This is a genomic window from Enterococcus sp. AMC2644, from assembly GCF_058216475.1.
Map to the genome: position 1 here is coordinate 907,844 of NZ_CM177095.1, position 57,671 is coordinate 965,514.

General features: G+C 35.2%; 57 protein-coding genes and 2 pseudogenes (2 of these 59 running past the window's edge). 3 read left to right on the forward strand and 56 right to left on the reverse strand.

Translation table 11 applies throughout. The annotated features are described in order from the left end of the window. The 3 genes from AC4BC5_RS04385 to AC4BC5_RS04395 form a co-directional block, all read right to left on the reverse strand. Window positions 1-544: the 5' portion of an SPFH domain-containing protein gene (locus AC4BC5_RS04385; RefSeq protein WP_490496959.1), read on the reverse strand. The gene continues 335 nt to the left of window position 1, outside the view; 544 of the gene's 879 nt are visible here — the first part of the coding sequence; the start codon lies at window positions 542-544; the stop codon falls past the left edge of the window. Window positions 545-660: 116 nt separating this feature from the next. Next, window positions 661-2,079: a glycoside hydrolase family 1 protein gene (locus AC4BC5_RS04390; RefSeq protein ID WP_490496960.1), complete on the reverse strand. Its 1,419-nt coding sequence runs from the start codon at window positions 2,077-2,079 to the stop codon at window positions 661-663. 12 nt (window positions 2,080-2,091) lie between these two features. Beyond that, the gene (locus tag AC4BC5_RS04395; RefSeq protein ID WP_490496961.1) at window positions 2,092-3,384 is read right to left on the reverse strand and encodes a PTS sugar transporter subunit IIC; all 1,293 of its coding nucleotides are present in this window, start codon (window positions 3,382-3,384) and stop codon (window positions 2,092-2,094) included. Window positions 3,385-3,546: 162 nt separating this feature from the next. Here AC4BC5_RS04395 and AC4BC5_RS04400 point away from each other — a divergent pair, with 162 nt between their 5' ends. Further along, window positions 3,547-4,248 carry a GntR family transcriptional regulator gene (locus AC4BC5_RS04400; RefSeq protein WP_490496962.1) on the forward strand — a complete coding sequence of 234 codons (702 nt, stop codon included), beginning with the start codon at window positions 3,547-3,549 and terminating at the stop codon, window positions 4,246-4,248. A 357-nt stretch (window positions 4,249-4,605) separates the two neighbouring features. Here AC4BC5_RS04400 and trhO read toward each other — a convergent pair whose 3' ends face one another. From trhO to flgB, 49 genes and pseudogenes are all read right to left on the reverse strand, one after another. After that, window positions 4,606-5,559 (reverse strand): oxygen-dependent tRNA uridine(34) hydroxylase TrhO, encoded by a 954-nt coding sequence (trhO, locus tag AC4BC5_RS04405; RefSeq protein WP_490497498.1) that lies wholly within the window; start codon window positions 5,557-5,559, stop codon window positions 4,606-4,608. Between the two features lie 174 nt (window positions 5,560-5,733). Beyond that, window positions 5,734-7,431, reverse strand: coding sequence for a methyl-accepting chemotaxis protein (locus AC4BC5_RS04410; RefSeq protein WP_490496963.1), 1,698 nt, complete (start codon window positions 7,429-7,431; stop codon window positions 5,734-5,736). A 359-nt stretch (window positions 7,432-7,790) separates the two neighbouring features. Then, window positions 7,791-8,546: an alpha/beta fold hydrolase gene (locus tag AC4BC5_RS04415; protein WP_490496964.1), complete on the reverse strand. Its 756-nt coding sequence runs from the start codon at window positions 8,544-8,546 to the stop codon at window positions 7,791-7,793. 331 nt (window positions 8,547-8,877) lie between these two features. Beyond that, window positions 8,878-9,735 carry a C39 family peptidase gene (locus tag AC4BC5_RS04420; RefSeq protein ID WP_490496965.1) on the reverse strand — a complete coding sequence of 286 codons (858 nt, stop codon included), beginning with the start codon at window positions 9,733-9,735 and terminating at the stop codon, window positions 8,878-8,880. 57 nt (window positions 9,736-9,792) lie between these two features. Continuing rightward, a complete protein-coding gene (locus tag AC4BC5_RS04425; RefSeq protein WP_490496966.1) occupies window positions 9,793-10,584 on the reverse strand; it encodes a flagellar motor protein MotB in 792 nt (263 codons plus the stop codon). Window positions 10,585-10,599: 15 nt separating this feature from the next. Next, window positions 10,600-11,367 (reverse strand): flagellar motor stator protein MotA, encoded by a 768-nt coding sequence (gene motA, locus AC4BC5_RS04430; protein WP_490496967.1) that lies wholly within the window; start codon window positions 11,365-11,367, stop codon window positions 10,600-10,602. A gap of 138 nt (window positions 11,368-11,505) precedes the next feature. Further along, window positions 11,506-11,883, reverse strand: a complete 378-nt coding sequence (fliS, locus tag AC4BC5_RS04435) for a flagellar export chaperone FliS (protein ID WP_490496968.1) — start codon at window positions 11,881-11,883, stop codon at window positions 11,506-11,508. Between the two features lie 14 nt (window positions 11,884-11,897). Next, complete coding sequence (locus AC4BC5_RS04440; RefSeq protein WP_490496969.1) at window positions 11,898-12,224, reverse strand: hypothetical protein; 327 nt, start codon at window positions 12,222-12,224, stop codon at window positions 11,898-11,900. Continuing rightward, a complete protein-coding gene (fliD, locus tag AC4BC5_RS04445; RefSeq protein WP_490496970.1) occupies window positions 12,221-13,624 on the reverse strand; it encodes a flagellar filament capping protein FliD in 1,404 nt (467 codons plus the stop codon). Before fliD ends, AC4BC5_RS04440 begins: the two co-directional genes overlap by 4 nt. Window positions 13,625-13,749: 125 nt before the next feature. Next, window positions 13,750-14,016: pseudogene (locus AC4BC5_RS04450) on the reverse strand (flagellin); the annotation flags it as partial. A 665-nt stretch (window positions 14,017-14,681) separates the two neighbouring features. Beyond that, window positions 14,682-15,168: pseudogene (locus tag AC4BC5_RS04455) on the reverse strand (flagellin N-terminal helical domain-containing protein); the annotation flags it as partial. 262 nt (window positions 15,169-15,430) lie between these two features. Continuing rightward, window positions 15,431-16,405: a flagellar hook-associated protein FlgL gene (gene flgL / locus AC4BC5_RS04460; protein WP_490496971.1), complete on the reverse strand. Its 975-nt coding sequence runs from the start codon at window positions 16,403-16,405 to the stop codon at window positions 15,431-15,433. A 4-nt stretch (window positions 16,406-16,409) separates the two neighbouring features. After that, window positions 16,410-17,870, reverse strand: a complete 1,461-nt coding sequence (gene flgK, locus AC4BC5_RS04465) for a flagellar hook-associated protein FlgK (RefSeq protein WP_490496972.1) — start codon at window positions 17,868-17,870, stop codon at window positions 16,410-16,412. A gap of 12 nt (window positions 17,871-17,882) precedes the next feature. Then, window positions 17,883-18,251 (reverse strand): flagellar protein FlgN, encoded by a 369-nt coding sequence (locus tag AC4BC5_RS04470; protein ID WP_490496973.1) that lies wholly within the window; start codon window positions 18,249-18,251, stop codon window positions 17,883-17,885. Window positions 18,252-18,254: 3 nt separating this feature from the next. Continuing rightward, window positions 18,255-18,551, reverse strand: a complete 297-nt coding sequence (flgM, locus tag AC4BC5_RS04475) for a flagellar biosynthesis anti-sigma factor FlgM (RefSeq protein WP_490496974.1) — start codon at window positions 18,549-18,551, stop codon at window positions 18,255-18,257. A 95-nt stretch (window positions 18,552-18,646) separates the two neighbouring features. Then, window positions 18,647-19,741: a flagellar motor switch phosphatase FliY gene (gene fliY, locus AC4BC5_RS04480; protein ID WP_490496975.1), complete on the reverse strand. Its 1,095-nt coding sequence runs from the start codon at window positions 19,739-19,741 to the stop codon at window positions 18,647-18,649. Next, window positions 19,738-20,754 (reverse strand): flagellar motor switch protein FliM, encoded by a 1,017-nt coding sequence (gene fliM, locus AC4BC5_RS04485; protein ID WP_490496976.1) that lies wholly within the window; start codon window positions 20,752-20,754, stop codon window positions 19,738-19,740. Before fliM ends, fliY begins: the two co-directional genes overlap by 4 nt. Before the next feature lie 13 nt (window positions 20,755-20,767). Then, window positions 20,768-21,163 (reverse strand): chemotaxis protein CheW, encoded by a 396-nt coding sequence (locus tag AC4BC5_RS04490; RefSeq protein ID WP_490496977.1) that lies wholly within the window; start codon window positions 21,161-21,163, stop codon window positions 20,768-20,770. A gap of 17 nt (window positions 21,164-21,180) precedes the next feature. Continuing rightward, window positions 21,181-21,543: a response regulator gene (locus AC4BC5_RS04495; protein WP_490496978.1), complete on the reverse strand. Its 363-nt coding sequence runs from the start codon at window positions 21,541-21,543 to the stop codon at window positions 21,181-21,183. 14 nt (window positions 21,544-21,557) lie between these two features. Continuing rightward, on the reverse strand, window positions 21,558-22,145 hold the full coding sequence (locus AC4BC5_RS04500; protein ID WP_490496979.1) for a chemotaxis protein CheC: 588 nt from the start codon (window positions 22,143-22,145) through the stop codon (window positions 21,558-21,560). Between the two features lie 3 nt (window positions 22,146-22,148). After that, window positions 22,149-24,236, reverse strand: a complete 2,088-nt coding sequence (locus tag AC4BC5_RS04505; protein ID WP_490496980.1) for a chemotaxis protein CheW — start codon at window positions 24,234-24,236, stop codon at window positions 22,149-22,151. Between the two features lie 20 nt (window positions 24,237-24,256). Continuing rightward, window positions 24,257-25,027 (reverse strand): CheR family methyltransferase, encoded by a 771-nt coding sequence (locus tag AC4BC5_RS04510; RefSeq protein WP_490496982.1) that lies wholly within the window; start codon window positions 25,025-25,027, stop codon window positions 24,257-24,259. Window positions 25,028-25,032: 5 nt separating this feature from the next. Then, on the reverse strand, window positions 25,033-26,052 hold the full coding sequence (locus AC4BC5_RS04515) for a protein-glutamate methylesterase/protein-glutamine glutaminase (RefSeq protein WP_490496983.1): 1,020 nt from the start codon (window positions 26,050-26,052) through the stop codon (window positions 25,033-25,035). Window positions 26,053-26,065: 13 nt separating this feature from the next. Further along, on the reverse strand, window positions 26,066-26,557 hold the full coding sequence (locus tag AC4BC5_RS04520) for a chemotaxis protein CheD (protein WP_490496984.1): 492 nt from the start codon (window positions 26,555-26,557) through the stop codon (window positions 26,066-26,068). Continuing rightward, window positions 26,544-27,029 (reverse strand): chemotaxis protein CheW, encoded by a 486-nt coding sequence (locus AC4BC5_RS04525; protein ID WP_490496985.1) that lies wholly within the window; start codon window positions 27,027-27,029, stop codon window positions 26,544-26,546. The genes AC4BC5_RS04520 and AC4BC5_RS04525 overlap by 14 nt, the downstream gene beginning before the upstream one ends. Before the next feature lie 31 nt (window positions 27,030-27,060). After that, window positions 27,061-28,353, reverse strand: coding sequence for a methyl-accepting chemotaxis protein (locus AC4BC5_RS04530; protein ID WP_490496986.1), 1,293 nt, complete (start codon window positions 28,351-28,353; stop codon window positions 27,061-27,063). A 141-nt stretch (window positions 28,354-28,494) separates the two neighbouring features. Continuing rightward, the gene (locus AC4BC5_RS04535; protein ID WP_490496987.1) at window positions 28,495-29,214 is read right to left on the reverse strand and encodes a cell division ATP-binding protein FtsE; all 720 of its coding nucleotides are present in this window, start codon (window positions 29,212-29,214) and stop codon (window positions 28,495-28,497) included. 12 nt (window positions 29,215-29,226) lie between these two features. Further along, a complete protein-coding gene (locus tag AC4BC5_RS04540; RefSeq protein WP_490496988.1) occupies window positions 29,227-30,009 on the reverse strand; it encodes a flagellar hook-basal body protein in 783 nt (260 codons plus the stop codon). Between the two features lie 14 nt (window positions 30,010-30,023). After that, window positions 30,024-30,725 carry a flagellar hook-basal body protein gene (locus AC4BC5_RS04545; RefSeq protein WP_490496989.1) on the reverse strand — a complete coding sequence of 234 codons (702 nt, stop codon included), beginning with the start codon at window positions 30,723-30,725 and terminating at the stop codon, window positions 30,024-30,026. Continuing rightward, a complete protein-coding gene (locus AC4BC5_RS04550; RefSeq protein WP_490496990.1) occupies window positions 30,722-31,432 on the reverse strand; it encodes a sigma-70 family RNA polymerase sigma factor in 711 nt (236 codons plus the stop codon). The genes AC4BC5_RS04545 and AC4BC5_RS04550 overlap by 4 nt, the downstream gene beginning before the upstream one ends. A gap of 19 nt (window positions 31,433-31,451) precedes the next feature. After that, on the reverse strand, window positions 31,452-33,530 hold the full coding sequence (gene flhA / locus AC4BC5_RS04555; protein ID WP_490496991.1) for a flagellar biosynthesis protein FlhA: 2,079 nt from the start codon (window positions 33,528-33,530) through the stop codon (window positions 31,452-31,454). A 23-nt stretch (window positions 33,531-33,553) separates the two neighbouring features. Next, window positions 33,554-34,618: a flagellar biosynthesis protein FlhB gene (gene flhB / locus AC4BC5_RS04560; protein WP_490496992.1), complete on the reverse strand. Its 1,065-nt coding sequence runs from the start codon at window positions 34,616-34,618 to the stop codon at window positions 33,554-33,556. Window positions 34,619-34,631: 13 nt separating this feature from the next. Further along, entirely contained in the window at window positions 34,632-35,384 is a 753-nt protein-coding gene (gene fliR / locus AC4BC5_RS04565) for a flagellar biosynthetic protein FliR (RefSeq protein WP_490496993.1), read from the reverse strand. 9 nt (window positions 35,385-35,393) lie between these two features. Further along, window positions 35,394-35,657, reverse strand: coding sequence for a flagellar biosynthesis protein FliQ (fliQ, locus tag AC4BC5_RS04570; RefSeq protein WP_490496994.1), 264 nt, complete (start codon window positions 35,655-35,657; stop codon window positions 35,394-35,396). Window positions 35,658-35,674: 17 nt separating this feature from the next. Continuing rightward, window positions 35,675-36,388 carry a flagellar type III secretion system pore protein FliP gene (fliP, locus tag AC4BC5_RS04575; protein ID WP_490497499.1) on the reverse strand — a complete coding sequence of 238 codons (714 nt, stop codon included), beginning with the start codon at window positions 36,386-36,388 and terminating at the stop codon, window positions 35,675-35,677. Between the two features lie 34 nt (window positions 36,389-36,422). Next, window positions 36,423-36,800 (reverse strand): flagellar biosynthetic protein FliO, encoded by a 378-nt coding sequence (locus tag AC4BC5_RS04580; RefSeq protein ID WP_490496995.1) that lies wholly within the window; start codon window positions 36,798-36,800, stop codon window positions 36,423-36,425. A gap of 8 nt (window positions 36,801-36,808) precedes the next feature. Then, on the reverse strand, window positions 36,809-37,330 hold the full coding sequence (locus AC4BC5_RS04585; RefSeq protein ID WP_490496996.1) for a flagellar basal body-associated FliL family protein: 522 nt from the start codon (window positions 37,328-37,330) through the stop codon (window positions 36,809-36,811). A gap of 13 nt (window positions 37,331-37,343) precedes the next feature. Further along, window positions 37,344-37,547 carry a flagellar FlbD family protein gene (locus AC4BC5_RS04590; RefSeq protein ID WP_490496997.1) on the reverse strand — a complete coding sequence of 68 codons (204 nt, stop codon included), beginning with the start codon at window positions 37,545-37,547 and terminating at the stop codon, window positions 37,344-37,346. Between the two features lie 33 nt (window positions 37,548-37,580). After that, on the reverse strand, window positions 37,581-38,435 hold the full coding sequence (locus tag AC4BC5_RS04595; RefSeq protein WP_490496998.1) for a flagellar hook-basal body complex protein: 855 nt from the start codon (window positions 38,433-38,435) through the stop codon (window positions 37,581-37,583). 34 nt (window positions 38,436-38,469) lie between these two features. Next, complete coding sequence (locus AC4BC5_RS04600; RefSeq protein ID WP_490496999.1) at window positions 38,470-38,898, reverse strand: flagellar basal body rod modification protein; 429 nt, start codon at window positions 38,896-38,898, stop codon at window positions 38,470-38,472. Between the two features lie 17 nt (window positions 38,899-38,915). Beyond that, entirely contained in the window at window positions 38,916-41,057 is a 2,142-nt protein-coding gene (locus tag AC4BC5_RS04605; protein WP_490497000.1) for a flagellar hook-length control protein FliK, read from the reverse strand. A gap of 26 nt (window positions 41,058-41,083) precedes the next feature. Then, window positions 41,084-41,503 carry a flagellar export protein FliJ gene (fliJ, locus tag AC4BC5_RS04610; protein ID WP_490497001.1) on the reverse strand — a complete coding sequence of 140 codons (420 nt, stop codon included), beginning with the start codon at window positions 41,501-41,503 and terminating at the stop codon, window positions 41,084-41,086. An 18-nt stretch (window positions 41,504-41,521) separates the two neighbouring features. After that, on the reverse strand, window positions 41,522-42,859 hold the full coding sequence (fliI, locus tag AC4BC5_RS04615) for a flagellar protein export ATPase FliI (protein WP_490497002.1): 1,338 nt from the start codon (window positions 42,857-42,859) through the stop codon (window positions 41,522-41,524). Between the two features lie 7 nt (window positions 42,860-42,866). Next, window positions 42,867-43,679: a FliH/SctL family protein gene (locus tag AC4BC5_RS04620; RefSeq protein WP_490497003.1), complete on the reverse strand. Its 813-nt coding sequence runs from the start codon at window positions 43,677-43,679 to the stop codon at window positions 42,867-42,869. Continuing rightward, complete coding sequence (gene fliG, locus AC4BC5_RS04625; RefSeq protein ID WP_490497004.1) at window positions 43,663-44,667, reverse strand: flagellar motor switch protein FliG; 1,005 nt, start codon at window positions 44,665-44,667, stop codon at window positions 43,663-43,665. Before fliG ends, AC4BC5_RS04620 begins: the two co-directional genes overlap by 17 nt. A 16-nt stretch (window positions 44,668-44,683) precedes the next feature. After that, the gene (fliF, locus tag AC4BC5_RS04630) at window positions 44,684-46,309 is read right to left on the reverse strand and encodes a flagellar basal-body MS-ring/collar protein FliF (RefSeq protein WP_490497005.1); all 1,626 of its coding nucleotides are present in this window, start codon (window positions 46,307-46,309) and stop codon (window positions 44,684-44,686) included. A gap of 34 nt (window positions 46,310-46,343) precedes the next feature. Then, window positions 46,344-46,664, reverse strand: coding sequence for a flagellar hook-basal body complex protein FliE (gene fliE / locus AC4BC5_RS04635; protein ID WP_490497500.1), 321 nt, complete (start codon window positions 46,662-46,664; stop codon window positions 46,344-46,346). A gap of 15 nt (window positions 46,665-46,679) precedes the next feature. Beyond that, the gene (gene flgC / locus AC4BC5_RS04640) at window positions 46,680-47,123 is read right to left on the reverse strand and encodes a flagellar basal body rod protein FlgC (protein ID WP_490497006.1); all 444 of its coding nucleotides are present in this window, start codon (window positions 47,121-47,123) and stop codon (window positions 46,680-46,682) included. Window positions 47,124-47,141: 18 nt separating this feature from the next. After that, complete coding sequence (flgB, locus tag AC4BC5_RS04645) at window positions 47,142-47,516, reverse strand: flagellar basal body rod protein FlgB (protein WP_490497007.1); 375 nt, start codon at window positions 47,514-47,516, stop codon at window positions 47,142-47,144. 598 nt (window positions 47,517-48,114) lie between these two features. On the opposite strand from flgB, the gene AC4BC5_RS04650 reads away from it, so the two are divergent. After that, window positions 48,115-50,163, forward strand: a complete 2,049-nt coding sequence (locus tag AC4BC5_RS04650; RefSeq protein WP_490497008.1) for a methyl-accepting chemotaxis protein — start codon at window positions 48,115-48,117, stop codon at window positions 50,161-50,163. Between the two features lie 116 nt (window positions 50,164-50,279). Here the strand turns inward: AC4BC5_RS04650 and AC4BC5_RS04655 are convergent, their stop codons facing one another. The 3 genes from AC4BC5_RS04655 to AC4BC5_RS04665 form a co-directional block, all read right to left on the reverse strand. Next, entirely contained in the window at window positions 50,280-50,558 is a 279-nt protein-coding gene (locus AC4BC5_RS04655) for a rhodanese-like domain-containing protein (protein WP_490497009.1), read from the reverse strand. A gap of 60 nt (window positions 50,559-50,618) precedes the next feature. After that, window positions 50,619-52,571: a heavy metal translocating P-type ATPase gene (locus AC4BC5_RS04660; protein WP_490497010.1), complete on the reverse strand. Its 1,953-nt coding sequence runs from the start codon at window positions 52,569-52,571 to the stop codon at window positions 50,619-50,621. 310 nt (window positions 52,572-52,881) lie between these two features. Then, complete coding sequence (locus tag AC4BC5_RS04665; RefSeq protein ID WP_490497011.1) at window positions 52,882-54,288, reverse strand: helix-turn-helix domain-containing protein; 1,407 nt, start codon at window positions 54,286-54,288, stop codon at window positions 52,882-52,884. A gap of 697 nt (window positions 54,289-54,985) precedes the next feature. Here AC4BC5_RS04665 and AC4BC5_RS04670 point away from each other — a divergent pair. Beyond that, window positions 54,986-56,473 carry a helix-turn-helix domain-containing protein gene (locus tag AC4BC5_RS04670; RefSeq protein ID WP_490497012.1) on the forward strand — a complete coding sequence of 496 codons (1,488 nt, stop codon included), beginning with the start codon at window positions 54,986-54,988 and terminating at the stop codon, window positions 56,471-56,473. Between the two features lie 112 nt (window positions 56,474-56,585). On the opposite strand, the gene AC4BC5_RS04675 is transcribed toward AC4BC5_RS04670, so the two are convergent. Next, on the reverse strand, window positions 56,586-57,671 hold the 3' portion of the coding sequence (locus tag AC4BC5_RS04675; protein ID WP_490497013.1) for an alpha-galactosidase. The gene runs 1,098 nt beyond the window's last position; the window shows 1,086 of its 2,184 coding nt (coding positions 1,099-2,184); its start codon lies beyond the right edge, outside the window; its stop codon occupies window positions 56,586-56,588.

The following is a 57,671-nucleotide window of genomic DNA, read 5'->3' on the forward strand; positions in this document are numbered from 1 at the left end:
CGTCTGAAACTAAGCCTGTATTTCCTCGTAAAGTTACATCATCATCGCTAAATGAATCATATGGATATTGGGTCGCAACATGGCGAATCGCTGTTTCACTTTGAATTTCCACAAAATCTTGGTAATAATCGACATCAAATAATGCTTTAGCAGTATCGACAACTTTAAATACCACAACTGCTGAAATTTCGATTGGATTCCCATCATTATCGTTTACTTTCAATAATGAACTATTAAAATTGCGAACCTTTAACGATACATTAATTTTTTGTGTTAACGGTGTTGTAATAAATAAACCATTCGATTTGATTGTTCCTAAATATTTTCCAAAAAATAAAATAGCTTTTGCTTGATTGGGACCGACAATCGTCAATGAACTAATAAATAAGATAGAAATAATCCACAAAACGATGCTAACCACAATTTGAAAAACACTCTCTGTTACTACACCCAAATAAAACAAATAAATCCCTGCCAACATTAAGCCAATTAAAACAAACAAACCCAAGTAGCCATTTACATGAAATGTATTTTTTTCTTTCATTACATACCCTCCCTTTCTTCTATAGTATCCCATATAGTTAAAAAAATAAAATCAGGCGTTAGAAGTATTTAAAAAGATGATAGTAGCCTTTTTAAGAGCTACTACCATCTTTTAAATTATCGATACAGCTGTTCTTCTACTTTTAGGACCCTTTGATCAATCAATGACTGGTACCAAAGAGCAGATTTTTTCAGTGAGCGAGCTCGATTATTTTGCAAATCAATTCGAACCAAACCATAGCGATTTTTAAACGCATTCATTGGAGATACACAATCAGTAAACGCCCACAGCATATAACCTTCACAGTTTGCTCCATCTTCAACAGCTTTTAATAAATACCGTAAGTGCTCACTAATGAAATGAATACGATAGTCATCTTGAACAACTCCATCTTCATCTATATAACGCTCCTCATGCTCAGAGCCCATCCCATTTTCAGTAATTAACCACGGAATATCTCCATAGTTATCCTTGAGATACATCGCTAAATCGTACATAATTTGGGGATAAATTTCCCAACCTCTAGAATTATTCATTTTTCTTCCTGGTAAGTCAAAGGAATCAAAATAAGCTTCTGGATGAAAGGGTGTATCTGAATTCCATTGGTAACGAGGTGCTTGCACGCGTTTAGGATAATATTGATTAATCCCTAAAAAATCAACCGGATTTTCTTTAATAATTTGTTGCTCTTCTTCAGTTGGATCAAAATAAATTCCATGTTTTTTACATAAATCAATTAATTTTTGAGGATATTGACCTTTAATCATCGGATCAAAAAACACACGATTATAAAACAAGTCATACATTTCTTTTGCATGGCAATCTTCAGGTGAAGTTGAGCGAGCATAAACCATCTCTGGATTTAAGACACAACCGATTCGTCCTTCATATTGATTTTCATGAAAAATCTTAATAGCCTTGGCACTGGCTAATACTTTATGATAGTTCCACAGCATCCATTTTTTAGTATTTTGCTCATGTGGCCAACGAATGGCATCCAAATAACAACGTGTTTGAATGACAATTGGTTCATTGAACGTAAACCATTGTTTCACACGATCTCCATATCGTTCAAAAGCAATTCGTGCATACTCTGCATATAAATCTACTACTTTTTTTGATGACCAACCATCATATTTTTCTAATAAATACGCAGGCAACTCATAATGCTCCAAGCAAAGCATCGGTTCAACATTCGCCTCAAGCAAGGCATCAATAACTTGATTAATATGTTGAGCATACTCTTCATCAACAATCAAATTTTCGTAATCTGTAAAAAAACGAGCCCAGTTAATAGATGTCCGATAATGCGTCAAATGAATTTTTTTCATCAAATCAATATCATCCTGATATCTCTCCATAAAATTAGTCGCAACAGCTGGACCATAACCTTCGTGCCAGACAAAAAATTCTTCTTTATACCAGCTATCTAAAAAGGAATCTTGTCCTTCTTTTTTGCCTTGCCAACCTTCTGTCTGCCAAGCTGATGATGCTGCACCTAATATAAAATTTTCGGGAACTTGAATTTCTAACATGTTCATCCTCCTTTATATAGTTCCATTTTTTGTACGATTCGTAGTTAATACGAAAGGTAGATAGATTAAAATTGATAGAGCAATACAAAAGGCTTGCGTAATTACTGCTCCAATATCTCCAGCAGTTGCTAGATATGCATTGATTAGTGGTGGTGTTGGCCAAGGAACCATTACCACAGCCTTTGCGGCAAAACCAATTGATGTGGCAATATAACCAATCGTCCCCGTAATCAGAGGCGTCAAGATAAACGGGATTGCCAAGATTGGATTTAACATAATGGGCATCCCAAAAATGACGGGCTCATTGATATTGAAAATACCTGGTGCTAACGATAATTTAGTAATCTGTTTCATATCTTCACGTTTGCCAGCAATTAAGATAGCAATCAATAGACCAATCGTTACGCCAGACCCTCCCATGCTCATATACATATCCCAAAATGGCATTGTAATGATATTTGGGATCTCTTTTCCAGCTTCGAAAGCTTCTGTATTCACCGCAATCGCAGCTAATAAAAGCGGTTCTCTGACGGGTTTAACCATTTGATTTCCATGAATCCCAATGACCCAAAAAATTTGAGCAATAAACATTAATAATAAAATCCCTGGTAACCCTTGCACGATTCCTTCTAACAGCCGTTGAACAATATTATAAATAATATCGTATACATACATTCCTGTAATAGCTTTAACAATAAAACCAGCCATTGCAATTGTTACTACCGTTAAGACGGTTGGAAATAATGCTGAAAAGCTTGATGCAACATTTGTTGGTACAGTATCAGGCATCTTTAACTGTAACTTCTCCTGCCTACCTAACCAACAATACAATTCGATTGAAACAATAGCAACAAACATCCCCAGAAAAAGACCTTTAGTATCTGTATACTGTTTAGCTAAAACATTTTCAGCTACCACAGAAATATCTTCGCTAACTACAGTATAAACGGTTGGATTGACCGATAAATAAGACATGACTGCAACAATTCCTGGAAATACGCCATCCACTTTATTTAATTTTGCTAACTCAATTCCAATTAAAAAAACAGCATAAATGGTTAAAAAACTTAGTGTCACATAACTAACTGCTGATGAAACAGGTTTTAATTCTGCTAAAAAGCTCAACGCATTAATTTTAGCTAATCCATTTTCTGAGTCAAAAATCATTGCAGAAAATAGTGTGCCAAAAGCTCCAGTGATAATAACTGGAATTAATGCCGCAAAAGCATTTTTGATAACAATAATGTAACGTAAACTATTAATTTTTGTTGCTACATTTCCTAAAACACTTGCAAATTTTTCCATCAAATTCCCTCCTGATTCGTTTAACCTTTTCGAAAGTAACCGATTACAAAGTAAATTTAACTTATCTTTTCAAATATGTAAACGACACGAAGCCACTATGTAAATAAATAAATTTACATAGTGGCTAAAATAGTTTATTCTAGCTTGAGAAGAGGTGTTACTATGGCAAAATATCATGAAATCGCAACCGATATTCGCTCCAAAATAACTAACGGACTTTATAAAAAACAAGAAAAACTACCGAAACAAACCGAATTGGCATACTATTATAAAACTAGCCGCGTTACCATTCAAAAAGCATTGGATTTGTTGCATCTCGAAGGTCTCATCTACGGACGTAAAGGCATTGGCACTTTTGTTACTGGTCCTTTGTCTATTTTCGATTACAATGCGCAAACACATCGTGGTTTAACAAAACGTTTAGGTGAATTAGGTGAGTTAACTAGTAAAATTATCTCTTTTGATGTGTTATTTCCTGATGAAGAGGAGCAAAAAAAATTAAAAATCAATAAAAATGATCCAATTTATGATATTGTTCGTTTACGCTTATTGGATAATGAACCACTTTCTCTAGAATATACGATAATGCCTGTACATCTTATTCCAGGCATTGATGAAGAGATTTTAAAATCTTCTATTTATCACTACATTAATGATCATTTAAACTTAGAAATTGGTACATCCATCCGACGTATTAAAGCTGACAAAGCTGATGTCTATGACCAAAGTTATCTCAATTGCGAAGTTCACGACCCTGTGTTAGAAGTAGAACAAACAGTTTATTTAAAAAATGGTATTCCTTTTGAAGTCTCTCACGCAAGACACCGCTATGACAAAGGTGACTTTACAGTTATTTCAGATTAAAAAACAACTGTATTTTCCTTTTAAAGAAATTACAGTTGTTTTGCTGTTACTTACATCCTTTTTGTATCCCATAGATCAATAGGAATGAACCTGTATGGATGGTACTAATAAAGGAGGTGTAAAAATGGTTTCACTAATTTGTGGAAAGCCGACTAGACAGACTAATAATGCTAAACCAATTTTATTTGATTCGATGTTTTTTCCATAATTCGCTCCTAAAAGTTTAATTATCTAAGAAAAAAACATCCTTTACAGGGCAGCGGTGGAAACCTGATTTCTATGCGATAATAAAAATTCATAGCCTCATCCCTTTCTAAAATAAAAAAGCACAATTCCTAAGAATCATGCTTTCAATAATTATGCAGTTGCTTCTGGAGCGATTGCTGATAAACGAGCTTCACGTTCTTCTGGTGAAATATTATGAGCAACTACATAGCGATTGTTTTCACTGGCTGCACATTCATAACAACAACCACCTAAATGTTTTGCTTCATTTTCTTCAGAACTCAAAATTTGACGGTTACATTCTGGATTCGCACAGTTAATATAACGTTCGCAAGGCGTTCCATCAAACCAATCTTTACCGATAACTTGTTTATCAACATGATTAATTTCAACACTGATACGATCATCAAACACATACATTTTGCCATCCCATAGTTCGCCTTGAACTTCAGGATCTTTTCCATACATCGCAATTCCACCATGTAATTGTGCCACGTCTTCAACACCTTCACGTAATAACCAGCCAGAGAATTTCTCACAGCGAATGCCACCTGTACAGTAAGTCACTACTTTTTTATCCATGAATTTTTCTTTGTTATCACGAATCCATTGTGGCAATTCGCGGAAACTGCGAATATCCGGACGAACAGCACCACGGAAGTGACCTAAATCAAACTCGTAATCATTACGTGCATCTAATACAATTGTATCTTCATCTAGTAAAGCTTCTTTAAATTCTTTTGGATCCAAATATTTGCCTGTTAATTCATGTGGATCAATATCATCTTCTAGATTTAAAGCTACTAATTCTTTACGAGGACGAACGAACATTTTTCTAAACGCATGGCCTTCTGCTTCATCGATTTTAAACCAAGTATCTTTAAAACGTTCGTCAGCATGCATGTGTTCCATGTAAGCATTTGTTGCTTCGATTGTTCCTGAAACAGTTCCATTAATGCCTTCTTCCGCAACTAAAATGCGACCTTTTAACCCGATTGATTTACAAAACGCTAAGTGCTCTTTGGCAAACATTTCTGGGTCTTCAATTGTTGTGTAATTATAATATAGTAATACGCGGTAATCCATTTTTCTCATTACTCCTCCTTCAAGTCATACATGATTCATTATATGAAATATTCTCACAAAAAACGATTTTTTTGCTTGTTATAAAAATCACATTTTTTATATAAAAGAAGGTTTTCGATATTTTACCAAGAAGTCTCGCCATTAACCGACTATTCCTATTTTTTTGCGTACCCTTTACAGTTGAAACTGCTCCACACTTACTTTTAACTCATCTGCAATTTCAGAGAGTGCTTTTGCTACATCCACGAATTCTTGCATAACAATCGCTTGTTGTTCACTAGTATCCATAATCGTATCTGTACTTGTTGAAACTTGATGTGATAATTCGGCAACTGAATCGATTTCTTCGACCAACTGCTGCATACTTTCTTTACTATTGATAATTTCTGTTGATAAAGCTAGCGCTTCTTCTGACACATTGGAAGAAATTTTTGTTAATCCATCAAAGGAATGATGCGTTTTTTGAATGTACGTCATCCCTTCTTCAACCGCTTGTTGACCTTGCTCTGCTTTAGCAACAGAAGCCTCAGACTCTTTTTGAATCTCCAAAATTAATAAACCAATTTCTTGAGTAGCTCCCTTAGTTTCTTCAGCTAGTTTTCTGACTTCATCAGAGACAACTAAAAAACCAGCACCATGATCACCCGCTCGCGCTGCTTCAATGGCCGCATTCAAAGCTAAAAGATTTGTTTGACTAGAAATCTTAGTAATCAATGCAATAATTTGATCAATTTCTTTTAATCGCTGATTTAAATGCTGGGTAATCTGATTGGCATCACTCGTTGTTTTTTGAATTTGTTTCATTTTGCTCATCGTTTTATTAACAATTTGTTGGCCCTCTAGAGACAAATCAGTTGCTTGTTGTGAAGAATTAGAAACTATTGTAAGTAGATGGCTTATTTTTTGAATACTTTGGGCAATTATTTTTAAATCAACATTGGCTTTATCTGTCAAATTTGTCTGCTGAGCAATGTGCTCAACGACTGATTGGATTGACTGAGTCGCTATTTGGGTATCTTCTTGTACACTTTCTGCACTTGCATAGACTTCCTGTGAACTTGCTCCAATTTGGTTGGAAGTGTGCCCCACCTGAATAATCAACGCCCGCAATCCGGCAACCATTGAATTAAATTGTTTAGAAAGGATTCCTAGTTCATCCTCCGAATAAATCGTTAATGGTTGAATAGATAAATTTCCTTTCGTAAGCTCATCAACGTTTTTGTTAATTCCCTTAATCGGTCGTAACATTCTACGAGTGAATGCCATCGTCAGTAACGCAGCAAAAATGGGTAGAAGCAAACTAATCAAAATAGTCGTTTTATTTGCCTCCCACGTTCGTTGACTAACAATAGCACCATCAAAATCAATAGCATTAACACCAATGACTTCATTATGATGATCATGATTTTTAAAAATCGGTGCATATCCTGTAACTTTTTTTCTTCCGTCTTGAGTGTAAACAGCTGTCGAAGCAACTTCCCCTTGTTTTAATTTTTCGATTATTTCCTTTTCTAAAGGGAATTTGTCTCCTACTTCATAACCTTGTTTTTTCAGATGCGTATCAGAAGCCACTAACACCCCATCTAACGTTAAAATATAACTTGCTGAGAATATATGCTTGTGATCAATTGTCCATTCTAACTGGTTCTCAATTTTCGACAATAAACGCTCATCGCCTTGTATCAACTGAAATAATTCCTCAGCAGCCAGTATTCCAGTTGTTATATTGGCACAACCTGTCAGCTCTATTCCAGCTGATTTTAGTGTTTCTCTGTAACTAAAATAATAATTCACTGATCCTATAATTGCGCCACTAATAAAAACAATTAATGTCGAAATTAAAGTGATTTTCTTAATAAGACTATTTTTCATATTTCCTCCTAGATGTAACAGCATGTGCAACATTAAACAATACCTGCTACTTCTATCGGTTGTTGATTGAAAACTTTAAAGCAAAAACAAACTTTGAAAAAAATTTTTTAATTGATTTAACTGTTTTATTTCAACATTCACCTCACACATTATTCAGTCATTTATCCTTTATCCACAGTATTTTAAGATGATTTTTTCATACATTTAATGACAGTTAGATTAGTTGGTATCTTCTATTGGTTTAATGCTGATTAAAACACTTTTATAGTTAAAAATAACTTGTTATATTTTTAACATGATTATGAGAGATATCCAAATTCTTCAAAATGTTTCTAGTAAATAAAAAAATCTCGCTCCCCTTATTCATTGGAGAGCGAGTTCTTATACGCTGTAACAAAAAAGTCAGTAACTTCCGTCATAGTTGCGCCTTTAACCAGATGACCTTCTTCAGTAGCATGGAAAGTAATCACCTCGTTCGCATATTTTTCTACAAAATTAGCAACATGTTCAAACGGAATTTTTTCATCGTTTTTTCCATGCCAGAAAAATAAAGGACGCTGAGGAATCTCTGGATACCAGCTGTCTAAATCATAGGCTTCAATCCAGCTTGTCAATAAATGATAATCTTTTGGAAGATTTCTTCCAAATTTTTTGATATTGGTCTCTAATGCCGTTCGATAGCTCAAGTATGCTGGTGATCCCATCACACAAGCAGCTGCCGAAATCTCTGGGTGCTGTGTCAATAAACCACACGTTGTCATCCCGCCCATCGAGATACCGCCTACACCAATAAAATCATCTACCAATTCTAGCTGCTTAAAAAAATCAATGATAGATGAAAATTCAAACAAGTTCGTTTGAATACTTTGCCAAAAAGTCAATGACGGTATAGTCGATACTGGACTTTTACGTTCTCCATGATTTTCTGCATCAGGTAAAATCACACGAAATCCTGCTTGTGCTAGCTTTCGCCCTTGTGTTAGAACCAATTCTTTTTGCGTTTGCCATCCATGATAGTAAACAATCAATGGACGCTTTTCATATAGTGCCGTTTGTTCAACAACTTCCAATAACGGAATAGTGCCAACTAAGCGACGTCTTACTTCAATTTTCATGCCTTCACCTCTTACTAATTATAAGTTAAAAAAAAGTTTTTTACGAAAAACATGCTTCCTTACTACACAATTGACTATCGAACCTCTCACTGAAAAGGAGCAATCAATGGACATTTTTAAAAGAGAACCATCTTTATAAGTGACTGGTACACACTGAACTATCACTGTATACTTTTTTTGAACACTTTTTGAAGCCATCCTTGTATTTCAACTGAATAATAGTCCCTAGCTTCTAAGCTATACATCAGGCCAATTAAGACGTTTATCACTAGGAAAATTTAGCTAGTTCCATATAAAAACAGAGAACATTTCTGTCCTCTGTTTTAAATTATTAATTTTTTTTCAAATATATTGATTGACTACCCATTTTTTCGTAAATTGCTTTCATCTCGCCAATCTTAATTTCCTTTTCTTCTTCCCCTAATGGATCGTTGATATACACACGATATTGATCCATTCCGACAATCACCACCGCATGAATATATTTCGGCATATTCATCATACCGGCTGCTGTCGGCCACTGTTGATAATCACCCTTACGAGGAACTTTCAAATCTTTACTTGTAGTAATCCATACAGGACGATTTTTTTGAACTTGTTCTAATAATTCTTCAAAGGGCATTTGATCACTCATCACCACTTGATAGTTCTCACCCACAATTTCTTGGGCCACTTTAGCAATTGGTTCAGCTAAAACACCTAATGCTTTTCCTTTTTCTAAATTACCAACAAAACCTTTTGTGGGATCCCCATGTAAGCCATCTTTTTCATAAGCTTCAATGGGTAATTTTTCAGCTAACTCATTTTTACTGGTACCTACTCGATAATAATTTAGCAACATCGACAAAGCTGTAATGCCACCACCATTTTCCAGGGCAGGTTTATCTAATTGATTTTCAAAAGGCACGTCAAAGCGGATTGTTTTAACAAATTTACGTGAGCCTTCTTTTTCCAATGGTTCATCACGTGGTGTAATTGTTATTTGATTGTCTTGATTATACGTTGCTTCCTCGTTGTAGTCTTTAGTCGGTTCTTCAATTGTTTCTTCAGTTGTACTCGCTTGTGTTTCTGAACTAGCCGCTTCTTCTGTCGGTGTTGTTTTGTCGTCTTTCAAAAAGAAATAATACGCCCCAAAACAACCAGCAGCGAAAATGAGCAATGCAATCAGCATTCGTAGCCCTTTTCTCATTTTTTCTCCTCCTTGATAAGAAAATAAGACGGAGCGACTACACGCAGTAGCTCAGTCTTATTCATAATCTTTATAAACAATAATTTCCACTCGTCGATTTTTTGTGCGACCTTCTGCTGTCTGATTGGTTGCCATCGGTTGTGTATCTGCAAAGGCTTGAATCGAAGCTTTATCTGACTTCACGCCAGCCGTTCCCACCAAATAATCTCTCACAGCAATTGCCCGTTTAGCACTCAATTCCCAGTTTGTCGAATTTGGATCTGGAACATTGTCGGTATGACCTGCAATTGTCACTTCTTTATTTAGCTCTTTGATATGACCAGAAATCAAATCTAAATATTGACGAACCGAATTTGATAGATTCGTACTTCCAGAGTGAAATAAGATACTGTCTTCAAGAGAAATATGAATCCCGTCAGACCGTAATGACACTTCTACATCGCCATCCAAATCGGCATCAGCTAACGCTTGTTTAATGTCTTCACGAGCTGCTGCCATTTTTTGGTCTTCCAATTTTTGGGCTAATATGGCTTCTTTTGCTGCTTCTCCTGAAATAGAGCGCACTTCATTGCCAGTACCGGTTTTCTCGCCACTACCGTTACCCGCTTGTTCAATTGGTACCACGCGACTAACACCTAAATCAACAACATTCCCAATAATCGAATCGCTACCACTCCGTGAAGAAAAAATTGTTCCAAATTCACTACGAAACTCTTCAAATTTTTCTTCATCGACCCTTGCCATCGCAAACATTACGATGAACAATGCCAGTAACAGCGTCATCATATCCGAGTATGGAAGCAACCAAGCTTCATCATGGTGTTCTTCATGTTTTTTCTTTCTTTTCATTGCTTCTCACACCCTCTACTCATCATTTGATGAACGTTTACTCGGCTCAATTAAGCTGTTTAATTTTTGTTCAATGTTTTTCGGTGTTTGTCCTGCTTGAATCGCCATCACCCCTTCAATGATAATCATCATTGTTTGCACTTCGATTGCTGATTTAGAGGTTAAACGAGAACCAAATGGCACCAAGATCACATATCCTAAGAAAATCCCATAAATTGTCGCTACGAACGCAGCCGAGATCATATGTCCTAACGCGTCTACATCATTTAAATTTCCTAATGCACCAATCAGACCAATAACCGCGCCTAATACGCCTAATGTTGGTGCAGCTGCTCCAGCAGTTTTCAACATCTGTGCCGCAGTACGGTGTCGTTCTTCAATACCGACAATTTCATTTTCCATAATTTCTCGGATTTGTTCTGGATCAACACCATCCACTACCATTTCTAGCCCCTTTTTCATAAAAGGATTTTCTAAACTTTCTACACTACTTTCTAAGGCTAACACGCCATCACGACGTGCAAGATTGGCTAATTCAACAATTTTTTCGATAACTTCTGTAACATTCTCTTTGTCATTTCGCATTAATGCGCCAAAAATTTTCGGTAGGCGTTTAATTTCACTTCCAGGAAATGAATTGACTAACGCAGCAATTGTTCCTATAAAGATAATCATCGCAGCAGCCGGATTGATTAAAACCATGACATTTGCACCTTTTAAAATCATCCCGACAACAACGGAGACAAAACCTAATATAATCCCAACTATTAAAAATATATCCATTTGACCGATCCTCCTGCTACTGATTTACACATTATCATTTTATACTATCGGCTTTTTTGATTTATTTTTTAAGAGACAAATCAAAAAAACCAGTAAATTCTGCCAAGTTTTCTTGCAACAGAACCGACTGATTTTCAATTATTTTGTTTCTGAAATTTGTTTCCACGCATCTAATAACTCTGTTAATAATTTTTGGACTTCATCCATTGCTTCAGTATCACGATCAATATTAGCAATTACCAAACGCTGGTGCATATATTCGTAAAGTTGAATCAAATCTTGTGGAATGGAACTTTCAACCTTTTCGTTAATTGAATAACGTAACTCTAAAACAATATCTTGCGCTTTAATCAAATTTTCGCCCATTTGTGCAAGCTTGCCAGTTTCCAAGGCTAGTTTTGCAACGCGAATTTTTTTGATTGCTCCTTCTAATAACATTTCGATTAGTTTATTGGGTGATGCACTCATCACTTGGGTTTTAAAATAATTATTTTGCATAGATTGGGCTTGATACATCTTTTTTCTCACTTTCAATAATAGAATTCATAATCAGGTGACACAGGTTGTGCATACGCATTACGTTTAGTTGCTCGTTGATTTAATAATGACATTTCTTTGGCAACTTCTTCTTTTTTTGTCTTCATTTGTAGTAATAATTCTTGGTATTTTACAATTACTTGCCTTGCTAAAACTTCATTGGCTTGAAAACCACCTGTCGATTGTGCCACAATAGTTAGTTTGAGTTCACAGTGCTCTAGCAATGTCTCTATTTGATCAATCTCGCCATTCCATTTATTCATTTGCTCCAATAAATATTCCAATACTTCTTTGACAAGCCGTTCTTCATTCGTCATCATTTCCCACCATTAAATGAATCAACTTGACTAATCAACCAAGACATTTGCTCTTCAGCTTTCATCATTGCTTGATCCAATCGCGTAAACATATCCACATAACGCGCTTTTTTCTGCTCTAAGACTTCATCTAAACGGGTAATTTGTTTATTTAAATCTTTAATACTCGCTTCATATGATTCGAATTTTGTTGCCAAAATCCCTTTATTATCACTTTTTTCCGACAAATATTTGTCAGCAATATCTTTTAGCGCTACCGAGTAGCCACTAGTTTTAGTACTTTCGCCAGTTTTTTCTGATTTAAAGAAGAAATCTTTTAAGGCATCGGGGTCTTTGGCTAGCGCTTCATCGAATTTTTTTTCGTCTAAGGCTAAGGTTCCTTGACGATCGGTAATCGAAATCCCTACATCCCCCGCTTTTAAGCCACCACCTGAAGCATAGGGTGGTGCAACCATATTACGTAATTCTGTTTGCAAACGAATTAAGGTACTATCGCCCGCTAACGCACCGGCATCGGTATTTTTTTCTGCACTAGGATCGCCAACTTTTAATTTGTCATTAATTAACGTCATCAAACTATTATATTGCGCAACAAAATCTTTCACCGCAGTTTTGACTTTGGACGTATCATTGGTTAACGAAAGGGAAACATCTTTGCCTTCTTCGGTTTTTTGTAATAATTCAAAAGTTACGCCTTCAATGACATCATCTACCGTGTTTGATTGACGCGTAATTTCAATATCGTTTAAGACAAATTTGGCATCTTGTCCACGCACTAACGCAGCATCAGCTAATCCCAATTCTTCCTTCACCGCACCTTCCACTGTAAAGGTACGCTCACCGGTTTTTTTATCTTCTAAAACCAAGCGATTATCAACAACTGTTGCCGTAATATTGGAATTTTTAGTTTCTTTGTTAATTTTCGCCGCCACATCTTTTAAGCTATCGGTTCCACTAATATCAAAGGTAAATTCATTGTTGGTGTCATCGGCAGTTTTAATCGTTAATGTCCCTGACGCTAACAAGGCTTTATCATTCGACTCTAGGCGCGTCCCCGTCAAACGAGAAGACGTCGCTAACTCTTTGACTTGGATGTTGTACTTACCTTCACCGGCTGTAGCCGTTCCTGAAATCTTCACCGTCTTGTCATCAGAAGTTGTGGCTTTTTTTGATTGGAATGTATCTAATTTTTGTAAATCTTCGGTTCGCTTCAAAAAATTAGTTAATCGTGTCTTGATATCACTCCAAGCAGTTTTTTCATTTTGGATATCCGTAATACGATTTTGGGCACGCATTTTCGGAATGGCATCTCCCTGCAACAGCTGATCAATTTGTTCCGCGCCAATACCAGAATATTGACCTAAGATACTACTAATCCCGGATGCACCTGTAATACTTGCCATATTCGATCCCTTCTTTCTCTATGTAATCTTACTATACTTAGTAATACTATCGGTAGCTAACTAGCTAAATTTAAGTAGAAAATAAAAAAGAATCGACTTGCGCCGATTCTTTTTAAAACAGAGTATTAACCTTGTAATAAGCCTAATACGCTGTTTGGCATAGCATTTGCTTGAGATAACATTGAAGTTGCTGCTTGAGAAAGGATGTTGCTCTTAGTAAAGCTCATCATTTCTTCTGCCATATCAACATCACGGATACGTGAGTTCGCTTCTGATAAGTTTTCTTTCGTTGTTGTTAAGTTTTTAACAGTATGAGATAAACGGTTTTGTGCCGCACCTAAGTCAGAACGTTGACCAGAAACAGATTTAATTGCTGCATCAATATCTGCAATTGCATCAGATGCTGCCGCGCGTCCTAATGAATCTAATGCTTGTGTTTTAGCTGATTCTAAATTAGCTGCTGCTGCTTCTTTTTCTTCAAGTTTTACTTGAGCATCAGTATACCCAGCTAAATCACCCTTAGCATTACTTAAGCCAGCTGTTTCAGTAGTATTATCTGCTGGAATTACCAAGCCCTCAAGAGCTGTTTTTAATGACCCCAAAGTGCTAGTTCCAAAAGAAATCCCTACTTCTGCTGTATGAAGATTAGCTACAAACGTTTCAGCCTCAGCAGCGCTCATAACACCAGCAGCAGATCCTTTTCCTTTACCTGTAAAATATGATACTAATTGTGCATCATTCTCAATAGTTGTTGAAGCATCTGAAGCATCAATTAAGTCATCTGCATTTGCTGAAAGGTCTTCTGCTGCTCCATCAATAGCAATTAATGCATTCGTTTTGTCCAAAGCTGTTTGTGCTGTATTAACAGCCCCTACAAATGATTCTCTGCTTACCATTTTTCCATCAGTATCTAAATATTTAGCATCAATAGTAGCTGCTTCTGTTATTGCTGTTTGATTTCGAGATTCAGCATCTGTATAAACTTTATCTGCTCTAATTGCATCTTCTGATTCATTACCAGAAAGTTTAGCATTTTTTAAGCCTAATGTTGTTGAATCCATTTTGCCAATTGTTACTGACATTGTTTGTCCACCATTAGCACCAATTTGGAAAGTGAAGTTTTGTCCTTCAGTATTCAACAATTTTTTGGTATTGAATTCAGTTGTATCTGAAATACGAGTAATTTCTGTTTTCAATGCATCAAATTCTTTATTGATTTCAGCACGGTCATCTTGGCTTAATGTTCCGTTGGCACCTTGGACAGCTAAGTCACGCATACGACCTAAGATTGCATGTGTTTCGTTTAATGCACCTTCAGCTGTTTGGATTAATGATACGCCATCTTGTGCATTACGTACAGCTTGATTTAAACCGCCAACTTGGCCTTTCATTTTTTCAGAGATAGCTAAACCAGCAGCATCGTCGCCGGCTTTGTTAATGCGTAGTCCTGATGATAATTTTGACAATGATTCACTTTTAGAAGCATTGGCATTAGTCAAACGACCATAAGTATTCATTGCAGAGATATTTGTATTAATTCTCATGTTTGTTTCCTCCTAATTTTCATTCATCTTTCGTTAAGGTTTCCCCTCTGTTATATAATATCGGTGGTTTCTTTTTAGAGTTAATAGTGAATTGCTATTTTTTCTAAAAAATCCCAACTTTTTATCTAACCAAACACAGGTTTATCCTCTGCTATTATGTATCGGAAAGTAATTAGCTTTTTTAAGAGAAGAATGGGGATTTTTTTAATTTATAAATTTTTTCTTTTGAAATAAAAAAGAGCTCGCACACGGCTCACTCTTTTTAACGAACATAATCCAAAATACTGGTCTGCATAATCTTAGTTCCCATCGCCATTGTCGTTTGATAGGCTAACATCTGGTTTTGATATTCCATATACTTTTCAGCAATATCAACATCTTGTCGTTCAGATAAAGCACTTGTTAAATTAATTTTATCTGCTTCATTGCGATCTTGCGCAGACTTCAAGCGATTATCCACAGCGCCAATCTTTGTTCGGAAATTGACGATATTATCACTAAATGTATCGATTTGTTTCATGAAATCTTCGGCAAAAATTTGTAAATCAGCATCATTACCAGAAGGTCTTGTTATAGGGTCATTATCGGATGATTCCCCTAAATAGATGTTCATTTGATTAATAACATCACTAAAAAAGTCATTCAAACTTTCTCCGTCTACACTCATCATCGCGTTGCCATTAGTAGGTACATCAATCGTCACGTTGTCTGCAATTTCACGAGAAACATCTACTGTTGAGCCTTTGTAGGAAATCCCAATCACTTCACTTTTGGGGTCTGCTGGATCTCTTCTAACGACTGAAAATGGGGGTTCAGTCGTATTTTGTCCACCAAAAACATAACGACCATCAAAATTGGTATTTAAGGCTTCAACAATTCCTTGAATTTCTTGCTGAATTTCATTTTTATTTGCTCGAACAGCATCTGCATCTTTGGTTCCAGAACCTGTCGATTGAATCAAATCTCGAATACGACGCATTGAATCACCAACATTCGATAGGGCACCGTCTTGGGTTTGCACCCAAGAACGTGTGTCCTTAATCTCTTGATTAAATGTCGCATTACGAGATAAGGATACATTTAAATTCATAATCTTAGAAACCAACAATGGATTATCTGATGATTGACTCACTTCTTTTAGGCTTGATAATTGATTTAATGTTTTTTGAACTTTTGAGGCATTGGCGCCTAGGTTTTTAATAAAATCATTATATGTTACATTTGTTGAAACTCGCATGGGCCTACGCTCCTGTTCTGTTGATTAGTGTATCAAGCATATCTGAAATGGTTTGAATAACACGAGCATTTGCTTGAAAAGCTTGTGAGAAACGGATAACATCTGAAACTTCTTCATTCAAATTCACACCAGATATTGATTCATTTTTATACTCTAATTGATTTAATACGGTTAGTTGAGACGCTGCAATATTATCTGCTTGTTGTTTGGAAATTCCATTTTTTGTTACGATGTTATTGTAACGTTCAGCAAAGGTCATTTGATCGCCCGCATCTTTTGTATTAAACAATTTTTCGATGTCTTTTGCCAATGAGCCATCTCCTGGAGCAGGGGTTGTCCCTTTTCCCGTTTTTAAAGTAGCTGGATTATCTTGTAGCGATTGATTAACTTTAATATTTTCTAATACTTTTGTCGGATCTGTTCCTAAATCAAAGAAATCAATCCCGGCTTCATTGCGATAAGTTGTATTGATTGTTTCAGCAAACTTCGTAACAAAGGTATTTAACTCTGTGAATCGTTCATCAATCTCCTTGCTAGCTGCTTGAAAACCACCAATTTCTCCTTCATTTACGTCAATTGCTTTGAAAGCTGGCTCAGTTGGTGTGTAGTCTTCGTCTTCAATAACAATTGTTCCAATAGGTAGATTGTCAGTAATTGTTACCTTATTGTTCGCATCGCCACCAACAGATACTTGTCCTTCTCCTGATACGACACTGATTTTTTTATGACCCTGAATGTCTAGAACTGTTTCACCATTTTTACCACCAATTTTTAGTTCCGATACCCGTCCGTAACTATCGAAAGTAGTAGAAATATCCGCTAGTCCAGCAATATCTTTTAATAAAGAGTCACGAGTATCTAATAAGTCGTTGGGTACATTTCCATTAGAAGAAATCGAAAAAATTTGGTCATTTAGAATGGATAGCTGTTCTAATTTCTCATTGAAATCCATCGCACCTTTTTCAAGGTTACTAGTAATTTCTCCTTTTAATTGAGAAATTTGGCCAGCCATTTCTCGTACCATATCTGCAAAAGAAGCTGAATTCTCAATAACTAAAGATTTTGAAGTAACTAATTCTGGATTACTTCCTAATTTAGACCACGCATCATACATCACAGATAATTGATTGATAATTCCTGTTTCAGAAGGTTCGTTCATGAAATGTTCCAGTTGTCCTAATGCATCTGACTTTTGTTCATACATCCGAAATTTCGAATACGCATCGCGTGTTTGATTACGAATAAAAGGATCCACAATCCGATCGACGCTTGCTGCCGAAACACCCATTCCGATTGCCCCTACCCCTGACATGTAGTAAGGGCGTTCTGTAGTCATATGTACGCGTTGGCGTGAATACCCATCTGTATTTGTATTCGCTATATTATGTCCGCTTGTTTGTAAGGCGGTTTGGTTGGCATTCATGCCGCGTGTTGCAGTGCCTAACATCCCAAATAAACCTGTCATTGCGTGTTCCTCCTAAAATTCTGTATCTACCAGACTAGTTGGCGCTAGTTGCTGATAAGGTGCGTTAGGCGTCTTTGAATACGTCTGTTTGGTTGCTGATTGCATTGTATCCTTAACCGCTTGCATCAGTACCTCTTGGTAACTGATTGCCTGTTGTGTTAAAAGCAAATTTTCTTCTTGCTGAAATTGAATTTGCTGAATCAACTTACGTATTTTATCCGTCACTTCACCTGTATAAGAATTAAATAGTGGAACAAAAGCTTCTTTTTTTGCCACTATTTCTTCTAGCTTCTCAGATTGCCCTTTGATAAGATAATTTTTTTCTTTTTTTAATAAACTAGAAAATGCCACTAATTTACGTTCAAATTCAGTCGTTGTCATAGATTAGATGTCCTTTGCTGTTGTCATTGCTTGAACCATACTTGTCGCAATTTCTTCGGCAGACACTTGATAGGTTCCTTCTTGAATCGCTTTTTTCAATGCAGCTACTTTATCAGCTCGGGCAGTTTCAGTTTGGTCATTCACTTGTGTTTGTCGAATTTTTTGTGTTGTCTCAGATAAATCAATATTGTCTTTCGTTGGATTGATTTGTTTTGATTGACTGTATGCTACTTCAGCTTGCTTTTTTTTCGACTGTAGCATATGTTCTGTGTATTCGCCATAACCTCTTTCGATTTTCATACAGAGCCCTCCTTTGTCATTCTTTTATTCTCTGATATATATTATCGGTTAAAAATAAAAAAAGTTAAACGGATTCGCTTAACTTTTTTTTATTTTTAATTTAGATGATGCAATCGTTGTTTCGGAGATAAGATATTAGTTATGCGTACACCAAAGTTCTCATTAATAACGACTACTTCTCCTGTAGCGATAAGCTTGCCATTAACTAAAATCTCCAATGGCTCATCTGTTAACTTATCTAATTCAACCACCGATCCTGTATTTAGGGATAAAATATCTTTAATAGATTTTTTACTCTTACCTAAAGTAACACTCAAGTCCAATGGCACGTCTAAAATCAAATCTAAATTATCCCCATCAACACTTGATCTAGCAGTTAATGGTTGAAACTCTGCTTGATTTATTTCTACTTTACGCTGTGGTTGTTGAACTGTTTGCGTTGCTTGTGATTGTACCGGCTGTGGCTCTGGTTGAACAATTTTTTGTTCAGTTATCGGTGCAGGTTGACGCAAATCTTCTGCCTGATCTGCCAGCATTGCTTCCATAATTTCATTGACTACATCATTTGTAAAAACTTGCATAATTTCACTTTCAATAACACCTTCAACACTCAATGAAAATGAAATGCGATAAATATCTTCATCTAAAACAATACCATCATAATCAATTTCTGCTTCATTTTCCCACAAATTCACAACTGGGGGTAAGATATCAACTTTACGATTAATCATCGTTGCCATGGATGTCGATGCTGAACCAATCATTTGATTCATTGCTTCGGCTACAGCACTTAATTCTAATTCAGTGAATTTTGTGTTTTTAGGCTCACCCTCGCCACCCATCATTAAATCAGCGATAATAATCGCATCACTAACTTCTAATAACATCAAGTTGGTTCCATATAATCCTTCTTTGAACTCAACAGTGGTTGACACTTTGGGCGCTACTAACCCTTTTAAAATTTCCCCAAATTTTACTTTTGAAACACGTGGTGTAGTAATCATTACGCGTCGATTTAGGATAGAAGACAATGTTGTTGCCGCTTGAGACATCGAAATATTGCCCACTTCACCAATAATATCAAACTTATCTTGCTCTGTTAATGAGTTATCCGGCTCACTTGTTGGAGTAGAGATAGAACCTCCATTTAACATTGCATCAATTTCTTCTTGTGACAGACTTTCACTCATTCGTTCTGATCTCCTTCCAATTTATCTATTAATTCAATTGCGTATTGGTCACCTTTCTTACCCGGAATTACTCGATAGAAAGGTTTTCCTTCAATAAATGTATCTAACGGGTCAGTGGTTTTACGATCTAATTTGATTACGTCCCCTGGTACTAGGTGAAGGAAATCAGAAAGACTCATTTGAGCCTCCCCTAAAAGAACTTCTAGCTCTAAGTCAACACCATTCAAACTCTTTTGTAATTCATCAGAATCTTCTTGGCTTGATGATTTATTCGAATCAAACCAGTTACGGAAACTCAATTTATCAACAATACCTTCAAAGAAAACATATGGAATACAAATATTAATAAATGTTTGTACTTTGAAAATTTTTACAGTAAAGGTAACTAGTACAACAGGTTCATTGGGAGACATATTTTGCAACAATTGGGGGTTTGTATCCATTCCTCCTAATACAGTTGATAGATTAACAATATCCTTCCAAGCATGCTCAAAAGCAGAGGTTAGTTGAGACATAATTTCTTCTAAAATTGCTAGTTCGATATCTGTAAAAGATTTTTTATCTAACGAATCTACTTCTGAACGCTCTCCTTGTTCTTGATGAATTTCTGTTCCACCACATAACAATTCAACCAACAACATACACAGTTGTGGATTCATTTCAATGATTTGAATACCATTCATTGGTTCTGATTGCAGTAATCCTAATAATGTGAATTTAGGAATTGAATGGATAAACTCCTCATAACTGATTTGTTCGATTGCTGCTAATTGAAAAGCAGCATTCGTTCTTAACTGTGTTGATAAAGCATTGCTTCCCATTTTCGAAAAATCTTCAAAAATCATATACAACGTATTGATATACTCTTTTGAAAGCTTGGTTGGTCTTCGAAAATCGTAATTCTTAACTCTGGATTGTTCGTTTTCTATTTCAACTGTTTCTTGAGTAATCTTACCACTACTCATGGCATTTAACAGATTATCAATCTCTTGTTGCGACAATACCTGATCCAATTCAATCCCCCATTTACTCAAAAATCATGTGATTTACTTGAATCACATTTGCTACCTTATCTGGAAAAGATACAATACCTGAATAGTATTCGTACCCATCCTCATCTACTAACTGAATATCTTCTACTTCAATATCGACAACTTCAACTACTTCTTCAATCAACAACCCTTTTTTCTCTTCGTTTTGTTTCATGATTAAAATATTTCGGTTGGTATTTGCAGAAGGAACACCTATTAATTGCGATAAGTTCACAACGGTTAATACGGTGCCTCGTAAATTAATCAATCCTTCTACCCAATGTGGTGCCAGAGGAACTTTCGTAATCCGAATGGTATCGATTACTTCTTCCACGGCATCTGCTGAGATGAGAAAGTTTTGATGATTCATTTTAAATAGAATCATTTGCATCTTGGTCCATCTCCTTTTTAAGAAAGAGCTTTATCTACAGCTTTGATTACACGATCTGTATCGAATGGTTTAACGATAAAATCAACTGCTCCAGCACGGATAGCATCCATTACCATTCCTTGTTGCCCCATCGCACTGCACATGACAACTTTAGCTGACCCATCCGCTTCACGAATCATTTTCAATGCTTCTAGTCCATCAACTTCTGGCATTGTAATGTCCATTGTTACTAAGTCTGGTTTCACTGCTTGATATTTTTCAAAAGCTTCCTGCCCATTTTGAGCTTCACCAACGACTTCATAGCCGTTTTTTTCTAAAATATCTTTTAATTTCATGCGCATAAATACTGCGTCATCTACAATCAATACTGTTTTTGCCATTTATTTTTCTCTCCTCAAATTCCTAAAGTTGTTAAAAATTTTTCAATAACGCCTTCCTCTGGTATAAAAAATAAGGAGGCATCTAATTTGTCTGCGTCATACGTAAATTCATTGCGAATAACCATAATTTGATCATCAAATTGATTTAATTCCATGTAAATACTACTAATAATTGCACCAAAATAATCATATTGTATCATAGGTAAAGATGCAATCAGTTGATTGTTTAAAAAACTTCCAATTGCCCCTAAAAAAGAATTGGAAACAATATTAGTCAGTTCATTTACTGCCGAGTATTTTACTTCATCTGTAAATTCTGATGTTCCTACCATGAACTCTGTCATTTTGTCAGCAGCTGAATTTGTTAAAACAAATAAAAATACACCGCGAACGTCGCCTAAAATTTGGCTCACAACTGCATAAACTTCTTCATTTTCAGATAAAATTTGTTCATAAAGTTTGTCATAACTTAAAATTTCAACTTCAGGTACACGCATATCAATCGTACGATTAACCATCATCGAAATACTGGTTGCTGCATGACCGCCACCAATATTAATAATTTCTCTCAGTCCATCTAATTGTAAGTCTGTATAAGTCATCTATTAATTCCTCTGATCATGACAAATCGCATTGATATCTAAAATAAGAGCAATTGACCCATCGCCTAATATCGTTGCGCCTTGATACTTTCTAATTTGTTGTAAGATACTATCAATTTTTTTAATTACGATTTCTTGCTGACCGATTAATTCATCCGATAAAATACCGTAATAACGTTGATCGATATTAACGATAATAGCATAGTGCTTCCCAGTATGATTCGTTTCGACTCCTAGTAATTCATTGGTACGAATAATTGGAATCATTTCACCTTGAAATTCATAGACTTCTTCATTTAACGTTTCCTCAATTTCGGCTTCACGAATCATTACGACACGTTCTACGATATCTAGTGGGATGGCAAAATTTTCATTCCCGATCCGCACCATCAATGCTTCAATAATAGACAAGGTTAACGGTAATTTTATAATAAAAATAGTTCCCACATTTACTTGGCTACGAAGTTCAATCGTTCCACCTAATGAAGTAATTTTTGATTTCACCACGTCCATCCCGACACCACGGCCAGAAATATTCGTTACTTCTTTAGCTGTCGAAAATCCTGGATGGAAAATCAATTGTTGAATCTCCTCATCGCTGAGACCATCTACAGATATGCCTTTTCTTTCAGCACTTGCTCTGATGACAGCTGGATCTAGTCCTTTTCCATCATCTTCAATTGTAATCATGACTTGGTTTCCTTCTTGAAACGCAGATAAACGAATCGTTCCTTTACGTTCTTTTCCTAAACGTTCTCGTTCTTCTGGTAGCTCAATGCCATGATCAACTGAATTTCTTAATAAATGGACAAGTGGCTCACTTAGTTCAGAAACAACAGTTTTATCTAGTTCTGTTTCTTCACCTGTAATAATCAAATCCATTTCTTTGTTTAATTCATTTGACAAATCACGTACCATTCTTGGAAAACGACTGAAGACAACTTTGACTTGTTGCATACGAATCTTTAAGACTAAATCTTGCAATTCTGAAGTTAAACGCGACACTTGTTCAAGCGATTCTTTAATATCAGCTATATTAGCACGAGTACTCACTTCTTCTAATTGATTACGATAAACTACCAATTCTGAGACAAGATTCAAAAATAAATCTAAACGAGATAAATCAACACGAATCGATTGATTATTATGATGATGTTGTTGTGCAGATTTATTGGTTGCTTCTACTTTAACAAGCTCGTTTTCTATGGTCGGTTCTACTGTTTTTTCTGCTAGTACTTCATCCATTGGTTCTACTGCTTGCACACTGCCAACTTCTTCGTCTGGAAGCAGTATACTTACTTGTTCGTCTAAGATATGGCGTGTTTCATCAAAATGTTCAACTTTGACTTCTTCCACTTCACTATTTCCTAGTAAATTTTCTAAAACGCGTTCTTTATCATTTTTTGTTAGATAAATAACATGGAAGTCTGAATCGAAATCGCCTTCTTCTAACGCTTCAGTAGTTGGTTCTGTGTGAAGAATATCGCCTTCTTGTTCTAACTTTTCCATAATCAAAAAGGCTCGAGGTCCTTTTAACAAAGAATCTTCTTCTAAACGAACAGAGATACTATATGATTGGTAATCATCGTTAATTGCACTTTTAATAACATGTAAATCACTATCTTCCAATTGTCTAAAACCTACAACTAAATCTCCCGATTGAAAAACGTCACTAACTGCATCCACAGGCTCTGATTCTTGAATCGTGCCTTGTTCAACTACATTTAACTCTGCTAACAACTCTTCAATTGATTCATGCGTTAATTCTTTTTCTTCACGTAAATCTTCGACTAAGCTAGATAACTTATCCAAACAACGAAAAACTAATGAGATTGAACTACTTGTGACATCAACCGAACCTTCTTTGAATTTTTCAAAGATATTTTCCATTTTGTGGGTTAATTCGGTCATTACATCATAGCCCATCGTTGCTGCCATTCCTTTTAAGGTATGAGCTGAACGAAAGATTTCATTTAATAGACTGGCATCATTGGGATTACTTTCTAATTCCAATACATTGTCATTTAACTGTTGTAGATGGTCATCTGTTTCCTCGAAGAACAGTGTACGATAAATACTGTTATCATCCACGGCTTCTCCCACTCCTAATTCTACATTTTTTGATAAATAAACGAATCAATTTTCTTTAATCCAAATTTCTCTGAAAAATTGATTGTTTCTGTTGCACCTGTAAATAAGATGCCTCCTGGTACTAACGATTCGCTAAATTTACGATAAACTTCATCACGCGCATCATTTTTAAAATAAATTGTTACATTTCGACAAACAATAATCTGACACTTATCTTCATAACGATCTTTTAACAAGTCATGTTTTTTAAACATCACTTGACGTTTAATTGTTTCCTTTAATTGATATTGATCACTAGTAAGCTTATTGAAATACAACTCTCGATCAGTTACTGGGATGTTCTTAATTTCATTTGGTTTATAGGTGGCTTCTTTGGCTTTTTGAAGAATTGTTCGGTCAATATCTGTTGCGATAATTTTTGCCGTTTGAATTTTATTTTTTTGTAAAATCATTGCTAGCGTATAAGGTTCTGCACCAATAGAGCAGGCAGCACTCCAAATTTTCAAACGTGAAAACTGCTGATTTAATGTGACTAGATTTTTTTCAAAGGTGTCAAACAATTCCCGATTACGATAAAATTCTGTCACATTAATGGTAATGTGTTCTAAAAACTCCTGCTTCGCTACAGGATCACGTTCTAAAATTTTTGCATAAGCTTCTAACGTTTTTACTCCACGAGATTCCATAATATTAGCAATACGTCGTTGCATTTGTTTTTCTTTATACGCATCTAGTTGAATACCTAGTTTATCTTTCACCCATTTATTAAAAAACTCAAAATTCAATTGCATCTAGCTCACCTCACCATTTGTCTTAGTTTCGGACCAATTTCCTCTAAACTTAAAACCTCATTTACTACCCCAGACATAATCGCCTGACGTGGCATCCCAAAAACAACACTTGATTCTTTATCTTGAGCTATGGTATAACCGCCCAATCGTTGAATTTCACGCATTCCTTCTGCTCCGTCTTTCCCCATTCCTGTCAAAATAACACCAATCAATTCCCGACGGTACATTTGGGCAGCTGATTTAAATAAATAGTCCACTGCTGGTCGAGTTCCATGAACTTTCGCTTCTTGGTTTAAGCTAATTTTCCCTTGATTTACTGTCATATGATAGTCTCCTGGACAAAGATATACGCACTTTTCAATCGGCATTCCATCTTGCGCTTCTTTAACAGTTACTTTACTTTCATCGTCCATTCTTTTAGCAAAAGACGTTGTAAATCCTTTTGGCATATGTTGGACAATAAAAATGGGTACACTTAAGGTTGCTGGCAAAGACTGGCTAATTTTTAATAACGCTTTAGGACCACCTGTCGACGCACCAATTACAACCGCTTGAACACGACTTGGTAATGAACGTTCTTTAATAACAGGTATACTAGTTTCAACTTTTTCAATACGCTCAATGCGTCGTGACATACGACGATTTTGCGCATGAATGCTTTTAATTTTCCCGTAAAATTCACGAATCCATTCATCTTGGATTTCTCTAATGTTTGTCGGTTTTTCAACGAAATCGGCTGCACCTAAAGCTAGTGCTTCAATGGTAATGTCTTTATTGGAGAGTGCGCTTAGCATAATTACAGGAATATCATACAGACGTTTTATTTCTTTCAATGTATCTAATCCATTCAAAATGGGCATTTCAACATCCAATAGTACTAAATCCGGCTGTTTATCTTCTAATAATTTCAACGCATGTTTTCCATTTCTCGCCGCATTAGAGACGTGAATATTTGGCATTTTTTCTAATAAGTCTGTAACAATTTTTCTCATGAATGCAGAATCATCTACTACCAAAATATCCATCTAGTCTCCTCCTTTAAATGTAGACAATTTCTTGATTTACAATTCGCACAGTCGTTTTAAAATCATCTAAATCAACAATCATTGTTCGCCCTGCGTTGCCCCCAACATGCTTAGCTACAATTGGAATTCGTAATTCTTTTAAGACTTTTTCAACTGCTTCAATATTTCTTTGACCAATCCCCATTGAAGCTGTACTAGAATGAAAGCCAAACATACTAGCACCACCCACGATTTTAGCCTTCAAACGTGGGAAAGGTACTTGTTGTTTTAACTCACCTACCATTTCTGGCAAAGCTAAATCAGCAAATTTAGCAACTTTTACTTCTTGTTTAGCAACGAACATCGTGCTATCAGGTAGCATGATATGACTTAGTCCACCTACTTTGGTTTTTTCATCATAAATGATTGTGCCAATACACGAACCTAAACCTACTGTAATTAATTTATTAGGAGCTTTTCCTAATTTATAATCAGAAATACCTACTCTAATTTCAGTCTGCATCATCAATGGTATCCTCGACATCAGTGAACTGTTCAAGCTCTTGAAAAGCCGCTTGCGTTTGTTCATTGTTAAATAGATAGTCCAGTTCCAATAGCATGACGACTTCATCTTCTAATTTCAAGAATTTTTCGATGTATCCTTTTTTTAGCAATGATTTGACTAAGTCTTGTTCGTAATTGGTTTCTTCCATATAAGAAATACCAATAATATCTTCTACATATAAACCTTGCGAATGACCTTCAAAACGGCATAAAATAACTTTGCTTTCTTCTGTTTGTTCTGAAAACTGATTAAATAATTTTTTGCGCACATCAACAATTGGCACCATATTGTCATGATATTCATAAACACCTAAAATAAATTCCGCAACTTCAGGCAATTCAATGAATCGATTCGCTTCAATGACACGGTCAACATTTGTCACTCTAATAGCAAATAGTTGATTGTGGCTTTTAAAAACAACATACTGCTCCATATCTATTTTCTTCCTTTTTCATTTTTTCCTTTTACAACTTAAAGTGATCTACTTGAAATTTAAGAATACTAGCCATTGTTGCAATTTCTTGGATTTCTGACTCAAATTTTTCAATAATAATTGAAACATTTTCTAAATTAGAACTTACTTCTTGGGTACTAGCAGAAGTATCAGAAATTGCATTTGAAATATTGTTAACTGAGCGTTGGACTAGATCCTTTTTCGCTACAATATTTTTAATATGAGCTTCCACTGATTGAATACTTGCAATAAACGAATCGACAACATCGGTAATTTCGTTTGATGACTCAATCGCTTTATTTAAGGTTTGCGTTTGTTTCTCGCCATTCTCAAAAGAAGTCGTCACTGTCTTCACCATGTGCTCAGATTTATTCCGAATATTTTCCATAATGTTACGAATATTTTTAGTTGATTGACTACTTTGTTCAGCTAATGTACGAACTTCATCAGCAACGATTGCAAAGCCATGACCCGCTTCCCCAGCACGAGCTGCTTCAATTGATGCATTTAAAGCTAATAAATTAGTTTGTTCTGAAATATCATTAATCAGTTGAACAATTTGTCCAATGCTCTGAATGTCTTGATTCATCTCTTTCATCTCTTCAACAAGTTGAGATTGTCCCAAACGTTCAGTTTCCCAACGTTCAAATACTTTAAACATTAATTCAGCGTTACGAATATTACTATTTTTCGCTTGATCAATATAGCTATCAATCTGTTTTACATCACGATGAATAGCTTCAATTCCATTAGCCAGTTCATCGGTTTCTTGTACTGTTTTTTCAGCATCTGCAGCTTCTGTACTGGCAGAATCTGCAATACGATCCATATTGCCTTGAATATTTTCAACAGCTGATCGAATATCATGAGCAGTCTCATCTAATTGGGCTGCCATATCAGTCATGCGGGAACTCTCATCTTTCATCCCTAAAATTAAGGCTTTAAAGGTATTCGCAATGCCACTAAATCGTTCAATTACGTTTTGAATAATTGGATGTTTCGTAGTAATTTCAGATGCCTCTAAATGCTGAAAATCGCCTTTGTTAACATACTGTAATTGCTCTAATAATTGATTTAATACTGCATCTGTTTTTCTCTTAGAAATTGTAGTTACTATAATTGAAAGGACAATTTCTAATACTAAAACAAACACAGAAAAACGAATAAACTGTTGTGTAAGTAATGGATTATCATTAGATTTCAATACAAACATATAACAAGCAAACAAAGCAATAACCGTACTAATAAATGAAACTATTATACTTAGTGGAATACGTGAAAAAAAACGTCTTTTTTCTTTCATTGAGCTACCCTTTCTTTCAACAACATATATTAATAAATTAATTAGACACTATCTAAGACGTAGCTAAAGTTCCCTCCTTTTGGCCAAAAATGATAGTTCTGATTTAACTATCGGATATTTTTGACAAATTTAAAGCGAGACTTACCAAACATATACATCTTTTGGGTCTGAATTTTGAGTATAGCCACCAAATTTTTCATCACGAATTAAATAACCATTATCCAATTCTAATACACGTTTACGAATCGAGTTCACCATCGTACTATCGTGAGTTGCAATAATTACAGATGTCCCGGTATCATGAATGCGCAAAAAAATTTTCATCATTTCAACAGCTGACTTTATATCTAAGTTAGCCGTTGGTTCATCAGCAAGTACAACTAATGGATTATTCACCAGTGCACGAGCAATCGCAATTCGCTTCCGTTGTCCAATTGAAAGATCCGTAACTAATTTCTCTTGATGATCCAACATACCTACTTGTTCTAATGCTGCTATCGTTCTTTTATTGACCTTTTCAGGATCAGAATTTTTTTCAACCACTTCAATCGCAAAAGCCACATTTTCAAAAGCTGTATGTTGCGGTAAAAAAATATCCTCTTGAGTAACAATCCCCAATTTGCGTCGCAATAAATATAATTTAGGATCACTAATTTTATCCACTAAAATGTTACCTACTTGAATTGAACCACTAGTTAATTTTTCTTGTCTCGAAAGTAATTTCAAGAGAGTTGACTTTCCCGAACCACTAGGACCAACTAAGTAGATAAACTCCCCTGATTGTATTTGGAACGATATTTCTTTTAACGCCCAATGAGAATCATTGTTATAATTTTTACTGGCATTTTTAACTTTAATCATTTATGACTCACCTTAATCCGTAAAACGATTAACAATACTTAACATTTCATCCGTACTTTGTAACACGCGAGTATTTAATGAATAGGCACGTTGTGTTGTTATCATTTCAGTCATTGAGCGAGCTAACTCAACATTAGAATTCTCAAGCATTGATTGCTGAATTTTTCCTAAGCCTTCAATATTTTCATTAGATGTTCTTACAACAGCTCCTGGTTCAACTTGATATAAATTATCACCATTCGGTACGACTGCCTCTGAGTTTTCTGGTAAATACATCATAATTCGCCCAACAGGCGTTGCTGTACCATTAGCAGTAATTGAAATATTTCCAGCTTGGTCAATCACTGGTTTCCCTTGGGGCCATTGTTGATAAGGAACTGTTAAGGTTGTCTCAACACGTAACCCTTGATTGTTCACCAAAGTCCCATTCGTATCAAATCCAAAATTACCATCACGTGTTAAAAACAATTGATTATTCGCATCACGTACACCAAAAAAACCATTACCTTCAATCGCTAAATCCAAAGGTGAATCAGTTGCACGTAAAGCTCCTTGTCTAAAAACAACGCTCTGCTGTGTTGTTTCTAATCCACGATTAAATGCCACCGCTGCATTTTCTGGAAGATTGACTTCTTGTGCGGTAGTTTGGTTATTTAAGAGCTCACGAAAGCTTGTTTGTTTTTCTTTAAATCCAGTCGTATTTACATTAGCAATATTATTGGCAGTTCTATCTAGACTTTGTTGTAATCCATTAATTCCTGATTTGCTCACGTGTAATAAGCTATTTAAATTCATTTTTTCTCCCCCTACTAGAATCTACCTAAATCATTGACTGCTTTACGCAATGTTTCATTGGTTGTGCTCAAGACTTTTTGATTGGCTTCAAATTCTCTGGTTGCTTGAATCATCGCCACCATTTCATCAGCTACTTGAACATTCGCTTGTTCAAGGTATCCTTGATAAATACGAGGATTATTGACTATCTGAGGCTGTTCATTACTTGTATAATATGTATCGCCTTCGCTTGTTAAATTTTGTGAATTTGTAAAAGTAACTACTCGAAAATTCGGTGCTGCTAAAGTCGCTGGTTGATTGTTTTGATTGAAAACTGTGTAACCCTCTTGGGTAACATATTGATTTTGATTGTTTAAAACAAAATTACCATTGCGTGTATAGGAAACTTCACCATTAGGCATTTGCACCGCAAAATAGCCATCTGCTCCTAAAGCAAAATCTGTTGGTCGAGAAGTTTCTTGCAGTGCGCCTTTTTGAGTATTCAAAGCAGAACCTGCCAATTCGTTACTAAAAACCAAAGAACCAATGTCATTTCGGCGATTTAAACGACTACCGTTTTGATAATTGAACACATCAACTTCTTCCAAGGTTTGTTGAAATAATTGCTTTGATTGAAAACCTGGTGTTTGAACATTTGCCATATTACTACTGATGTTCTCTTGACGTTTTTGTAGAATATTAAATTGGTTCGTTAATGTATCAAATGCGCGTATCATGACATTTCCTCCTGAATAATCTGTTTTAGTTTACTGATAATTTTTCCATGAATCTGCGAAACTCTTGCTATCGAAACTTCTAATACTTCAGCAATTTCTCTTAGTGTCAACTCTTCTTTATAATATAAACTTAACAAAAGTTGTTCTCTTTCTGTTAACTTTTGAATACTTACTTGTAAGGCTTGTTTATGTTCCACGTCTAGCAATTGCTCTTCTGCACTAATGATTGAAGTGTCTTTGATTGTATCTTTCAACTCAATCCCTTCATCTTCTTGGTTAAATAAAGTATCTTCCAAAGACATACTAGCCAAATAATGAATACTATCAAAAATCTCCCCCAATTGTTTAGAGTCAATTGCCATTTCTTGACAAATTTCATTGTCTGTCACTTCACGTTTTAACTCTTGTTCAAGCTTTTGCTTTACTTGGTAATATGCATTTACATGGGCCATTTTATATCGAGAAAGTTTGGCATTTTTTCGAACTTCATCAATGATTGCTCCTCTAATACGGATAGCCGCATAACTTTCAAAAGGAACCTTTTTTGTTGCATCAAACTTGTGTAACGCGTCCATCAAGCCAATCACACCAATATTAAATAAGTCGCCTTTTTCATATTCTTGACTTTTAATCCCCACTCGATTGACAACTCGTTCAACTAAAGGTAAATATTTGATGATTTCATCTTCCATATTCACTGCATACATCCCAAGCACTCCTTCCTTATTATTGCAACTCTAGACTTCCCACCGTCTCAATCATCATTTCATTTGGGATTTCATTTAATGACAACACCGCAATATCGGGAAAATTAAATGAAATTAACTTACGAAAAGCTAAACGAATTTTTGGTGATGCTAAAATGACATGTGGGATACTTTCCATCATCAAATGTTGGTGTGTATTTCCTAAACTTTCTAAAATTTGACTTACAGTTTCTGGTTTTAATACTGGATAAGATCCTGTCGCTGTTTTTTGTATACTTTGCATAATAATATCTTCAATTTTCGGATGAATTACAACTACGTTAATTGAATGATGACCATCTGCATATTTTGTTGAAATGGTTCGCTTCAACGATTGTCGGACATATTCTGTCAGCGTTTCAACATCTTTTGTTACTAGACCATAATCTGCAAGTGTTTCTAAAATAGACGCTAAATCATTTATTGGAATCTGTTCATCTAATAAGTTTTGTAAAACTTTCTGAACTTCACCTAAACGCATGATATCAGGAATCAGCTCGTCAATAACCACATTGTATTGGTCTTTGATACCCTCAAGTAATTTTTTCACTTCTTGACGTCCTAATAGTTCAGATGCGTGATTGTAAATAATTTCCTTTAGATGAGTAGCAATCACTGTTAAAGGTTCAATAATCGTAAAGCCTTGCAAATCAGCAGCATCACGATCTCTTTCATCAATCCACATAGCATCTAGATTAAAAGCCGGCTCTTTTGTTAACTGTCCTTCAAATGGAAATGGTTCGCCTTGACTAATAATCATAAATTTGTTGGGATAGATTTCACCACTTCCCACTTCATTCCCTCGAATTTTAATAGAATAGTTGTTAGGCTCAAGGTATAAATTATCACGAATACGTACAGGATTAACTAGAATACCTAACTCATGAGCACTTTGTTTACGAATAGCAACAATTCGGTTCATTAAACTATTGTCTACCGAGCTATCGACCATTGGAATCAAGGCATAGCCTATTTCAATCGAGATTGGTTCAACTTGGAAAGCCGAAACGGATTCTTCTTCCTCTTGTTGTTCTTTTTTTCTCTGTAATGCCAGTTTCTGCTCTTCTTTTTTCTGCTCAATAATAGCTTTTTCTTCTTGTTGCTTGATAAAAAAGCTGAAACCCATTAAGCAAGCGCCAATAAAAACAAACGGGAGAAATGGAAACCCTGGAACAATAGCTAAAATAAACAGAATGACTGCAATAATCCGAAATAGGATGGGATTTCTGGTGAAATCGCCTGCTAAATCTGCACCAAATGAACGAGAATTATCGGAACGAGTCACAATAACCCCAGAAGCAACTGAAATTAACAATGCTGGTATAGAACTAACTAAGCCATCCCCAATAGATAATTTACCAAACTGAGCAAAAGCCTCTCCTATTGTTAAATCGCCATTCAACGAAAAGATAACTGCTCCACCAATTAAATTAATTAATGTAATCATAATTCCCGCCATTGCATCGCCTTTGACGAATTTACTGGCACCATCCATCGAACCAAAAAAATCTGCTTCACGTTGTAAATCTTTACGACGTTGACGTGCTTGATTTTCAGTAATCAAACCTGAGTTTAAATCTGAGTCAATTGCCATTTGTTTTCCAGGCATCGCATCCAAAGTAAAACGTGCAGACACTTCTGATACACGACCTGCCCCGTTTGTTACTACGACTAATTGCACGATAGTAATAATGATAAATAAAATAATTCCGACAATATAATTACTACCGGTCACTACGTTTGCAAAAGCATCAATGACATGACCGGCATTCCCTTTTGTCAAAATCAATCGCGTCGAGGCTAAATTTAATCCTAAGCGAAACATAGTTGTAATCAGTAAAACAGTTGGAAAAGTGGAGAATTCCAAGACATTTTTTGTAAATAACGTAATCAGTAAGATATTAAAACCAATAGTTAAATTTACAATAATTAAAAAATCCAAGACGGCTGCTGGCAAAGGTACAATGATTAAACCGATAATTCCTACTACTAAAAAGGAAATGATTACGTCGGCATAACTGACTTTTTTCAATTTTTTGCCATTTGTCGCTTCATTCATTTCTGCTCCCACTTTCTAACGTTTTACAGTTTTCTTTTATTTTTTTCTTCCATTTGATAAACTAAAGCAATGATTTCAGCTATTGCTTCATACCATTCAACAGGAATTGGCTCGCCGGCTTCAACTAATGGATATAAAGCACGAGCTACGGGTTTGTTCTCAATCATTGGTATTTCCTGAATTTTTGCTTCTTCTTTCATACGTTGAGCAAGCTCATTCGCACCTTTAGCTAAAACTACTGGTACATCGTCTTGTTCTGGATCATAGCGTAGTGCGATTGCAAAGTGTGTTGGGTTAGTAACTAAAACTGTCGCATCTTTAACATTAGCAATTGCATTTCGAACCATTGCTTGGTACTTTGCTTTACGTTGGGATTTCACTTGTGGATCTCCCTCCATTTGTTTGAATTCTTCTTTAACTTCTTGTTTGGTCATTCGTAAATTTTTACGATGTGAATATCTTTGAAAAAAATAATCAATAACGGCTAAAGCGACTAAAATAATTGCGATTTGAATAGTTACTTCTTTAACAAAATTTAGCAAAAACTGCAAAGGTTTTTGGGTACCAACCGAACTAAGATTCATTAATTCTGGAATGGCATCTTTAATTTTTATGTAACATAGATAAATAACTATCGTGAATTTCATTAGTGTTTTAAAGAGATTCATCCATGTTTGTTTGCCAAACATTCTCTTAATTCCTTCGATAGGATTCATTTTTTTAAATTGTGGTTTAATTGCTTTTTTTGAAAAAAGCAACCCTACTTGCGCAACATTTCCTATTACACCAATTAAAACTGCTATTGCAAAAAAAGGAAGACAAGCTAACATGAATACTAAAATTGCGTGAATTGCTAATTTTGGCAAATCATGTAACAAATTTTCATAATTATGTACATGTTCCATCGAAGTTACAAGGTAAGGAAGAAGTTGTTTCATCATGTATGTCCATAAAGGAACAAGCATTCCTGCAAATGCTAATAATGCCACAGCAGATGATATATCTTGACTTTTAGCGACTTCTCCACGCTCACGTGCATCTCTTAATCGTTTGGGCGTGGGTTGCTCTGTTTTATCATCTTTTGCCAATGTCCTCACCTCACTAACTTAACGACTGAATAAATTCCTGTAAAAAAGATATTGTTTCTGGTAATTTTTTTCCTAAATAACTGATAAGATTGGGTAAAATTAATAAAAACAGGGCGAAACTAACCGCATTTTTAATAGGCATTCCCAACATCAAAACATTTAAACTTGGAACTGTTCTTGAAATCACTCCTAAAACAACATCAATCACTAAGACTCCAATAACTAATGGTGCAGCAAGATTGATAGCCATTTCAAAAACGCCAACAAATAATTTAACCACCCCATCAACTGTACTACCTTGAATTGGCAAAGTACCTAACGGAATTAATTGAAAGGATAGAAGCATTCCTTTAATTAAAAAATGATGTAAATCTAAAACAAAAACAATTGCTAAACTCAACCAGTAATAAACTTTTCCATATTGTGAACTCATCATTTCAAAAGTTGGATCAAAGGCTTGTCCCATTGAAAAACCTACTTGAAAGTCAATCATATTTCCTGCCATTTCAACACCCGTAAAAACTAATTGGGTAATGTATCCCATGGCTAGACCGAGTAAGACTTCCTTCACACTAATCAAGGCAAACAATACCATCGGATAAGTGCTTGTCGCAGCCTCGACATACGGCCAAGCGCCAACAACAAAACTAACGCCCAAAATTGACCTTGCCATCATAGGTACCCCTTTTTGAGAAAACACCGGACAAACAGCTAAAAAAGAAAGAATACGAATAAAAACAAATAAAAAAACTTGAATTTGTGCCATTCTATTTCCTCATAATGAAGCAATGATTTTAAAAATCGATTGCGTAAATTCTAAAAGTAAATTTAACATAAAGTTACCTGCCAACATAAGCGTCAAAAAGATAGCAATTAGTTTCGGCACAAAACTTAATGTTTGTTCTTGAATTTGTGTTGTTGCTTGAAAAATACTAATGATTAAGCCAACTACCATGGCAACAATTATTGTCGGGCCGGCTACCAATAAGATTTTCATGAACGCTTCACGCATCACATCTAAGACTAATTGAACAGACATTTTTCTCTTCCTACTTTCTAAGCAAAACTCTTAATTAACGATTCTACTACTAGATACCAACCATCAACTAACACAAATAATAATAACTTAAACGGTAAGGAAATCATGACTGGTGACAACATAAACATCCCCATCGACATTAATACACTCGCTACGACCATATCGATAATAAGAAATGGGATGAAAATCAAAAAGCCAATACTAAAAGCGATTCGTAGCTCACTAATGATAAATGCTGGAGTTAAAATAGTCATAGGTAATTCTTCATAAGACGCATATTGACCACGCGCATCTGCTAAGTCAACAAACAATTCCACATCTTTATCACGTGTTTGCTCGTACATAAATTCCTTAATTCGAATTTCTGAGCGATCGAAAACTTCTTGTTGCGTAATTTCTTCATTTTGAAATGGCTGAATCGCCTCATTGTAAATATCTGTGTAAACAGGTCGCATCACAAAAAAAGTCAAAAACAAAGCCAAACCAATTAGGACTTGATTCGGTGGATTTTGTTGTGTTCCTAAAGCATTACGTACAAAAGATAACACCATAATAATTCGGGTGAACGATGTAGTCATTACCAATAAAATTGGAATAATTGATAATAAGGTCATCATGATGAAAGTATTAATTGTTTGGTCAGAAGAACCTGTGTTAGAAAGCAGGCCATTAATTGTATTCGTAACTTCTTCTGTATCTAATGCATGAACTTGTGTAGGAAAGACGAACATTGTTATCCCTATTCCTATCAAAATCAGCCATAAACTACTTTTCTTCATCGGATGAATTCCTCTTTCTACGTGCCAACTGTTCCGTTTTCTTTTGAATAAGTTGAGAAAACTGTTTAGGAACAATTTCTTGTGGTATTTGTTGCGATGCACGGTATTGCTTTACTTCTTCGGGAGTTAACTCACGAATGACTTCATTTGTTTGTTCCGATAAACTCATAACGTAGTATTTATCTAAAATTTTAACAATCCCTATAAAAGATGATTTGCTAACAGCAACCCTTTCAAGCACTTGCAAAGTTTTTCCTCCGCTTTGGTGCGTGCGATTGTTTAAAAAGCGCAAAAGTTGATTAGCTCCATATAATAGAATAAAAAGAAAAACAATCATCTTCACTAATAAAAATATTATTTCCATAATTGCTCCTACTGAATTGCAAGGTCCGTGATGTATACGTCACTAACTATTTCTGTACCATACGCATGATTAATCGTGTCTTTTAATTCTGTCTTCCATTGAGCTAGACCTTCTGGTGTATCTAAAATATCGCTAGCTTTCTTTTGACGCAAAACATTTACGACACTATCTCTAACTAAAGCAACATTTTTAGTAAACTCTTCATTGTCTTTTTCTTCAATTAATACGGACAGATTGACACGGATATACTGTTGACTGCCTTCACTTTTTGCTAAATTTACAACAAATTCATCTAACGGAACAATGGTTTGATCTTCTGAAACGGTTGGCTTTCCTTCTTTTTCAGCTACTTGTACTCCTGTTGCTGGTGGTAATAAAAACTTTGTCGTAACGATTGTTCCAATCACACTTCCAACTACTGCCAGTACCAGAATCAAGGGTAAGACAAGTCCCATATTCATACTCTTTTTTTCGACCTCGACTGTCCCAGCTTCCGCTTTTTGAGCGTTTCCTTTTTTCTTTTTCTCCATACTGACTCACCTCCTACGCTTCTTTTAAATTAATTGGTTGCTGAATTTTTTGGCGATACTCAATGATTCGTTGAACCACCTCGTCAGCGGCTTCGGTAACTAGCAATGTTTTTCCATCCACTAAGGTCACCATAGTATCCGGTGTTTCTTCTAAACGGTAAATCAAATCTGGATTGAGGTAAAACTGCTTTTTACTTAACGATGTGACCAGAATCATGTGAGTATCTCCTTTTAGTTAAAGTTTAGGCTATTAACGTTTTAAGTTTAATAACTCTTGAAGCATTTCATCAGATGTTGTAATACTTCTTGAGTTTGCTTGGTAAGCTCGACTAGCAACAATCATTTCCGTAAATTCAGTTGATAAATCAACATTTGACATTTCAATTTTTCCTGATTGCATCATGCCAGAACCATTTTGTCCAGCTGCTCCAAGAATCGCATCTCCAGTATTTACAGTTGCGCCATAGTTATTCCCACCTAATTTTTGTAAAGCATCGGGGTTGTTAAAAGTTGCAACTGCCACTCGACCAATGACCACATCTTGATTGCCATATTTAGCTGAAACTACTCCATATTTATCAATAGCCATTGATTGGTAAGCTTGACCATTAAATTCTTCAGGAACATTTAATGCTTCTAAAGTACTGTTATTAGTGATATCCGGTGCTGTCGTATTACTTGTACTCACTGCTCCCATTACTTTCATCCCTGAACTATTTACTAAATCCCCATTGCCATCACGTGTGAAAATACCATCTCTAGTGTATAAGTTATTTCCTTCGCCATCACGGACAACAAAGTAACCGCCACCTTCTAGATAAAAGTCTAAATCACGACCAGTTGAAGTTGGTGCTCCTGGTTCATGAATTGTATCAATTGAGCCAACTTGCACACCTAAACCAATTTGTTGCATATTTGTTCCACCAAGCCCACCTGGTTGTCCAGCTGTTGCTTGCGTAGTTGTTTGGCTCATAATATCTTGAAACATCACACGACTTGATTTGAAACCAATTGTATTTACATTAGCAATATTATTTGCGATGACATCCATTTTCACCTGTAAATTTTTCATTCCACTAACGCCTGAGTACATCGATCTTAACATTTTTCTTTTCCTCCTAATTTTCCATTAAAAATAGTTATATTTTCTCACCAATTTCTTGAATACCACTCATATAATATTCTTCTCCACCAACAACGATTGTTGCATAGCCGTCAACGAAACGGACTTTTTCCACTTTTCCTTTAACAATCTCTTCTCCGTCGCGCACACTTACCTCACGTCCTAACATTTCAAACGCTTGTTGTTGTTGGGACATCCGTACTGACTGATTCAAACCATCACCAATTTCTTTAATTTGTTGCAAAGTAGTAAACTGAACAAATTGACCAATATAATCGGTCCCTGCATTCCCACCAGATTCACCACCACCTGCTGAAACTGTGGGATTACTCATGGATGCAGAAAGGATTTTCAAAAAGTCATCCATCGAAATCTCTGAAGGATCACTTTTTTGTCTAGTAGAATACGTTCCACCAAAGCTAATATTATTAACTGCGTCTGTCATCGTTCTGTTGCCTCCTCTTAAGCTAAAATGCTGACATGACTTTCAACTTCATGTTCTACGACTTTTTCTTCTAGTTGGTTTTTTCGATACCGACCTGTCGTATTTCGTTGTTGTTGCATAGGACGTTCTTGCGAAAATCCTTGTTGAAATGATTGCGATAATGACGCTTGATTCTCATTCATTAAAGTATTCGTTGGTTCTGAACGAGTCACAGTAAATACAGGCACATTTTCTTGTTTCTGCAATACTTTATCTAACCGTGTTGTTATCGCTTCAAATATTTTTTTAGTTTGTTCGGATTGAACAGTTAATTCTAATGAAACAGATTGAGGCGTAACCTTCATTTTGACTTGGACTTTGCCTAGATTTCCTGAATCTAAATCAAAAGTCACAATTTTTTCATTGGGTCGTACCAACGTTTGTAGCTCTTGTTGAATAGGTTTAGCTATTTCTTGAACAACCTTTTCTAACGTTTGATCATGGCCATTTTGGAGTTTAGGTATATCTAAAATGAGTGTTCCTGCTTCACGAACAGGAAGCATCGCTTGTTGATTCGTTACTTTATTTGTTGGTATCGTCTCATCTATAATTGTTGGTTGTTTTTTATCATTACTTTCAGTTGATTGTTCTTCCGTTGCAACAGCCATAGTTTGTCGATTATTCTCTATATTTTTCTGTTCATTTATCAACGAATCCTTAACTTTAGTTGGGGGCGTTCGTTGAGATAGCTGCGTTCTATCTATCATTGACTCATTTGATATACTTTTTTCAATAGGATTATCTGAACTTACACGAGAGAATAAAGTTTCATCTCGTTTCTTCTCATGTAGTACTGAAGTTACATTTGGTAGTTGTCTTTCATTATTTGTCGTTATATTTTGAGATTCCACATTTTTAGTTAGCTCGGTTTCTTCTGTAATAGCTTCTACACCAATGGCATTGATGGCTGTTTTTTCTGGTAGTGGCATGGCTATTTCTAATGGTTCACTATTAAATACTGTGGGAGGTTGATTCGTTTGCTGTGACTTAGCTATTTCTGAAATAGCTTGCTGTGGATGATTGACAGATGTTGGCAGTTCATCTATCTCTAATTCAATTCCCATTGTAGTTGATTGTTTCTGTTCACTTTCTGCTACCCGATTAGTTGTCCATATAAATGGCTCAGAATTTGAACTTAGATGAGAGGAAATAGCTTCTGAGATATCCCGCTCTACTGTAGACATCGGTGCAATTGTTATTTCTGTATCCACTTGCTTAGATACACTGTTTGCTATTTGAGAAGATGCCCCACTCACCAATTCAGCAGGTTGTTTTAACTGATTATCTGGAAGTTTTTGAAGCTTTGGTAATTCATGCTCAGCTATTCGTACCGCTTGCTTCCTTGATTCTGCTAACTCATCGACTTTTGAGTTTGCTATTGGCAAGTTGAATTGTCGCTCTTCTTCTACTGTGTTTGCTTCCATTGAATCTTTACTTGATAAGGAATTTATTTTTTCATTAGAATCCTTGCTTGAATTAAGTGCTATATCTGCAGAAAAAAGTGTTGGCAGTTCACCTTTTTCAGTTGGTACTACTTCAGTCATTGGTGTCTCTGATGCTGAAAAGTTCTGGACAAGCCGCTCTTTGTTCTCTGGCAATTTGCTAGAATAAGGCTCGGCTTGATTTTTTGACAAGTCGATTGCTTCATGTTTACTTACTTTTCCAAGAAAGTTAGTTATCGCAGGACTATCTTGTTTAGAATTTAAATTACTATTTTTCTGTCCTATGCTAGGTAAAGATTCTGAGTCAGCTTGATGCTTTGGTGTGGTCATGTGACTGTGCTCATCATTTGTTGAAACATAGGGTTTACGTGGTTGACTATCCACTAAATCGTGATTAGTAAATGTAGTAAGTTGCTGCGTTATTGCTTCATTTTGTACTTGTGATGAGTCTGTTTGCGGTGATTCTTTAGAATTATTTGAATTAGAAAGAGAATTTTCATCCACTGACTGTTCTAACTCGGAATACTCAGAAGTTGTTCCTATATCTAGTTGAATCTCGTCGTCTTGTGATGAATGAAATTGTTGAAAGAACATCTGAAACATAGAACTGTCTATAGATGAGGATTGGTTGCTAGTTGTTGGAAATATACTATTGGTAATTTGATGAATTCTTTCCATTTTTCGTCCTTTCCATCAGTAACCCATTAACTGATTCTTTTTCTGTTTGCCATCTCATCTAACATTTTTTGTTCTTCACGATTTACAGCTAGCTGATGTTCCGCCAATTGTTTTTCTGATAGTTTTTCTAAAATTTTTCGTTCTTTTTGAGTAGCAATATATGCATGTAACTTCATTTCTACAAAGTGCTTCATCTCGTTAATTGTTTGAATTGTTTCAGTTAATTTCTGATTTAAATCTAATAAATACCACTGCTGAATTTGCATCCGATTCACAGTGGTTTCACGGATTTCCATCAATTCCCCTTTTTCTGCAACTATTTGTTTCAAAATTTCTTCTTGTTCATTTAAGGCTTTTTGTGCCGAAGCATATTCTCTTTTCGCTTCATTTTCTTGAATCCAACGATAATCTAAAATTTTTTCTAGTGAGAATTGAAACTTTTCCACTATTTATTCCCTACTTTCCTATCCTCGAATAGCTGATACATCACTAAATAAAGCATGTAATTTCATAACTGTTTGTTCATAATCAGAAGGTTCTTCTACTTGTTGACGCAGAAAGGTCTGAATGGGTTGATGTAACGAAATTGCATAATCTACCATAGCATTACTTCCTTTTTGATAAGCACCAATGTCAATTAGGTCTTTTGCTTCCGAATATGCAGCCATATTCTCTTTTAGTTCTCCCGCATGCTTATGATGTTCAGGAGAAACCAAGCTTTTCATCAAACGACTCAGACTATTTTGGATATCAATCGCTGGATAGTGATTTTGTGAAGCAATTTTACGTGAAAGTAAGATATGTCCATCTAAAATCCCACGTACAGCGTCAGCAATTGGTTCATTCATATCATCGCCCTCAACCAAGACCGTATAAAATGCTGTAATCGAGCCTTTGTCAGACATGCCACTACGTTCTAACAATTTTGGTAAAGCTGTAAATACAGAAGGTGTATACCCTTTAGTTGTTGGAGGTTCTCCAATAGACAACCCTATTTCTCGTTGCGCCATAGCAAAACGAGTAACCGAATCCATCATGAGCACAACTTTCTTTCCTTGATCCCGAAAATATTCAGCAATTGCTGTGGCAACATGCGCCCCTTTTAAACGAACCAATGGTGGAGAATCTGAAGTCGCACAAACAACAACAGATTTTTTATATCCTTCACTTCCCAAATCATTTTCAATAAACTCTTTAACCTCACGACCACGTTCACCAATTAAGCCAATCACAATCACATCTGCGTCACAGTAACGAGCAACCATTCCTAGCAATGTACTTTTCCCTACACCACTTCCAGCAAAAATCCCCATACGTTGACCTTCACCAACCGTCATAATACCGTCAATTGCACGCACACCTGTGCTCATAATTTCTGAAATCCGCTTGCGTTTAAATGGATCAGGTGAATCATTAATGACTTCATAGTCAGGACTTTTTTCATCTAAAACTAATTCATCTAATGGTCGTCCTAGTCCATCAAGTGTATGACCAAGCAATGCATCGTTTACTTTTACAGTCAACGATCTCCCCGTTGCTTTCACTAAACATCCTGGCCCAATTCCTTCTAACTCATCTAAAGGCATTAACAAAACTGTTTGTTTCACAAAACCCACAACTTCGGATAAGGCTATTTTATTGCTATTACGGATTTTAATTTCACAAATTTCTCCAACAAATACATCCAAACCTTCAACTTTTATAATTAAACCAACAACCTCACTAACTTTTCCAAATACAGAAAAAAAGGAATGTCTTTTGGCTTGCTCTATATAAGCATCAATTGGTAATGTTAATTCCATTATTTCTTCATTCCTTTGTCAATTGGTTTAAAAATCGGTTTAGTTCTTTCTCTAGTTCAAAAGTTATCAGTGATTCATCCGATTCGACAGATAAATCATAACGCCCTATCTGCTCGTCTTTTAAAATTAGGAACCTTAAAAAAGGCATTTCTCGTTTTTTCGATTCCATTTTTTCTACCAATAGATCATAATAGCGTTCATTTGCTCGGATAATTATTAATTGGTCAGGTTTTTCTAGTTTAATCAATATCGGTTCAACGATTTTTAAAATCGTCTCCTCATCTAGTTCTAATTTGGTTTGAATTAATTCTTGTGTCATTTCAACACTCAGTCGAACGATTTCTTGACGTTTTTCTTGGATATACCGTGTACTACTTGTTATTGCTTCTTGAAAGGATTGCTTAGCTTGGCTAACTAACCCTTCTGTTTCTTTTTTTGCCCGGTCGATTCCTTCACCATGACCTTGTTGAAACCCTTGCGCATGGCCTTCTGCTAACCCAGTTTGCTGCGCCTGCAATTGTTGCTGTTCTGCTTCTAGTTCTGCAGCTTGTTTAATTTTTTCAGCTTCTAATAAAGCTGACTGTTTAATTTTTTCAGCCTCTTCATGTGCTTCTTGCAAAATAGTTGCTTTCATTTCTTCGAGTTGCTGCAGTTGTCGTTGTTCTTTTGAAAGTTGCTGGATGCTACTTTTTTGTTTGGTCAAATTAGTTGCTGGTTCTTTTTTTGCTGGAATAATTGGTCGGGTAGTAACAATCGATTTAGTTGTGGCACTTTTATCCACTACTGAACTTTTAAGCAAAGAATTATTTGACCACTGCATCTTGCTCGCCTCTTCCAATATAAATCTCACCAGCTTCGTCTAATCTACGAATAACTGCAACTACATGTTGTTGTGCCTCTTCGATTGCGGATAATCGTGTAGGACCCATAAATTGAATTTCTTCTTTTATATTTTGAACTGCACGACTTGATAAGTTTGCAAAAATAAATTCACGAATATCTTCGGTTGTTCCTTTCAGTGCAAGCACCAACATATTATTGTCGACATCACGCAACACTTTTTGGACATCTAAACGATCCAAACCAACAATATCCTCGAAAGTAAACAAACTTGATTTGACCTCGTTTGATAGGTCTGGATGACGTTTTTCTAAATCGGATAAAATATTCTTCTCCGTACCACGACTTGCCGAATTTAAAATCTCAACAAGAGTATGAACACCACCCACATGCTCTGTACTGTTTTCCATAACGTTCGAGAATTTATTTTCAATTACACTTTCGATACGACGAATCACTTTCGGTGAAGTACTAGAAATCATTCCGATTCTTTCTGCAATTTCTACTTGAAGTTTATCTGGAAACTGTGACAGCACGGTTGCCGCTTTTTCTGGTTGCATATAGCATAAAATTAAAGCCACAGTTTGAGGATGCTCAGTTAAAAGTAAATTGGTTAATTGTTGAACATCGGCTTTACGAACGATATTAAATGGACGTTCTCTTAATTGAATTTGGTTTAATACGTCAATAACATCTTTTGCTCGTTGCGGGCCTAACGCTTGGTTTAACAATTCTTTTGCATAATCGATTCCACCATCTAAAACATATTGCCTAGCACTGGATGTCTCAATTAGTTCTTCTAATACAGCATTTCTTTCTTCTGGGCTAACTAAATCAGTATTCGCGATTTCATAGCTGACCTTGCGAATGACGTCTTCTGGCAATAACTTCATAATTTTAGAGGAGGTCTCTGAACCAAGTGAGATTAATAAAATTGCTGCTTTTTTTATACCGTCAATAGTATCCATCTTGCTTTCCCTCCATCTATTTTTCCTTTGTCCATGCACGAATCAATTCAGCAGCAATTTCAGGGTTTTCATTGGCAAATTGTTTTGCACGTTTATCTCTGTCAACTACTTTCGACTTCGTACGATTTGTTTGCGGCTCTTCTTCAACTTCATCAGCGTAATCATTGGACGCTGATAATGGATTTACCATTGAAGCAATCGAATCCACTAAATCAGTTTCTGTAGGCATAGTTTGCGTACGTTCATTGAAGTTCGGTATTACTTCTTCCATAAGCTCTTCTTCATCATCTACTAAGAAATCATCTTGTCTGCGTCTACGTAATACAGAAAAAATGCCTAGCGTAATGAGAGAAACTACTAGAACTCCTCCACCAATAGCTAGATAAATCCATAAATTATTTAAGATATTTGCTTGATTTGTCGTTGTTGGATTTCCTTCAGCAGCGGCTTCTGCTTGTGTGAAAGTTACACCTTGAATCGCAATTTCATCTCCACGCTCTTCATCATAACCAACTGCCGATGCTACTAAAGTCCGCACTTCTTGCTGAACATCCGCTGGTAAGTTTCCACTTATCACAACTGAGCTCGTCATTCGTTCAATCATTCCAGGAGCACTAATTGTTTTAGTAGTCTCAGTATCCAGTTCATTATTGACATCTCGGCGATATGTCCGATTTCCTTCTGCATCATCACCCGTTACGACTGTCACGTTATCATTTGCTTGACCTGTTTGCGCTTCCTGAATAGCATCTGCAGAACCCGTCGCTTCTACACTCTCACTACGAATTTCAGGATTATTATACGTTGTTCGAGTACTTTCTACCGAATCAAAATCTAAATCAACATTAATGGAAACTTGCAAATTTTCTGCGCCATAGATTGGTTCCAACAATTTTTTTACTTTCTTTTCCAATGTTTCTTCATATGAATTCTTAATACTGATATAACGGTCACTGCTGTTAGATAATGAGTTCTCCTCTCCATCACCAGCTAGCACTTTGCCATTACCATCAACGACTTTTACGTTCTCAGGTTTTAAATTTTCTACTGCTCCTGAAGCAAGAGTTACAATTCCTTGGATTGCAGAATCAGAAACTTGCTTATTTAAAGTTAAAATAATAGACGCTGTCGCATCTTTTTTTTCGCTACTAAAAACGCCATCATCAGGGGTTACTAAAATAACTTTTACTTTTTGAACACCGTCTAATGAACCAATAGCACGTTCTAATTCACCAGTCAAAGCCCGTTGATACATTACTTTACGGTCTTCATCTGTCGTCATCATATCTGATTGATCGAATAATTCGAAGCCAGTGGAACTATCTGGTAATTTATTTTCTACTGCTAAATCAATACGATAACCATCAATTTCTTTTTGATCAATCAGAATAGTGTTCCCGTTATCTTCTAATTTGTAAGCAATCTTTTTTTCTTTTAAATCATTTACGATTATTCCTGCATCAGCTTGACTCAAATCCGTAAAAAGTACACCGTATTCGACTTTCGTGTTTATATAGTAAAAGGCACCAATAACAATGAACAAACTCATTATTCCCAAAAGAATCATTCGTCTCATCATTGCACTGAGGTTTTGCCACTTATCTTTTATTTGTTCCAACCACTCATTTACCCTGGCACCCATTTATTCCATCCTTTCAGGCGTTTAATTTACTGCACTAAAATTGCATATTTTTAATATCATTATAGGCTTCTAAACATTTGTTCCGAATCTGCACGGCTGTTTGTAACGACAATTGTGCTTCAGTCATATTAATCATGACTTTGGCTAAATCATTTTCATCACCCGAAATAACACGCATCGTATCATTATCGATGACATTCATGTTTTGATTCAAGCCAGCAATTGCTTCTCCCAAATGAACACCAAAGGATTTTTCTGATGCTGTGTTGTTCTCGGAAAGCGTTGGAACTCCCACTGATGATTGCAGCTCTCTCACTTGATTTTGATAATCCATTAAACCTTGGATGTTAGAAATATTATTCATTTATTTTTACTCCTTGGAAATTTCTAATGCTTTTCGTAGCATACTTTTATTCATTTCAACTGCAGAAGCATTCGCCTCATATGTACGTAGAGCTTGTATCATATCAACCATTTCATCTGCCATATTGACATTCGATTGTTCAACATAGCCATTTTCATCTGCATCTGGATTTGTCGGATCATAACTAGTGCGTACTGTCTGGTCCTCTGTAATCCCAGAAATACGCACACCATAACTCATTCGATTTGTAGCTAATGAATTTCTTTCGCGCTCTGTTGTAGAAATATTCTTTAAGCTTTCCGCAAAATCAATTGATTTTTTGCGATAAGCGCCTCCCTCAGGCGTACGTGTCGTATTTACATTTGCAATATTTGTTGAAATCGTATCTAATTTCAATCGTTCTAAAGCAAGACCACTAGCATTAATATTTAAACCGTTAAAGATACTCATTTGTTTGCCCCTCTGCTATTAGTTACTCAATACATAGTTCAACATTTTATACCTACCATTTAGTTGAGACGTTAGTGCATTATAATACAGACCATTTGTCGCTTGATTAATCATTTCTACTTCTAAATCAACATTATTTCCATTGGCCTTTACGCTGTGGGTATTACTTTCTATCACTCGAGGATTTAACATTGTAGAATTATTTAAATGTTTTTCATTAGTTCTACTTAAATTAAACTGATTTTGACCGATAGCTTTTTGTAGTTGGTTTTCAAATTCAACACGTTTTGCTTTATACCCATTAGTATTAACGTTCGCAATATTACTAGAAATCAATTCAGCTCGTGTTGTTGAAACTTGCATCGCAGTTTTCAATAAATTGTATGTATCCAATTTATATAAACCTCCTTTTATTAAGTTCTCATTTTTAGTTTGATATTATTAAATATTTATGTTTTTTATCTCGAATCTCATCAAACAAATCTAAAAAAAAGTTCTAAAACAATCTAGAAAAAAGTTGTTTTAGGAACATTACAAAGCAATATACATCTTAAAGTTAATTTATCTGTTTTTTCTTTTTTTTTGAAATTTTTATACAATTCAAAATATGGTCATCTTATTATAAAGTTCTAATATAAGATTTGCAATAGAAATTTTAAATCAAAACTGAATTTTTCTATAAAAAAAACTGATTCGAATGAACGAAAAAGCATATAAGGTCAAGGAACTGGAAATTCAACGTGTCTTTTTTCAAAAAATATCTTTTGCTATTTTATATTTTCCTATTGATATTTTTATTTTTTTCAAAAATACTTCCAATCAATTCTCAAAAAAATGTTCCTTTTGCATTGTTCAGCTAATTATATTTTTGTTCTTCTCAAATAAAATTAAATTTCACATTAACTATCATTAGATAACAACCGATTTAGTGTAAGCAAGTCCACAACTAGCAAGTTGTAATGATTAATTTTTAAAGAAAAGAGGAAATAAAGTGAAAAAAAAGCAAAAAAGTATCGGTAGACTGATTTTACTGTTTTTAATTTCGTTAATTCTAATACCGATTCTTATTATGTTGTTTAGTTCGTATAACATCACTACCAATTTGTTACAAGAACGAAATCATGTAACACAAGTCAGTGCTACTCGTGCAGTTATTACTGAAAAAGATAACTTGTTAAATAAAACTAGAGAACGTTTTGAAAAAATCAGTCAAATGCCAAACTTTCAAAACGATTTTGATTTAGCAAAAATCCATGAAACAATGGAATTAGTGACTTACGGAGATACTGAAATCAAAGGAATGACTTTTGCTACGTCAGACGATAAGTTCACTTCACTAAGTGAGTTGCCAAGTGATTTTAAACCAAGTACACGACCTTGGTTTAAAGCAGCTGTAGAAAAAAATGGTGATTCTGTATGGTCACCACCATACGAAAATGCGGCGATAGAAAAAAATTATTTAACAACTGTTTCCAAAGTTATTACCAACAAAAATGGTGATTGGGGCGTCCTAAGCATGAATATTTCTTATGACGGTATTTCTCAATTATTAAATGACTTTATTGTTGGACGAACTGGGTCGATGACTTTAATTTCAGATTCAGGAATTATCGTTGCTGATATTGATCCTTCTCGAATTGGAGCAGATATCTCGAATACTAAAATTTTCAAACAAATCTCTACTTCTTCTCAAAATGAAGGTTCTGTTAAGATTAACGAAGAGGGTATCGCAAGTATTTATTTTGATAAAGGTCGTGAAGGTAGCCACAGTTTTGTTTACACTGCAATCACCGAAGATGAGTACGCTGTGGAAACACGCACATTGATTATAAACTTTATTATTATCGATGTGATTATTGCAACAATCGTTACCTTCATTACTGTTTTTTTCCTCAGTGTTGTCAAAGAAATTATTGCTGTTTTTGAAGCGCATTTTAATGAGTTGAAAATTGGAACGTATCGAAAAATCAAAAAGAATGATAAGCAAAAAGCTAAGAACTTCAATCTATTAAATAAAGTGCGACGTTATGTTTATCCAGATAAAAAAGGTACAGAAATCCATCGTCTAGCTGCGAACTATAACGATATGATTGATGGCATAATTGGTATCGTTACGCAAGTTCGCCAAGAAAGCGAACATGTTGCAACGATGTCTGAATCATTATTTGAGTTATCTCAACAAACGAATTTAGCTACAAACGAAGTAACAGAAACGATTACAGGAATTGCTGAAGTAACAGGTAATCAAGCACAAGAAACTGAACATAGCGTTTCACAATTACAGCAGCTTTCTGATGTTGTCCAAGAATTAACCACAAATGTTACCACCATGAATGATCAATCCCAAGAAGCTTCTAGCATTAATCAACAAAGCATGTCTGTTATGAACGAAGTGAATTCTAGTTGGCAACATGAAATGAATCAAATGGAAATTTTAGTCGATAGCATGAATGGGATGAATCAAAGTATTCAAGCTATCAACCAAATTATTAATGTTATTAATGATATTTCTTATCAAACGAACTTATTGGCTTTAAATGCTTCCATTGAAGCTGCACGCGCTGGTGAGTCTGGTAAAGGTTTTGCAGTTGTCGCTTCTGAGATCCGTCAGCTAGCTGAGCAAAGCAAAGATTCAACCAAAGAAATTGAATCAATTATTGCTACAATCCAAGGACAATCTTCTGAGATGGTCAATCAGGCTTCTCGTTCATTAGATGGCGGAGAAAAACAAACCCGTTTAATTGAACAAGCAATTACTTCCTCACAAGAAGTATATAAGCGTAGCACTGCAATGATTGATGGGATTCGCGAAATTGAAAATTCAACAAACCGGATTGTTGACATTCAAAATGTTGTGTTAGAAAATTTAGAAAGCATTTCAGCATCGACAGAAGAAAATGCTGCTGGTACGCAAGAGGTATCCGCAAATGCCGAAGAAGTATTAGCAACAATGGAAGAATTTGTTGGACATGTAAGTGATCTAAAAAGGATTGCTAACTCTTTAAAACAAAACATGAACAGTGTGACAATTATTGAATAGAAATAAAAAAAGAACGACCTAGCCTTAACAAATAAAATGGGCCCTAGATAATAGTTCACTGACAGTTTTATCAGTGTCTATTATCTAGGGCCCATTTTTCCTATTGTTCTTTTTTATTAATATGCCTTCATACCACCCTCAACATTCACCACATCATACCCTTCTTGTGCTAAAAACTCACAGGCTTGACTAGAGCGAATGCCTAATGTGCAAATAATATAATAGGTTGTTTCATAATCCAGCTCATTTAATTTTGTAGGCAATTCATGCAGAGGGATATTGATAGCTTCGGACAAATGATTTTGTTCAAATGGTTCTTTATCACGAACATCCAGAATTGCAATATTTTCTTGACGTTTAATTTTAAATTCTTCGATGGAAATAGACGGATACATTTGCTCACTCCTTCAATTCAGTTGCTTTGATACTAACGAATTGAATACTATTTGTCAAAATTACTTACCTTTAATCGGAATCAATAAACGTAATCCATTTAAAATGACAATTAATGTACTTCCCTCATGCGCGAGCACACCAATACCAATATCCATTTTTCCTAACATATTTAAGATAATCAGTAACACTACAATACACATGGAGAATAAGATGTTTTGCCAAACAACCTTATCTAATTTTTTAGAAAGTTGATGAGCGTACTTAAATTTGAGCAAATCATTTTGCATAATGACTGCATCTGCAACATCAATAGCGATATCTGTCCCATCTCCCATAGCAAAACCGATATCCGCTTGAACTAACGCTGGTGCATCATTCACACCATCACCTACCATCACTGTTTCGCCATATTTTTCTTGAAGAGACATGATAATAGCCGCCTTGTTTTCTGGCAAAACGTTTCCTGCCACCTCATCAATCCCTAGTTGATTAGCTACCGCTTCACCTGTTTTAACCGCATCACCTGTAATCATCGTCGTATGAATGTTTTGTTGTTGCAAATATTGTATGACTTTTTTTGCTTGCTCATTTGGTGTATCCATCATAGCAATCATTCCTACAACAACTTCATTTTCTGCAAAATAAACAACTGTTTTGCCTTCATTTGCCCATTTCAATAGCTTTTCTTGAATTTCATCTGATACTTGTTCAAAGGAAGCTGGTTTCCCAATACGATAATTTTTCTCTTGATAGTTAGTGACTAAACCTTTACCAATTTCATTCTTCACGTCTAAATTTAATGAAGTTGATTGACCAAATTTATTTAAGATAGCTTTTGCTAAAGGATGATTGGCATTTTTTTCCATGGTAATAATAATTTCTTGCCAATATTTTTGTTTTTGATTATTAACAAAATACGTATCTGTTACCACTGGTTTCCCTTTGGTTAATGTTCCGGTTTTATCAAAGGCTACAGCTTTAACATTTGTTAAATTAGCAAGATAAGAACCTCCTTTAAAAAGGACTCCACGTTTTGCTAAGTTTGAGATTCCTGATAAAGTTGCAGGAATTGCGCTAGCAGCCAAGGCACAAGGAGAAGCGGCAATTAACAAGACCATCCCACGATAAAAGCTCGTATTCCAATCCCAGTTCAATAAAAACGGTGTAACTAAGATAAATAATGGTACAATAGCTAAAACAATTTTGACATAAATGGGTTCAATCTTTTTTATCTTTGTGGCTGTTTTAGATAAGTTACTTTGTGACTGATTGACTAGTTGTAAGATCTTAGCAAATACCGTCTCGCTACTATCTTTAGTCACAGACATGACAAAGGTGCCCGCACCATTAATTGTACTGCCAAATACTTCATCGCCAATTGTTTTTTCTCTAGGAATACTTTCGCCACTAATGGAAGCTTCATCAATCGAGCTAACGCCCTCGACAATTCGCCCATCAGTTGGAATTTGATCACCTGGAAGAACTTTTAGTTGCTGACCAATTTGTAGCTGATCGACAGAAACTAAAATTGTTTCACCATTTGCTTGAATGAGACGTGCTTCAGTTGGATTCATTTTTAATAAATTAGTAATTTCACGACGACTGCGTCCTTCTGCATACTCCTCTAGAAAATGAGCTCCTGCAAAAATTAGAATAAGTAACGCACCTTCATCAAAATCACCAATAATAGCAGCACCTAATGCAGCTAAAGTCATCAAAATATGAACATTAGGTTGAAATTTTTTCAAGCGAATAGAATCTGTAATCGTTTCGCCAAAACCTTCTAAAATGATATGATAACCTGCTGTTAACATGCTGATTGTAAAAAGACTATTTGTAAAAACGAAAGAAAAGTTCCCAATGATAGCAATCAAATAGATAACTAATCCTAACACATATAAATAAACAGGTAAGAGCCCATGCGAATGATTATGTCCATGATGATCATGGTGTGCATGATTATGTTCATCATGACATTCTTTATTATGAGTATGTTTGTTCATTGTTTCCATGATGGTTTCCTTCTTTCTTGAAATCGCTTCATATGATTATTCAAACATTTGTTCATTTACAGAATACATGAATATGTATTCATTTGTCAAACGATATCCTAAAAACAAAAAATAACCGCCTAAACATATTAGACAGTTAAAAATTTGATTGAAGCCTATAAAGAAACGTATCTCTTCCTATCATTGTATTTTAAAAGAATGCAACAAGCGAAAAAGCAATGCTTGTACCGACAGATAAAAGCATTGCACCTATGAAGAGTCTTTTAAAACCTAGTTTCCTATGTTTAAGATAGTCTCTTTATTGTAAAATTCATACTAATTTAGTATAAGATAAAAATTCTTGCAACTGTACTGACAACATCAATAAGTCTTTTTCGGAAACCCAAGAATTAATCACCAAGACTTTTTGATCTTTCCCAAAATTCGCACGATTAATTTCTTCCGTAATAATTGTGAAATCAGCCTCTAGAAAATCATCAACAAATTCAATTACAATTTTCCCCATAAAATATCGATAAATTTTATTTTTAATCAGTTGTAGAGAACTTGCTAAAGCTCTAGAATAAATAGCAATTTTCACTTTCTCAAAAGTTTGTTCTAGCGGAATAAAATTTTGATACATCAAATAACTTTGACATTTGACAAATTCATTAAAATCTTGGTTTTCTTTGCTATAACTCTGCCAAAATGTTTGAAATTGACGATTGAATAAGGTGTCTTCTCTATTCGCATCTTCAATCGAAATCGAATACAACACAGAATGCAATCCACCGTCTAAAAAATGATATTTCTTAATAAGATATAAGCGTTGAAACATTGTATAAATCATATTTTTTTCTGATGGGAGTAACATCCGGTACTTTTTTTCAAAAATAGCAATCCAACTTTGGGCTTTAAACTTAGTACGTGCATCCATTTTAACAGATAGTCCTTCTTGCTTTGGACACAATTCAAAACAATATAAAACAGTATGAAATAATTCCCAGTCTTTATTGCTCCAATCTTTTAACTCTGTCTTTAAAGGAACTTTATCTTTACGATTGCTTTTAGATAAATAGTAACCAATTTGTACCGATTGAGTAATAATAAATGCCCAAGTAGCCAATAAATGAACCATATAATTATTGGGCTCTACTGCTAACTCATGGGCCAATAAATGACCAATTTTATAATATTTTTCTTCCAATTCACTTGAATATACACTTTTCGTATAAGTTTGATAACCGTACATTAGTAAAAACAACATAATACGCACACTTTCTTCAGAGCCTACAATTTTCACTTGATTCGAAATACTAATATGTAAATCAAAGCGGTGCAGAAATTGATTAATCTGTGTAATCTTGCGACGTAATTTTGAAAAACTAATTTTTTGTTCTTTGCAAAAATCCTGCGATGAAAATGAACGTTCATAAATAAATTTTTTAAACACCTTGTATTCAAGGGTACTCGTTAAAATAATCTCAGAAATTTGATCCAGGTTCATTTCACCTCGACAAAGCCTGGTCCCGTAACGAGTCGAAGCTTCGATAAAGAATTGCTGATTCGGATAGACGCTTCTTAATTCTTGATTAATCTCTTGATAATATTTTCGCATTGTTTGATATTGTATACCTAAATATTCGGCAATCTTTTCACTATTAACATAACTTTCATGATTATCTAAATATTGAAGTAAATTCAATTTAATTTGTGTTTCTTTTGATAAACCAAACATAACTTCTCCCCTTTTTTACTGTTGATCTTTTAATACAGGAACTAATAATCGAATAGGTACGACAATCATTAAAATTAGAGGACATATATTTCGAGTATCGCCAATATAATCATATGTTCCGTTACCTTGTACAAAAAATATAAGTATAAAAAAAGCCAATATACAATCTAAACTTGTTAGCATAATTGCAATAGCTTTTTTTTGTGAGACAAGACTATACTTGCTAACAAACAAATATAGTGTTCCGCCATTTAATAGTAGTGAAGAACAGAATATTCCCAAATAAACAGCTAAACTTCCTTTTAAGACGTGAATGATTTGTGGATAGAACCTCTCTCCTATAGTCAATAACAGTAAATTAATTAAAATCAATTTGATCGACAAATAAATATAATGTTTAGTTCTAGCTTTTAACTTATGTGACACTGCGTCCACCGCCCCTTTGTTTTATAATCATTTTCTAATGTTTTTTCAAAAAATATAATATTTCCTCACAAAACATACTGATATTTTTATGTTATGATTATAAATAAACTTCTTTTTTAGCATCTATTTTCCAACGTACGTACTGATATAATAATAAAAACAATCTAAAAATGAAATTCCAATTTCCCAATAATTATTCGTCGTTTTTTAGAATACAGCTATCTTAAAATTAAATTAAAATTAAGAAACAATAATAGAAAGAAGGGCTAAAATGTTCGCATTACATGGAAGTGTCCGGCTGAAACGAGACATTCTTGAAATCTTAGAAAATACAGTTGACTATATTTCCACTAAAGAAATAACGGAAATGCTTGGTTACCCATCTTTTAACAGCGTAAAACAAGCTTGTACCGAGCTTAAACAACAATTCGAGCAATTATATACCCCAGATGAGGCTGAATTTCTTATTAAGGTTTCCGGTGGAATCAAACTTGTTCGCAACGGCGTCAATATCCAACGTTTAGCACAGCAATTATTGGTAAATGATATTGTCTATCCTTTATTATCAATTCTTTTCATTCAGCGAACAACTTCGACTGAATTATTTTTAGAAGAACACTTTATTTCTAGGACGGCACTTTATAACCGAACACGTCTGTTAAATACAATTTTGCATCAATATGGTCTACACATTTCTCTTTCTAGTCGAATTAGCATTACTGGGGAAGAAAGTCGTATTCGGATGTTTGCTTATATTTTTTTATTTATTGCTCATCGGATGTTTAAATATTTTCCTAATCATGAACAACAAACAGCATCCGAGCAATTAACTGCTGATATTTTTGAATACCTTGATATCCCACTTACTACTAATCAAAAGCAAATGCTCTCACTGCTAACTTTTGTAAATAATCTTGGTATTCTTCATGAACAATCGCTTACACCAGATGATTTGTTACTTCAATCTTTAAGCTCTGTAACTTATCCAGATAAACCTTCTTTTTTAACGCATTGGTCGGTTTCTGATTGGCAATTCTATCTTGCTTTTTTGTATATCTATAATTTGGTCGAATCCAAATATGATAGCTACCTTTTACTAAAAAATGAATTTTTATTTACCGAGGAAATTGAGGGTTGGTTAGAATTATTTGCAGAATATTTCTTTTCCTTACAGGGCTCAGAAAAAGAAGCTGCTCGTGTTTTGTTAGATAAGCATTTAATTTGTGCGATGAATTTTCCAATTGAAGAAGAATTATTAGATAATTTCAAAGGCGTCAATGAAAACACGGTTCGTGAACAGTTTCCTGAATTTATGGAACGCTTTGATTTATTTTGGCAAAAACTTTCAGCTAGAGAGATTATTTATCAAAAATCGGAATATGTTCGTCGAATGTCTTTATTAACGGCTATTAAACTTATCGACTTTGAACGAATGAAACCAACGATTACTATACATGTTTTTTCAGATGTTAGCGAACTACATAAAAACTATTTTCAAGTACGTTTGAAAAATAGTTTGTCTAATTATTCACTAATATTTATTGATGACTATCGAGAAGCAGAGCTAATTATAAGTACCATCGAATTTTTAGAAACGATAACTTCCCAGCAAAAATTATTACATGTGCGCATTAATTTCCCGATTCTTGATATGCTTTTAGTCGAACAGACTATCCGTGAAATAACTCGCATTTTTCCAGCAGATAAATTTGATGATTGCGACATAAACAAAAATAAGAATGCCCCCCTTGAACAATAGCGTATGCTATTACTTGTTTTTAGTAAATTTATGATTGGGCATTATTAAGTAATCTAGCGTTTTTTTTTACAAAATAACCAACCATGATTGCTTTCATGGTTGGTTACTCTCACTATACTTGCTGTAAATAGAAACGTTGTGTCGCATAATCGCCATGTAGTTCTGAATCAATATAAAAACCGAGATTCATTAATTCATCGCCAGCAAATGTGGTATCTTCCATTTGATAACTTGCGTCTTCTGCTAATCCTGCTAATTTCAATGTGACTAATGGATGCGCAGCCTCGGCTAGTACTCGGAAATAGAAGACCATGGCTTCTGTTTGATCTTTTGAGACAAACATCCATGCCGTATCATTACCTTCAAACGGACTTTTCAAACGATAAAAAGTTCCGAACTGTAAGAGTTGGCGATGTTTTTTATAAAAGGCAACCTGTTCTTTAATCTCTGCTTTTTCTGCAGAAGTTAATTGCGTTAAATCTAGCTCATAACCAAAAACACCAGCCATCGCTGCGTTGCCTCGAATTGTTAAACTTGTTTCTCTCCCTGTCTGATGGTTTGGTATAGCTGAGACATGCGCCCCCATGCTTGAGATTGGATAAACTAAACTGGTGCCGTATTGAATTTTCAATCGAGCCACGGCATCGGTATTATCACTTGTCCATGTTTGTGGCATGTAATACAAGAAGCCAGCATCAAAACGACCGCCCCCACCAGAACAACTTTCAAATAAAATATTAGGATAGTTAGTAGTTAACTTTTCTAAGAATTCATATAATCCTAACATATAACGGTGTGCTACCTCGCCTTGCATTGTTGGATCCAATAAAACAGAGTAAACTTCTGTCATATTGCGATTCATATCCCATTTCACATAATCAATTGGCACACGATCAAAAATCGCCGTCATTTGTTGATAGATAGCATCACGAACATCTTGTCTTGAAAAATCAAGAACATATTGACTACGACTGATTGAGCGGTCACGACCTGGAATGCCCAATGCCCAATCTGGATGCGCTCGGAACAATTCACTATCTTCAGAAACCATTTCCGGTTCAAACCAAATACCAAATTTCATGCCTTTCTCATGTACTTGTTTCGCTAAGTTTTCCAAGCCACAAGCAAGTTTGCCTACTGTTTCAACCCAATCACCTAATGAAGTGAGGTCATTTTCACGATTTCCAAACCAACCATC

What these genes read in the sequence shown, in the direction of transcription:
- AC4BC5_RS04655 (WP_490497009.1), bottom strand. Translation starts at nt 50,558, where the DNA reads ATGTATCCGTCTATTTCCATCGAAGAATTTAAAATTAAACGTCAAGAA.
- fliG (WP_490497004.1), bottom strand. Translation starts at nt 44,667, where the DNA reads ATGGATACTATTGACGGTATAAAAAAAGCAGCAATTTTATTAATCTCA.
- AC4BC5_RS04605 (WP_490497000.1), bottom strand. Translation starts at nt 41,057, where the DNA reads ATGGAAAGAATTCATCAAATTACCAATAGTATATTTCCAACAACTAGC.
- fliR (WP_490496993.1), bottom strand. Translation starts at nt 35,384, where the DNA reads ATGGCACAAATTCAAGTTTTTTTATTTGTTTTTATTCGTATTCTTTCT.
- AC4BC5_RS04525 (WP_490496985.1), bottom strand. Translation starts at nt 27,029, where the DNA reads ATGGAGCAGTATGTTGTTTTTAAAAGCCACAATCAACTATTTGCTATT.
- AC4BC5_RS04540 (WP_490496988.1), bottom strand. Translation starts at nt 30,009, where the DNA reads ATGAATTTAAATAGCTTATTACACGTGAGCAAATCAGGAATTAATGGA.
- fliY (WP_490496975.1), bottom strand. Translation starts at nt 19,741, where the DNA reads ATGAGTGAAAGTCTGTCACAAGAAGAAATTGATGCAATGTTAAATGGA.
- AC4BC5_RS04620 (WP_490497003.1), bottom strand. Translation starts at nt 43,679, where the DNA reads ATGCAGTGGTCAAATAATTCTTTGCTTAAAAGTTCAGTAGTGGATAAA.
- fliP (WP_490497499.1), bottom strand. Translation starts at nt 36,388, where the DNA reads ATGTTCGTCTTTCCTACACAAGTTCATGCATTAGATACAGAAGAAGTT.
- AC4BC5_RS04580 (WP_490496995.1), bottom strand. Translation starts at nt 36,800, where the DNA reads ATGGAAATAATATTTTTATTAGTGAAGATGATTGTTTTTCTTTTTATT.
- AC4BC5_RS04535 (WP_490496987.1), bottom strand. Translation starts at nt 29,214, where the DNA reads ATGATTAAAGTTAAAAATGCCAGTAAAAATTATAACAATGATTCTCAT.
- AC4BC5_RS04670 (WP_490497012.1), top strand. Translation starts at nt 54,986, where the DNA reads ATGTTCGCATTACATGGAAGTGTCCGGCTGAAACGAGACATTCTTGAA.
- AC4BC5_RS04410 (WP_490496963.1), bottom strand. Translation starts at nt 7,431, where the DNA reads ATGAAAAATAGTCTTATTAAGAAAATCACTTTAATTTCGACATTAATT.
- AC4BC5_RS04395 (WP_490496961.1), bottom strand. Translation starts at nt 3,384, where the DNA reads ATGGAAAAATTTGCAAGTGTTTTAGGAAATGTAGCAACAAAAATTAAT.
- fliI (WP_490497002.1), bottom strand. Translation starts at nt 42,859, where the DNA reads ATGGAATTAACATTACCAATTGATGCTTATATAGAGCAAGCCAAAAGA.
- AC4BC5_RS04470 (WP_490496973.1), bottom strand. Translation starts at nt 18,251, where the DNA reads ATGACAACGACTGAATTTGAACGTAAATTAGTGGCATTTTCTAGTTTA.
- AC4BC5_RS04600 (WP_490496999.1), bottom strand. Translation starts at nt 38,898, where the DNA reads ATGACAGACGCAGTTAATAATATTAGCTTTGGTGGAACGTATTCTACT.
- AC4BC5_RS04400 (WP_490496962.1), top strand. Translation starts at nt 3,547, where the DNA reads ATGGCAAAATATCATGAAATCGCAACCGATATTCGCTCCAAAATAACT.
- AC4BC5_RS04590 (WP_490496997.1), bottom strand. Translation starts at nt 37,547, where the DNA reads ATGATTCTGGTCACATCGTTAAGTAAAAAGCAGTTTTACCTCAATCCA.
- AC4BC5_RS04420 (WP_490496965.1), bottom strand. Translation starts at nt 9,735, where the DNA reads ATGAGAAAAGGGCTACGAATGCTGATTGCATTGCTCATTTTCGCTGCT.
- AC4BC5_RS04550 (WP_490496990.1), bottom strand. Translation starts at nt 31,432, where the DNA reads ATGTATGCAGTGAATATGGAAGATGAAATCATCAAATATTTACCTTTA.
- AC4BC5_RS04520 (WP_490496984.1), bottom strand. Translation starts at nt 26,557, where the DNA reads ATGATGCAGACTGAAATTAGAGTAGGTATTTCTGATTATAAATTAGGA.
- AC4BC5_RS04660 (WP_490497010.1), bottom strand. Translation starts at nt 52,571, where the DNA reads ATGGAAACAATGAACAAACATACTCATAATAAAGAATGTCATGATGAA.
- fliQ (WP_490496994.1), bottom strand. Translation starts at nt 35,657, where the DNA reads ATGTCTGTTCAATTAGTCTTAGATGTGATGCGTGAAGCGTTCATGAAA.
- AC4BC5_RS04545 (WP_490496989.1), bottom strand. Translation starts at nt 30,725, where the DNA reads ATGATACGCGCATTTGATACATTAACGAACCAATTTAATATTCTACAA.
- fliS (WP_490496968.1), bottom strand. Translation starts at nt 11,883, where the DNA reads ATGTATCAAGCCCAATCTATGCAAAATAATTATTTTAAAACCCAAGTG.
- AC4BC5_RS04515 (WP_490496983.1), bottom strand. Translation starts at nt 26,052, where the DNA reads ATGGATATTTTGGTAGTAGATGATTCTGCATTCATGAGAAAAATTGTT.
- AC4BC5_RS04440 (WP_490496969.1), bottom strand. Translation starts at nt 12,224, where the DNA reads ATGATGACGAATGAAGAACGGCTTGTCAAAGAAGTATTGGAATATTTA.
- AC4BC5_RS04530 (WP_490496986.1), bottom strand. Translation starts at nt 28,353, where the DNA reads ATGAAAGAAAAAAGACGTTTTTTTTCACGTATTCCACTAAGTATAATA.
- AC4BC5_RS04495 (WP_490496978.1), bottom strand. Translation starts at nt 21,543, where the DNA reads ATGGCAAAAACAGTATTGATTGTAGATGACGCAGTATTTATGCGCATG.
- motA (WP_490496967.1), bottom strand. Translation starts at nt 11,367, where the DNA reads ATGGATATATTTTTAATAGTTGGGATTATATTAGGTTTTGTCTCCGTT.
- flgK (WP_490496972.1), bottom strand. Translation starts at nt 17,870, where the DNA reads ATGACAGGTTTATTTGGGATGTTAGGCACTGCAACACGCGGCATGAAT.
- flgL (WP_490496971.1), bottom strand. Translation starts at nt 16,405, where the DNA reads ATGCGAGTTTCAACAAATGTAACATATAATGATTTTATTAAAAACCTA.
- flgM (WP_490496974.1), bottom strand. Translation starts at nt 18,551, where the DNA reads ATGAAAATCGAAAGAGGTTATGGCGAATACACAGAACATATGCTACAG.
- AC4BC5_RS04390 (WP_490496960.1), bottom strand. Translation starts at nt 2,079, where the DNA reads ATGTTAGAAATTCAAGTTCCCGAAAATTTTATATTAGGTGCAGCATCA.
- AC4BC5_RS04500 (WP_490496979.1), bottom strand. Translation starts at nt 22,145, where the DNA reads ATGACTTATACAGACTTACAATTAGATGGACTGAGAGAAATTATTAAT.
- AC4BC5_RS04425 (WP_490496966.1), bottom strand. Translation starts at nt 10,584, where the DNA reads ATGAAAAGAAAGAAAAAACATGAAGAACACCATGATGAAGCTTGGTTG.
- AC4BC5_RS04510 (WP_490496982.1), bottom strand. Translation starts at nt 25,027, where the DNA reads ATGCAATTGAATTTTGAGTTTTTTAATAAATGGGTGAAAGATAAACTA.
- trhO (WP_490497498.1), bottom strand. Translation starts at nt 5,559, where the DNA reads ATGGATTACCGCGTATTACTATATTATAATTACACAACAATTGAAGAC.
- fliF (WP_490497005.1), bottom strand. Translation starts at nt 46,309, where the DNA reads ATGGGTGCCAGGGTAAATGAGTGGTTGGAACAAATAAAAGATAAGTGG.
- AC4BC5_RS04665 (WP_490497011.1), bottom strand. Translation starts at nt 54,288, where the DNA reads ATGTTTGGTTTATCAAAAGAAACACAAATTAAATTGAATTTACTTCAA.
- AC4BC5_RS04595 (WP_490496998.1), bottom strand. Translation starts at nt 38,435, where the DNA reads ATGTTAAGATCGATGTACTCAGGCGTTAGTGGAATGAAAAATTTACAG.
- AC4BC5_RS04415 (WP_490496964.1), bottom strand. Translation starts at nt 8,546, where the DNA reads ATGAAAATTGAAGTAAGACGTCGCTTAGTTGGCACTATTCCGTTATTG.
- AC4BC5_RS04585 (WP_490496996.1), bottom strand. Translation starts at nt 37,330, where the DNA reads ATGGAGAAAAAGAAAAAAGGAAACGCTCAAAAAGCGGAAGCTGGGACA.
- fliD (WP_490496970.1), bottom strand. Translation starts at nt 13,624, where the DNA reads ATGGCAAGTATTACAGGTGCATCCGGGATTAGTAGTATCTTAGGTCAA.
- AC4BC5_RS04490 (WP_490496977.1), bottom strand. Translation starts at nt 21,163, where the DNA reads ATGCAAATGATTCTATTTAAAATGAATCATCAAAACTTTCTCATCTCA.
- flgC (WP_490497006.1), bottom strand. Translation starts at nt 47,123, where the DNA reads ATGAGTATCTTTAACGGTTTAAATATTAATGCTAGTGGTCTTGCTTTA.
- flhA (WP_490496991.1), bottom strand. Translation starts at nt 33,530, where the DNA reads ATGAATGAAGCGACAAATGGCAAAAAATTGAAAAAAGTCAGTTATGCC.